The 53834-nt window shown below is 67.1% G+C and carries 57 protein-coding genes, 1 tRNA gene, 1 pseudogene and 1 riboswitch (2 of these 60 cut by a window edge); of the genes and pseudogenes, 19 read left to right on the top strand and 40 right to left on the bottom strand.

Annotated features, from left to right (window positions below; all coding sequences use genetic code 11):
- From ACSQ2B_RS03740 to ACSQ2B_RS03730, 3 genes are all read right to left on the bottom strand, one after another.
- Positions 1-439, bottom strand: the 5' portion of a protein-coding gene (locus ACSQ2B_RS03740) for an alpha/beta fold hydrolase (protein WP_436047455.1). Its footprint begins 362 nt before the window's first position; 439 of the gene's 801 nt are visible here — the first part of the coding sequence; it begins with the start codon at positions 437-439; its stop codon lies beyond the left edge, outside the window.
- Between the two features lie 798 nt (positions 440-1237).
- A complete protein-coding gene (locus ACSQ2B_RS03735) occupies positions 1238-1711 on the bottom strand; it encodes a methyltransferase family protein (protein ID WP_027154429.1) in 474 nt (157 codons plus the stop codon).
- Positions 1712-1733: 22 nt separating this feature from the next.
- Positions 1734-2627, bottom strand: coding sequence for an NAD(P)/FAD-dependent oxidoreductase (locus ACSQ2B_RS03730; protein WP_436047453.1), 894 nt, complete (start codon positions 2625-2627; stop codon positions 1734-1736).
- A gap of 116 nt (positions 2628-2743) precedes the next feature.
- Here ACSQ2B_RS03730 and ACSQ2B_RS03725 point away from each other — a divergent pair, with 116 nt between their 5' ends.
- Positions 2744-3397, top strand: a complete 654-nt coding sequence (locus tag ACSQ2B_RS03725) for a TetR/AcrR family transcriptional regulator (RefSeq protein ID WP_436047451.1) — start codon at positions 2744-2746, stop codon at positions 3395-3397.
- A 518-nt stretch (positions 3398-3915) separates the two neighbouring features.
- Here ACSQ2B_RS03725 and ACSQ2B_RS03720 read toward each other — a convergent pair.
- A pseudogene (locus ACSQ2B_RS03720) lies at positions 3916-5210 on the bottom strand (ISNCY family transposase).
- 279 nt (positions 5211-5489) lie between these two features.
- Here ACSQ2B_RS03720 and ACSQ2B_RS03715 point away from each other — a divergent pair.
- Positions 5490-5969: a MarR family winged helix-turn-helix transcriptional regulator gene (locus ACSQ2B_RS03715; protein ID WP_436047449.1), complete on the top strand. Its 480-nt coding sequence runs from the start codon at positions 5490-5492 to the stop codon at positions 5967-5969.
- On the opposite strand, the gene purN is transcribed toward ACSQ2B_RS03715, so the two are convergent.
- Genes purN through ACSQ2B_RS03685 form a run of 6 tightly spaced genes read right to left on the bottom strand, consistent with a single transcriptional unit; the run spans position 5966 to position 10825 of the window.
- Positions 5966-6586: a phosphoribosylglycinamide formyltransferase gene (purN, locus tag ACSQ2B_RS03710; RefSeq protein WP_436047447.1), complete on the bottom strand. Its 621-nt coding sequence runs from the start codon at positions 6584-6586 to the stop codon at positions 5966-5968. The genes ACSQ2B_RS03715 and purN overlap by 4 nt on opposite strands.
- Positions 6583-7410, bottom strand: coding sequence for an MBL fold metallo-hydrolase (locus ACSQ2B_RS03705; protein WP_436047445.1), 828 nt, complete (start codon positions 7408-7410; stop codon positions 6583-6585). Before ACSQ2B_RS03705 ends, purN begins: the two co-directional genes overlap by 4 nt.
- Positions 7407-8183 (bottom strand): TatD family hydrolase, encoded by a 777-nt coding sequence (locus ACSQ2B_RS03700; protein WP_436047443.1) that lies wholly within the window; start codon positions 8181-8183, stop codon positions 7407-7409. The genes ACSQ2B_RS03705 and ACSQ2B_RS03700 overlap by 4 nt, the downstream gene beginning before the upstream one ends.
- Positions 8184-8212: 29 nt before the next feature.
- The gene (locus ACSQ2B_RS03695; RefSeq protein ID WP_436047441.1) at positions 8213-9223 is read right to left on the bottom strand and encodes a DNA polymerase III subunit delta'; all 1011 of its coding nucleotides are present in this window, start codon (positions 9221-9223) and stop codon (positions 8213-8215) included.
- The gene (gene tmk / locus ACSQ2B_RS03690) at positions 9220-9849 is read right to left on the bottom strand and encodes a dTMP kinase (RefSeq protein WP_436047439.1); all 630 of its coding nucleotides are present in this window, start codon (positions 9847-9849) and stop codon (positions 9220-9222) included. Before tmk ends, ACSQ2B_RS03695 begins: the two co-directional genes overlap by 4 nt.
- Positions 9850-9898: 49 nt before the next feature.
- Entirely contained in the window at positions 9899-10825 is a 927-nt protein-coding gene (locus ACSQ2B_RS03685; protein WP_436047437.1) for a septal ring lytic transglycosylase RlpA family protein, read from the bottom strand.
- A 129-nt stretch (positions 10826-10954) separates the two neighbouring features.
- Between ACSQ2B_RS03685 and ACSQ2B_RS03680 the strand changes: the two genes are divergently transcribed.
- Positions 10955-11044 (top strand) — tRNA-Ser (locus ACSQ2B_RS03680).
- A gap of 82 nt (positions 11045-11126) precedes the next feature.
- On the opposite strand, the gene ACSQ2B_RS03675 is transcribed toward ACSQ2B_RS03680, so the two are convergent.
- A complete protein-coding gene (locus ACSQ2B_RS03675; protein ID WP_436047435.1) occupies positions 11127-12383 on the bottom strand; it encodes a hypothetical protein in 1257 nt (418 codons plus the stop codon).
- Positions 12384-12558: 175 nt separating this feature from the next.
- Between ACSQ2B_RS03675 and ACSQ2B_RS03670 the strand changes: the two genes are divergently transcribed.
- Both ACSQ2B_RS03670 and ACSQ2B_RS03665 read left to right on the top strand, forming a co-directional pair.
- Complete coding sequence (locus ACSQ2B_RS03670) at positions 12559-12819, top strand: hypothetical protein (protein WP_436047434.1); 261 nt, start codon at positions 12559-12561, stop codon at positions 12817-12819.
- Between the two features lie 133 nt (positions 12820-12952).
- Positions 12953-13099 carry a hypothetical protein gene (locus ACSQ2B_RS03665; protein ID WP_436047433.1) on the top strand — a complete coding sequence of 49 codons (147 nt, stop codon included), beginning with the start codon at positions 12953-12955 and terminating at the stop codon, positions 13097-13099.
- A 194-nt stretch (positions 13100-13293) separates the two neighbouring features.
- Here ACSQ2B_RS03665 and ACSQ2B_RS03660 read toward each other — a convergent pair whose 3' ends face one another.
- Positions 13294-13590, bottom strand: a complete 297-nt coding sequence (locus tag ACSQ2B_RS03660) for a hypothetical protein (RefSeq protein ID WP_436047431.1) — start codon at positions 13588-13590, stop codon at positions 13294-13296.
- Positions 13591-13614: 24 nt separating this feature from the next.
- Positions 13615-14058, bottom strand: a complete 444-nt coding sequence (locus ACSQ2B_RS03655; RefSeq protein WP_436047429.1) for a hypothetical protein — start codon at positions 14056-14058, stop codon at positions 13615-13617.
- A gap of 176 nt (positions 14059-14234) precedes the next feature.
- On the opposite strand from ACSQ2B_RS03655, the gene ACSQ2B_RS03650 reads away from it, so the two are divergent.
- The 3 genes from ACSQ2B_RS03650 to ACSQ2B_RS03640 all read left to right on the top strand — a co-directional run bounded on the left by ACSQ2B_RS03650 (position 14235) and on the right by ACSQ2B_RS03640 (position 17882).
- Complete coding sequence (locus ACSQ2B_RS03650) at positions 14235-14900, top strand: hypothetical protein (RefSeq protein ID WP_436047427.1); 666 nt, start codon at positions 14235-14237, stop codon at positions 14898-14900.
- A 124-nt stretch (positions 14901-15024) separates the two neighbouring features.
- Positions 15025-15306, top strand: coding sequence for a hypothetical protein (locus ACSQ2B_RS03645; protein ID WP_436047425.1), 282 nt, complete (start codon positions 15025-15027; stop codon positions 15304-15306).
- Between the two features lie 1385 nt (positions 15307-16691).
- Complete coding sequence (locus ACSQ2B_RS03640) at positions 16692-17882, top strand: calcium-binding protein (protein WP_436047423.1); 1191 nt, start codon at positions 16692-16694, stop codon at positions 17880-17882.
- On the opposite strand, the gene ACSQ2B_RS03635 is transcribed toward ACSQ2B_RS03640, so the two are convergent.
- From ACSQ2B_RS03635 to ACSQ2B_RS03595, 9 genes are all read right to left on the bottom strand, one after another.
- Positions 17866-18603, bottom strand: coding sequence for a hypothetical protein (locus ACSQ2B_RS03635; protein WP_436047421.1), 738 nt, complete (start codon positions 18601-18603; stop codon positions 17866-17868). The two genes, ACSQ2B_RS03640 and ACSQ2B_RS03635, sit on opposite strands and share 17 nt — an antisense overlap.
- Before the next feature lie 20 nt (positions 18604-18623).
- On the bottom strand, positions 18624-20162 hold the full coding sequence (locus ACSQ2B_RS03630; RefSeq protein ID WP_436047420.1) for a terminase large subunit domain-containing protein: 1539 nt from the start codon (positions 20160-20162) through the stop codon (positions 18624-18626).
- Positions 20159-20554 carry a hypothetical protein gene (locus ACSQ2B_RS03625; RefSeq protein ID WP_436047418.1) on the bottom strand — a complete coding sequence of 132 codons (396 nt, stop codon included), beginning with the start codon at positions 20552-20554 and terminating at the stop codon, positions 20159-20161. Before ACSQ2B_RS03625 ends, ACSQ2B_RS03630 begins: the two co-directional genes overlap by 4 nt.
- Before the next feature lie 363 nt (positions 20555-20917).
- Positions 20918-23194 carry a primase-helicase family protein gene (locus ACSQ2B_RS03620; protein ID WP_436047416.1) on the bottom strand — a complete coding sequence of 759 codons (2277 nt, stop codon included), beginning with the start codon at positions 23192-23194 and terminating at the stop codon, positions 20918-20920.
- A complete protein-coding gene (locus tag ACSQ2B_RS03615; protein ID WP_436047414.1) occupies positions 23191-23925 on the bottom strand; it encodes a hypothetical protein in 735 nt (244 codons plus the stop codon). The genes ACSQ2B_RS03620 and ACSQ2B_RS03615 overlap by 4 nt, the downstream gene beginning before the upstream one ends.
- Positions 23925-24221, bottom strand: a complete 297-nt coding sequence (locus ACSQ2B_RS03610; RefSeq protein ID WP_436047413.1) for a hypothetical protein — start codon at positions 24219-24221, stop codon at positions 23925-23927. The genes ACSQ2B_RS03615 and ACSQ2B_RS03610 overlap by 1 nt, the downstream gene beginning before the upstream one ends.
- Positions 24222-24224: 3 nt before the next feature.
- Positions 24225-24458, bottom strand: coding sequence for a helix-turn-helix transcriptional regulator (locus ACSQ2B_RS03605; RefSeq protein WP_436047411.1), 234 nt, complete (start codon positions 24456-24458; stop codon positions 24225-24227).
- Between the two features lie 91 nt (positions 24459-24549).
- Positions 24550-25032, bottom strand: a complete 483-nt coding sequence (locus ACSQ2B_RS03600; protein ID WP_436047409.1) for a hypothetical protein — start codon at positions 25030-25032, stop codon at positions 24550-24552.
- Complete coding sequence (locus ACSQ2B_RS03595; protein WP_436047408.1) at positions 25029-26381, bottom strand: tyrosine-type recombinase/integrase; 1353 nt, start codon at positions 26379-26381, stop codon at positions 25029-25031. The genes ACSQ2B_RS03600 and ACSQ2B_RS03595 overlap by 4 nt, the downstream gene beginning before the upstream one ends.
- 352 nt (positions 26382-26733) lie before the next feature.
- Here ACSQ2B_RS03595 and ACSQ2B_RS03590 point away from each other — a divergent pair, with 352 nt between their 5' ends.
- The 3 genes from ACSQ2B_RS03590 (at position 26734) to ACSQ2B_RS03580 (ending at position 28304) form a co-directional block, all read left to right on the top strand.
- Positions 26734-27183, top strand: a complete 450-nt coding sequence (locus ACSQ2B_RS03590; RefSeq protein ID WP_436047406.1) for a cupin domain-containing protein — start codon at positions 26734-26736, stop codon at positions 27181-27183.
- Complete coding sequence (locus ACSQ2B_RS03585; RefSeq protein WP_436047404.1) at positions 27183-27830, top strand: glutathione S-transferase family protein; 648 nt, start codon at positions 27183-27185, stop codon at positions 27828-27830. Before ACSQ2B_RS03590 ends, ACSQ2B_RS03585 begins: the two co-directional genes overlap by 1 nt.
- Before the next feature lie 162 nt (positions 27831-27992).
- The gene (locus ACSQ2B_RS03580; RefSeq protein WP_436047403.1) at positions 27993-28304 is read left to right on the top strand and encodes a hypothetical protein; all 312 of its coding nucleotides are present in this window, start codon (positions 27993-27995) and stop codon (positions 28302-28304) included.
- A gap of 32 nt (positions 28305-28336) precedes the next feature.
- On the opposite strand, the gene ACSQ2B_RS03575 is transcribed toward ACSQ2B_RS03580, so the two are convergent.
- Together ACSQ2B_RS03575 and ACSQ2B_RS03570 are read right to left on the bottom strand one after the other, a co-directional pair.
- The gene (locus ACSQ2B_RS03575; protein WP_436047401.1) at positions 28337-29110 is read right to left on the bottom strand and encodes an SDR family NAD(P)-dependent oxidoreductase; all 774 of its coding nucleotides are present in this window, start codon (positions 29108-29110) and stop codon (positions 28337-28339) included.
- A gap of 152 nt (positions 29111-29262) precedes the next feature.
- The gene (locus tag ACSQ2B_RS03570) at positions 29263-29466 is read right to left on the bottom strand and encodes a hypothetical protein (protein WP_436047400.1); all 204 of its coding nucleotides are present in this window, start codon (positions 29464-29466) and stop codon (positions 29263-29265) included.
- A gap of 94 nt (positions 29467-29560) precedes the next feature.
- Between ACSQ2B_RS03570 and mazG the strand changes: the two genes are divergently transcribed.
- Together mazG and ACSQ2B_RS03560 are read left to right on the top strand one after the other, a co-directional pair.
- Positions 29561-30382, top strand: coding sequence for a nucleoside triphosphate pyrophosphohydrolase (mazG, locus tag ACSQ2B_RS03565; RefSeq protein ID WP_436049572.1), 822 nt, complete (start codon positions 29561-29563; stop codon positions 30380-30382).
- A 56-nt stretch (positions 30383-30438) separates the two neighbouring features.
- Positions 30439-31191, top strand: a complete 753-nt coding sequence (locus ACSQ2B_RS03560) for an SDR family NAD(P)-dependent oxidoreductase (RefSeq protein ID WP_436047399.1) — start codon at positions 30439-30441, stop codon at positions 31189-31191.
- On the opposite strand, the gene der is transcribed toward ACSQ2B_RS03560, so the two are convergent.
- From der to ACSQ2B_RS03520, 8 genes are all read right to left on the bottom strand, one after another.
- Positions 31139-32746, bottom strand: a complete 1608-nt coding sequence (gene der / locus ACSQ2B_RS03555) for a ribosome biogenesis GTPase Der (protein WP_436047397.1) — start codon at positions 32744-32746, stop codon at positions 31139-31141. The genes ACSQ2B_RS03560 and der overlap by 53 nt on opposite strands.
- 123 nt (positions 32747-32869) lie before the next feature.
- Positions 32870-34255, bottom strand: a complete 1386-nt coding sequence (locus ACSQ2B_RS03550; RefSeq protein ID WP_436047395.1) for an outer membrane protein assembly factor BamB family protein — start codon at positions 34253-34255, stop codon at positions 32870-32872.
- A complete protein-coding gene (locus tag ACSQ2B_RS03545; RefSeq protein ID WP_436047394.1) occupies positions 34252-34998 on the bottom strand; it encodes a tetratricopeptide repeat protein in 747 nt (248 codons plus the stop codon). The genes ACSQ2B_RS03550 and ACSQ2B_RS03545 overlap by 4 nt, the downstream gene beginning before the upstream one ends.
- A 280-nt stretch (positions 34999-35278) precedes the next feature.
- Positions 35279-36106 (bottom strand): 3-methyl-2-oxobutanoate hydroxymethyltransferase, encoded by an 828-nt coding sequence (gene panB / locus ACSQ2B_RS03540; protein ID WP_436047393.1) that lies wholly within the window; start codon positions 36104-36106, stop codon positions 35279-35281.
- Positions 36107-36110: 4 nt separating this feature from the next.
- Positions 36111-36485, bottom strand: a complete 375-nt coding sequence (locus ACSQ2B_RS03535; RefSeq protein ID WP_436047391.1) for a hypothetical protein — start codon at positions 36483-36485, stop codon at positions 36111-36113.
- Entirely contained in the window at positions 36478-37053 is a 576-nt protein-coding gene (locus ACSQ2B_RS03530; RefSeq protein WP_436047389.1) for an RNA polymerase sigma factor, read from the bottom strand. The genes ACSQ2B_RS03535 and ACSQ2B_RS03530 overlap by 8 nt, the downstream gene beginning before the upstream one ends.
- Positions 37054-37078: 25 nt before the next feature.
- Complete coding sequence (locus tag ACSQ2B_RS03525; protein WP_436047388.1) at positions 37079-37450, bottom strand: DUF6249 domain-containing protein; 372 nt, start codon at positions 37448-37450, stop codon at positions 37079-37081.
- 126 nt (positions 37451-37576) lie between these two features.
- Positions 37577-37924 (bottom strand): ArsC family reductase, encoded by a 348-nt coding sequence (locus ACSQ2B_RS03520; RefSeq protein ID WP_436047386.1) that lies wholly within the window; start codon positions 37922-37924, stop codon positions 37577-37579.
- Between the two features lie 170 nt (positions 37925-38094).
- Between ACSQ2B_RS03520 and ACSQ2B_RS03515 the strand changes: the two genes are divergently transcribed.
- Together ACSQ2B_RS03515 and ilvD are read left to right on the top strand one after the other, a co-directional pair.
- Complete coding sequence (locus ACSQ2B_RS03515; protein WP_436047384.1) at positions 38095-38337, top strand: hypothetical protein; 243 nt, start codon at positions 38095-38097, stop codon at positions 38335-38337.
- A gap of 135 nt (positions 38338-38472) precedes the next feature.
- Complete coding sequence (gene ilvD, locus ACSQ2B_RS03510) at positions 38473-40323, top strand: dihydroxy-acid dehydratase (protein WP_436047383.1); 1851 nt, start codon at positions 38473-38475, stop codon at positions 40321-40323.
- A gap of 249 nt (positions 40324-40572) precedes the next feature.
- On the opposite strand, the gene ACSQ2B_RS03505 is transcribed toward ilvD, so the two are convergent.
- Both ACSQ2B_RS03505 and ACSQ2B_RS03500 read right to left on the bottom strand, forming a co-directional pair.
- The gene (locus ACSQ2B_RS03505; protein ID WP_436047381.1) at positions 40573-41847 is read right to left on the bottom strand and encodes a GH39 family glycosyl hydrolase; all 1275 of its coding nucleotides are present in this window, start codon (positions 41845-41847) and stop codon (positions 40573-40575) included.
- Entirely contained in the window at positions 41751-42137 is a 387-nt protein-coding gene (locus ACSQ2B_RS03500) for a GH39 family glycosyl hydrolase (protein WP_436047379.1), read from the bottom strand. The genes ACSQ2B_RS03505 and ACSQ2B_RS03500 overlap by 97 nt, the downstream gene beginning before the upstream one ends.
- A gap of 105 nt (positions 42138-42242) precedes the next feature.
- Between ACSQ2B_RS03500 and ACSQ2B_RS03495 the strand changes: the two genes are divergently transcribed.
- Positions 42243-44456: a beta-glucosidase family protein gene (locus ACSQ2B_RS03495; protein ID WP_436047377.1), complete on the top strand. Its 2214-nt coding sequence runs from the start codon at positions 42243-42245 to the stop codon at positions 44454-44456.
- A gap of 59 nt (positions 44457-44515) precedes the next feature.
- Here the strand turns inward: ACSQ2B_RS03495 and ACSQ2B_RS03490 are convergent, their stop codons facing one another.
- The 5 genes from ACSQ2B_RS03490 to ACSQ2B_RS03470 form a co-directional block, all read right to left on the bottom strand.
- Positions 44516-45235: a FadR/GntR family transcriptional regulator gene (locus ACSQ2B_RS03490; protein ID WP_436047375.1), complete on the bottom strand. Its 720-nt coding sequence runs from the start codon at positions 45233-45235 to the stop codon at positions 44516-44518.
- 106 nt (positions 45236-45341) lie between these two features.
- Positions 45342-46271, bottom strand: a complete 930-nt coding sequence (locus tag ACSQ2B_RS03485; RefSeq protein ID WP_436047373.1) for a Gfo/Idh/MocA family protein — start codon at positions 46269-46271, stop codon at positions 45342-45344.
- Entirely contained in the window at positions 46268-47248 is a 981-nt protein-coding gene (gene araD1, locus ACSQ2B_RS03480; protein WP_436047371.1) for an AraD1 family protein, read from the bottom strand. The genes ACSQ2B_RS03485 and araD1 overlap by 4 nt, the downstream gene beginning before the upstream one ends.
- Entirely contained in the window at positions 47248-48822 is a 1575-nt protein-coding gene (locus ACSQ2B_RS03475) for an aldehyde dehydrogenase (NADP(+)) (protein WP_436047369.1), read from the bottom strand. The genes araD1 and ACSQ2B_RS03475 overlap by 1 nt, the downstream gene beginning before the upstream one ends.
- Before the next feature lie 25 nt (positions 48823-48847).
- Positions 48848-50650 (bottom strand): IlvD/Edd family dehydratase, encoded by a 1803-nt coding sequence (locus ACSQ2B_RS03470; RefSeq protein ID WP_436047367.1) that lies wholly within the window; start codon positions 50648-50650, stop codon positions 48848-48850.
- Positions 50651-50743: 93 nt separating this feature from the next.
- Here ACSQ2B_RS03470 and ACSQ2B_RS03465 point away from each other — a divergent pair, with 93 nt between their 5' ends.
- Positions 50744-52063, top strand: coding sequence for a sugar MFS transporter (locus ACSQ2B_RS03465; protein WP_436047365.1), 1320 nt, complete (start codon positions 50744-50746; stop codon positions 52061-52063).
- Positions 52060-52599, top strand: a complete 540-nt coding sequence (locus ACSQ2B_RS03460; protein WP_436047363.1) for a GNAT family N-acetyltransferase — start codon at positions 52060-52062, stop codon at positions 52597-52599. Before ACSQ2B_RS03465 ends, ACSQ2B_RS03460 begins: the two co-directional genes overlap by 4 nt.
- Positions 52600-52668: 69 nt before the next feature.
- On the opposite strand, the gene cobU is transcribed toward ACSQ2B_RS03460, so the two are convergent.
- Positions 52669-53187, bottom strand: coding sequence for a bifunctional adenosylcobinamide kinase/adenosylcobinamide-phosphate guanylyltransferase (cobU, locus tag ACSQ2B_RS03455; protein WP_436047361.1), 519 nt, complete (start codon positions 53185-53187; stop codon positions 52669-52671).
- Between the two features lie 41 nt (positions 53188-53228).
- Positions 53229-53414: riboswitch (cobalamin riboswitch) on the top strand.
- Positions 53415-53548: 134 nt separating this feature from the next.
- Here cobU and ACSQ2B_RS03450 point away from each other — a divergent pair.
- On the top strand, positions 53549-53834 hold the 5' portion of the coding sequence (locus ACSQ2B_RS03450) for a TonB-dependent receptor plug domain-containing protein (protein WP_436047359.1). 1670 nt of this gene lie beyond the right edge of the window; 286 of the gene's 1956 nt are visible here — the first part of the coding sequence; its start codon is at positions 53549-53551; the stop codon falls past the right edge of the window.

Here is a 53834-nt window from a genome sequence, read left to right as displayed (position 1 = left end):
CTTCCGGGACGAAGGCGTCCAGGTAGATCAGCCGCCTGACCCGGTCGCGCGCCCGGTCCGCGACCCCGGTGGCCACCATCCCGCCGTAGGAGTGCGCGATCAGCGTGATATCGGTCAACTCCTCGGCCTCGATCACGCCGAGCACGTCGCGAATATGCGTCTCCAGGCCGACCTCGGGGGTCGCCAGGTGGGCCCGCTCGCCCACACCCGTATAGGTGGGGGTGTACAGGGCGGAGGTGGGGGGCCTGTGCAGCAGCGGCCGCATCTTCTTCCAGACCCATCCCGCCGACCAGCCGCCGTGGCAGACCAGATAGGTCGTGGTCCCGCTCTGCGGCGCCGGCCCTGGCGCGGCGGCGGCCGGCTCCGCCATGAGGCCTGCCGCAGCGCTCACCGCGCCGGCGGCCAGGGCGTCGCGCCGGGTCATAGGAAGTCTGCTCATCGTGGAACTCCCTGGAAAATCGTCATGGGAGAGACTGCGAAACCGCCCGTCGCGATCGCCGCGCACGCCCCGACGCCTGCTGCGTGGTGCGGCATCAGACGCGCGGGGCGGCGCTGCCGATCCGATCCACGGCGATGACAGTCTGTGGAGGTGGAGACCGCCGAGCATGAACCAGAGCATGAAGCCGCCCGCGAAGGTCCGGTTGCTGATTCCGCTCCAGGGGAGACCAATCATGTCCGTTGCAAATTGATTGATCAGCGCCGTCACGCTGAACACGGCCAGGATGAAGCATCGTCCTCGGACAGGTCGCCACCGATCGCGCCTGTGAGGGAGCCAATTGTGGGTTCCAGGCGAAGTGCAACGAGGGCAGGGGACCGGACGGCGGGCGGGCGCGGAGCCCTCATGACGCGCAGAGCCCGACCGCCGACCGGCGCACGGGAGACGATGACGGCGGGTTTACCGAAGCGCGCCGGCAGGCGCGCGAGGCACGTAGGTGGATGCTTGAAATCGGACGTTCGGGAGTTCGGTTCGAGGTGGGAAGCGGGCATCGCCACAAGGCCTCCGGGCGGATCACCCGAGCTCCCATGGCAGAAGCAGCGGGCATGCCGTGTTGCGCGGCGAGAAGGCTTCGTACGAGACGCAGGCTCGCGAGCTGGGCGCCAAGAGGCGGCTCTGGGTCAGAGCGCGCGCCGGTAATGCATGGCGACGGCCCCGGTACGGAGCGGCCTGGCCGAGATCAGCTCGAGCCGTCGCGTGCTGGTTTATCAGAAGGCCCCGCAGGCGGCAGCGGCGGAATAGTCAGAGCCAGCGGCGAACCTCGGCCTTGTAGCGGCGGTAGTCGTCGCCGAACTTCGCTTCGAGATAGCGCTCCTCGCGGGCGATCACCTGCGTCTGGATCGCGATCAGCACCAACGGGAGCAAGGCGAAGGCGATCGGCCCGTCGAAGCCGATCGCAAGGCCGGCATAGATAAGCGCCATGCCGAGATACATGGGATTGCGGGTCCACCGATAGGGACCGGTCGTTGCGATGAGGGTCGTTGGCTGCGACGGCGGAACGTTGGTGCCCAGCCGCCGGAACAGCCCCGCCGCCGCAAGCATCATCGCCGCGCCGGCAACGAACAGCAGCGCGCCCGTCGCGACCAGCAACCGCCAGTCGATGCCGAAAGAGCGCAGGGTGACGAACCGCTCCGCCGCCAGCCCCAACAGCAGCGCTCCCAGATAGACGAAGGGCGGAGGGAAGCGCACACCCGCGCTGTCCGGTTCGACGGCCATGCTCATCCTCCAATCTGTGCTGTCAAACCAGCATCGACTGCTGGGCGAAGATACCCGCCATCGCACCTTGCGATGATGCCAGGGTGACGGAGGGCATTCCGGGGTTGGCGAGGTCGCCGGCGGCGTAGATGCCGGGCATGCTGGTTTCGCGGCGCTCGTCGACATTGAGGGCGATGCCGAGGGGCGTATCGACCGTGGCGAGACCCAGTGATTCATGCAGGCTTGCGGACGGCTTGTTGCGCGGATGCGCGAACAGGATGTCGACCGCGACATTGCGGCCCGTATCGAGATTGACGGTGGCGCTATGGCCCCCGTGATGGGCGATCTCCGTGATCCGGCCCTCGACGACAGGTATGTTGCGGCGCGCCAGATCGGCCCGGATTTCGGGCGGAATGTCGTGGCCATCGGCGAAGAGCGTCAACCTGTCGGTCCAATCGTGGAACAGCCTGACATGATTGTGCGACTGCGGGCCGGACCAGACTAGGCCCCAATGCTGGCCGGCGACTTCAAAGCCGTCGCAATAGGGGCAGGGCACGATGGACGTGCCCCAGCCTTCGGCAAAGCCCGGAACGTCAGGCATCTGGTCGACGACGCCATAGCTCAGGATCAGGCGGCGCGCCGCAAGGCTTTCGCCATCGCCGGTGACGACGGAGAAATCGTCGATGTCGCCGGAGACGCTGTCGGCCCGGGCATTGACCAGCCTGATCGAGGGATAGCGCGCCAGCTGCTGCCGCGCCTCGGCCAGGATTTCCAGCGGCGGCTTGTGATCGTGGCCGAGCAGGCCATGCGAGAGGCCGGCGAAGCGGTTGCGCGGCAGGCCGGTATCGAGAACGGTGACCTTGCGGCGGGCACGGCCGAGCTGCAGCGCGCCGGCGAGACCGGCAAAGCTGCCGCCGATGATGATGACGTCATCCATGGTGATGGGCTCCGTGTTGTGGATGGAGGGGTTGGGTTGGGCCCGGCTTGCACATTTTAGACACTGCATGGTATCGTAATTCAAGAATTTGGATACCGTCAAGTACTGGAATTGTCGTGACCGAAATCAGCCAGGGCCGCCGCGGCCGGCCCGCCAACGAGGCGCTGGGCCAAACGATCGTCGACGCCGCGTACGAACTCTTTGTGGAATCGGGTTTTCAAGCGACGACAATGGACAAGGTCGCCCAGCGAGCGAAGGTATCCAAGCTCAGCATCTATCGGCACTTCGAGAACAAGGAGGCGCTGTTCAGCGCGGCCATCGCGGCCCGCTGTCATCAGTTTGCCCCACAGGCCCTTTTTGAAGGCGTCGACGGTTCGGCCGAAGATCAGCTCATGGCGGTGGGATCATCCCTGCTTCGCACGCTGCTGAGCCCGGACGTCCGCGGTGTCGAAGCCATGATCATGGCCGACAAGACGAATCAAAAGTCGTTAAGCAAGCTCCATTACGAATCCGGCCCCGCCCATGTCATCGCGCAAATCGAGACCCTGTTGCGTCAGTTGCACGCGAAGGCGGCTCTGAACGTGCCCGATCCTCTCCGGTCCGCCCGCTTGTTTGCCGCGCTTTTCAAAGGATCCGATCTCTTGATTATCGCACGCTTCGATGAGGCGAGAGCAGAGGACGACAACGAAATCGAATCCTATTGCCGGTCGGCCGTCGCCATGTTCATCGCCGCGCACGGTTGGCAACGACCACGCGGGCAGATAGCCTAGACGAAGCCGCGAAGGAGTGCCTCGCTGCTACCCAGCCTTGCCAGCGGGCAGGGGCGATGCGCGCGCGTGATCCCCTCTAGGCGGCGATGGACGCCGAGATCTTGCGCCTCCAGCGGCCGGAACTCCTTTGTGATTCCGGTGAACTGCAGCCGTGAACTCGCGCAATTCGTCGCTGCTGACGTTGAAAACTTCGAAGTACCGGTTCCGCATCCGTTGCAGCTCGGGACGCCCTTGCCGTCAGAATGGTTCGAAGCGGGGATCGCGGAAATGCGCCAGGCACTTGTGCCGCCGTTTCCGCTCGACGTGAAAGACTACGACACTACTCCCGCCGTCGTATTGACCCGGACTGTTTGGATAGTAGCCGACGATGGGAGTGGAACGCTCCTCGCGTATGACCCGAGCCCAGATGGGGATTTCGCACTGGTCTGGCGTCACGCAAATCAGGACGCGCTTTCAAACATCCGCGGCGATGCGGTTGGGTGTTTCCTACGAGGTAAGCATCTACTGAGGGAAGGGGCTCACCCGACGCGAAACATATGCCCGGTCTGGTCCCGGCGCTTCGGCGCCTTGCGACTCCGCTGCTCCGGCGGCTGCGTGTCCTGATAGGCCTTGATCATCTCCAGCAGCGAGCCGAGCCGCTTGTTGTCGACGACCGCGGCCTGGTTGACCTTCCGGATCTTGTCGAAGGTGCGGTAGGCGAGTTCCTCGCCCTGATAGCGGATGGCGATGCGGCCGTCGGGATAGTCGACGACGGTGACCCGCTTGCCGATCGCCGCCTGGGCGGTCGCCGACGGCTCGACGAGGAACAGCACCTTGTCGTACTGCAGGGTCAGCGACTGGGAGAGGGTGCGCTCGACCTGCCAGGTGAACTCATCGTCCAGCTGGTCGCGCGGCGACATCGGCCGGTGCAGGTCCTTCGGGTTGGCCGGAACCTTGCCGAAGCGGGCGTTGTAGTCAGCGACGAAGCCGGGGAGGAAGACGTTGCCCTCGGCGATCGTGCTGATGTCCCGCAGCCGCAGCTCCTTCACCAGCCGGTCCTGCAAGGTCTTGTTGGCGCGCTCGACCCGACCTTTCGCCTGGCTGGAGTTGGCGCAGATGATCTCGATGTTCATCTTGCTGAGCGCGCGGCCGAACTGGGTCATGCCGTCGCCGGAGACGCCGGTCTTGCTGACGCGGAACACCGAGTGTTTGTCGCTGTAGAAGGCGACCGGCTTGCCGTGCGCCTCGAGGTAGGCGCGGGTCGCCGCGAAGTAGGCGAAGGTCGACTCCGACTCCACGAACTGCAGGTGCATCAGCCGGCTGGTGGCGTCGTCGATGAACACCAGCAGCGTGCACTTCGGCCCCGGTCCTCGAACCAGCGGTGCTCCGAGCCGTCGATCTGGATCAGCTCGCCGACGCAGTCGCGCCGGTAGCGCGGTTGGTAGACCTTCCGCTGGCGCTTGGAACGCGCAACCCACAGGCCTTCAGCGATCATCCAGGCGCGGAGCGTCTCGCGCGAGACGGTGATGTCGTGCAGCTCCTGCAGCTTCTCGGCCGCCAGCGTCGGCCCGAAATCCGCGTAGCGCGCCTTGATGATGTCGATCGCAGCGTGGCGCACATCGGCCGGCGTCCTGCGGTTGCTTGGCCGGCCACGCTTCTTCGAGATGACGCCGTCAGCGCCGCGTAATCGGTAGGCCTTCAGCAGCCGCCAGACCTGGCGCTCGCTGAGGCCCAGCACGCCGGCCGCCGCGCGCACCGGCAGCTGCTCACGATCGACATCGCGCAGGATCTCGAACTTCGACAGTTCCGCATCGCTCATGATCCGCACCGCCACCGACGCCGCCTCCCAGCCAAGCTTCGCTGAAGGAGGCTGACGTCTCTAACTTGCACGGCACTGACATTTGCACTTTGCGCCTACAGACGTACTTCGCCTAAGGAAGATTATCAGAAATATCGTTATGGGGCTGGTTGGCGCGGAGCGGTCCACTGGTGCAACTGCCGCATATGAGACCACGGCGGGTAGTGAGCGGCGACCTTGGCTGTAACGCCGCTTCAACTCGGCGCGGCGACCGACTAGTTTCTGGTCGGAAACATCGCAAGGACCGGAGTGCGCGTGCCGAAAGCCACAGAGACGGTCCCGTTCGCGCCGCGGCTCGATCCGACGGACTATCAGTCGCTGGGCGAATTCCGCCGCGCGATCCGCGACTTCCTGGCCTTCAGCGAGGAAAGCGCGCGCGATCAGGGCGTCACCACCCAGCAGCACCAGGCGCTCCTGGCCATCAAGGCCCACGTCGGGCCCGAGCCGATGAGCATCGGCGAGCTGGCCGACAGCCTGCTGATCAAGAACCACAGCGCCGTGGGCCTGGTCGCCCGGCTGGTCGAGCGCGGCCTGGTGCGCCGTCACGCCTCGGAAAGCGACCGCCGCCGGGTGCTCCTGACGCTGGAGCCCCGGGGCGACGACACCCTCGCCCGCATTTCGCATAATAATCTGCGAAAACTGGCGGTGACCGCCAAGAGCCTGCGGCGCGTTCTGACCATGCTGCGCAAGCTGGAGACCGCGCACAGCGCCAAGCCAGAAGCCGACGCCGGCTAGTGGGTCGCGGCGTCCTGCGGCAGCTGCAGCTCGCCGCGCGCCAGCTTCTGCAGGGTCTCGACAAAGAAACCGGGCTCGGCCGCGCGGACCCGCGCCTCCAGCGTCTCGGCGGTGTCTGCGGCCATCACCGGGATCGATTTGCGCGCCACCGGCGCGCCGTGATCGTATTCCTCGTCGACCAGGTGGATGACGATGCCGCTCTGCGGAACGCCCGCGGCCAGCACCGCCTCGTGCACCCGGCGTCCGTACATCCCTTCCCCGCCGAAGTCCGGCAGGGGGCCCGGATGGATGTTGAGGATGCGGCCGGCGTAGCGGGCCAGGGTCTTGGGGCCGAGCCGGCGCAGATAGCCCGACATGACGATCAGCTCGACGCCGTGCTCGGCCATGGTCGCGGCGATCTTCGCGTCGGCGCCGTCGGGATCGTCCTTGGTCGGGATGCAAAGCGCCGCCATGCCATGCGCGCGGGCGAAGTCGAGCGCCGCGGCGCTCTTGTTGTTCGAGACCATCAGCACGGCTTGCCCGGCCAGCTCGCCAGCCTCCATCGCCGCGGTGACGGCGCGCGCGCTGGAGCCCGAACTGGACGCTAAGAAACCGATCTTGAGGTATTGAGAACTCAAGGAAATCCTGCTCCGATCTGATGTTCCAGGCGAAGACCGTCATAGGCCGCCTCGACGCCCGGCGGAAGCTCGCTGGAGAGCTTCGCATAATCCAGGTCGATATGCATGTTGGTGAGGATGGCGCGCTTCGGCTTGGCGCGTTCGATCCATGAGAGGGTGCGTTCGACGTGCGCATGGCTCGGGTGCGGCCGGTAGCGCAGGGCGTCGACGATCCAGACGTCGAGGTCGGCGAGCGCCTCAAAGGCCGCGTCGTCCAGGTCGACCAGGTCGCTGGAATAGGCCAGGTCGCCGAAGCGGTAGCCCACCGAGCGCACGCCGCCGTGGTCCTGGTCGAAGGTGACCACCGGGATCGCCCCGGACGGTCCGTCGATGTGGAAGCCGACCCCATGCGGCGGCAGGCGCTTGGCCTCGCAGATCGCCGGATAGCCCCCCTCGCCTTCGAAAATGTAGCCGAAGCGCTGCATCATGGTGGCGTGGGTCGCCGCATCCATGTGGGTGTGAACCCGCTGGCCGCGCTGGCGCAGGAAGAAGGCGCGCACGTCGTCCAGCCCATGCACCTGGTCGGCGTGGTCATGGGTGAGCAGGACCGCGTCCAGCCGCTTGATCCCGGCGTTCGCGCTCTGCAGGCGGAAGTCCGGCGAGGTGTCGACCACCACGGTCGTCTCCTGCTCGGGCCCCTGCCCCTTCCGGCGGACAAGCAGGGAGCAGCGCGAGCGATGGTTTTTCAGGTTCGCCGGATCGCAGGCGCCCCAGTCGCCGTCGGCCCGCGGCACCCCGCCGGACGAGCCGCAGCCCAGGATGGTGATCTCCAGGGTCCCGCTCATGGTCGTGGAATCCGGTCGAAGACGGCGAAGAAGGCGTCCTCGGTGCGCGCCTCGGCCTCGGCCAGGCTCCAGCCGCGGATCTCCGCCAGCTTCTCCAGAACCTTCGGCAGCATGGCCGGCTCGCAGCGGCGGCCGCGGAAGGGCACGGGCGCCAGATAGGGGCAGTCGGTCTCGACCATGATCCGTTCCGCCGGCATGTCGCGGACCAGGGCGCGCACGTCCTCGGCGGCCTTGAAGGTGGCGATGCCGGAAACCGAGAACCAGGCGCCGAGCGCCGCGACCCGGCGCGCCAGCTCCGCGCCGGAGGTGTAGCAGTGCATCAGGATGCGGAACGGCCCCTGGGCGTATTCCGTCTCCAGGATCTCGGCCATGACCTCGTCGGCCTCGCGGGTGTGGACCACCAGCGGCAGGCCGGTTTCGCGGGCGGCGGCCACATGGGCGCGGAACACCTGGGCCTGCACCTCGCGCGGGCTCAGGTCGTAGTGGAAGTCTAGGCCGCACTCGCCGATGCCGACGACCCGCGGATCGGCCGCCAGCTGGATGAGCTTTTCAGCCTTAAGCTCCGGATCTTCCTTGGCTTCGTGTGGATGGGTGCCGACCGTGCACCAGATGTCCGGATGCTGGGCGACCAGCCGCACCGCGTCGTAGTTCGAGACCCGGTCGCAGATGTTGACCATCAGCCGCACGCCCGACGCCAGGGCGCGCGAGATCACCGCCTCGCGGTCTTCGTCGAATTGCGGCGCGTGCAGGTTGACGTGGCTGTCGATCAGCATCTGAAGGTCCGAGGGTCAGGCCCTTGTGGTCAGGTTCTGGCGGCCTGGCGCAGCTCCAGAAGCGCGGCGAACAGCGCGTCGGTCCGGTCGAGGTTCAGGGCCTCCACCTCCCGCGGCAGGCGCTGCAGCGTCTCCCACGCCTGGGCCCAGCGATCAAGCGCGCCAATTCCCTGGGCGGCGCGGTCGGTGACCATGGCGCGAACCCGGTCAGACAGCCGGTCGAACAGCAGGTTGAACTGCGCCTGCCCCTCCCCGCCCTTGAAGCGGTCGGCCAGCGACAGCGCCATGGCCTCGTCGACCTGCGGCAGGTGGGCGAGCAGTTCGCGCGCGGCGTCGTCCATGGGGATGGCCGCCGCGGCGGCCAGAACCCAGGCGCGTCCAGGCGCGCCGCCGGACATCCTGGAGAGCCTGAGCGCCGCCTCCTCGCTGACCTCGGTGCGGGCGCGCACGAAGTCGGCGGAAGCCTCCAGGCCCAGGGGATGGAAGGCCAGTCTCCGGCAGCGCGAGCGGATGGTGGGCAGCAGACGCCCGGGCGAATGGGCGACCATCAGCAGCACGCCCTTCGGCGGCGGCTCCTCGAGGGTCTTCAGCAGGGCGTTGGCGGCGTTGACGTTGAGGTCGTCGGCGGCGTCGATGATCGCCACCCGGTGCGGGGCCGAGGCTGGCGATTTCGAGAAGAACTCCGAGAGCCGCCGCGCCTCGTCCACGGGAATCGACTTGCGCGGCTTGCCGTCCTCGCCGACCCGCTCCAGCACCAGCAGGTCCGGGTGCGCCCGGCCCATCACCTGGCGGCTGACCGGATGGGCCGGATCGGCGCCCAGCAGGCCATGGCGCGGATCGGCCGGCGCGCCCAGCAGCCGGCGCGCGGCCCGGTAGGCGAAGGTCGCCTTGCCCACCCCCTCCGGCCCGGTCAGCAGCCAGGCGTGATGCAGCCGCCCGCGAGCGCGGGCGTCTTCAAAGGCTTCCTCGGCCGCCTCGTGGCCCTGGAGCGCGAAGACGTCGCGCGGGTGCGGGACCTCGATCTCAGTCGCCTTCGTCATGAAACAGCCAGCCTGTCGTCCACCGCCGACCAGACGGCGGCCTCGACGTCGTTGATCGAGCCCGTGGCGTCGATCAGGGCGCAACGCTCCGGCTCGGCGCGGGCGATGACCAGGAAGCCCTCGCGCAGCTGCTGGTGGAAGGCCAGGCCCTTGGACTCGAAGCGCATCTCGCCGCCGCGGGCCTGGGCGCGCTCCAGCCCGGTTTCCGGGGGAATGTCGAAGATCAGCGTCAGGTCCGGCCGTGTTTCGCCCAGCACCTGGGCTTCCAGCGACGCGATCAGGGCGGGATCGGTCCCGCCGCCGGCGCCCTGGTAGGCCCGCGTCGAGTCGGCGAAGCGGTCGCAGACCACCCAGGCGCCGCGCGCCAAGGCTGGCGCGATCACCCGTTCGACATGGTCCCGGCGAGCGGCGTACATCAACAGGGTCTCGGTGACCGGGCTCCAGCGGTCGGCGGCGCCGTTCAGCACCAGCTCGCGGATCGCCTCGGCGCCAGGCGAGCCGCCGGGTTCGCGGGTGGCGACCACCTCCAGGCCAAGCGCGCGCAGCCGCTCGACCAGCCGTTTCAACTGGGTCGACTTGCCGGCGCCCTCGCCGCCTTCGAATGTGATGAACCGCCCGCGCGTCACCCGCGCAACATGGCTCGTTCGCCTCAGAAGTCCAGGGCTGCGGGGCCGCTCAGAACGGTCCGACGACCCGGGCGTCGGCGAAGCCGGCGTCAGCGACCCGCTGGCGCAGGTTGTAGGCCTGCAATTCGTCCTGCGGCCCCGGCAGCATGACGCGCCAGAGCCTCGTTCCGTCCCGATCGACCGGCTCGACGACGGCGGGGCCGACGCTCGCCAGCTGGGCGGCGGCGCGGCGGGCCCGGGCCTCCTCGCTGAACGCCCCGGCCTGGACCCGGAAGGCGGCCGACGGCGCCGCGGCCATGGTCGGCAGCACTTCCAGCGTGCGCGACGCGGCCGGCGCCGGGGCCGAGGTGAATGCGGCCTGCTCCTGGTAGCTGGCGCTCGCGGCCTGGGTCTGCGCCGGCGTCCGGCGCGGCGGCGGCGTATTGCGCGCCAGCTGTACGGGCGCGGCCCTCGGCGGTGACGCACGGGCGACCCGCACCCCGGCCTCGCGCCCCAGCAAGGGCGCCGGGCCGACATAGCGGACCCGGACCCGCGCCAGGCCGTTGCGCTCATAGCCCAGTTCGCGCGCGGCCTCGCGGGACAGGTCGATGATCCGGTCGCCGACGAAGGGGCCGCGGTCGTTCACCCGCACCTTCAGCCGGCGGCCGTTGTCGAGGTTGGTCACCTCGACGATCGAGGGCAGCGGCAAGGTGGTGTGCGCCGCGCTCACCGCGTTCATGTCGAACAGCTCGCCGCTGGCGGTGGCCCGCCTGTGGAAGGCCGCGCCGTACCAGGAGGCGGTTCCGACCTTGTTGTAGTTGGGCTCCTCGCGCGGCACGTACCAGATCCCGTTCACCTGATAGGGCTTGCCGGTGCCGCCCACCGAGGCGATCCGCCCGCCCGGCGGCGGCGTACGATCCACGCTGGCGCAGGCCGCCAGCGAGGCGGCGGCCGCCGTGATCAGAGCCATGCGCCGAACGCAGCCTGCGATCTGCATGGTGAGCCCCCTCGCCTCGCGGCCATGTAATTGGGGGGTGAGCTTACCCGGCGCGGCTTGCCTCAGGGTTAACAGGACATTGCCGTGGAGCCCGGCGCAGACCCTTGCTATAGGCCCATCGTCGCATGCGGGCGGATGGCCGAGTGGTTTAAGGCAGCGGTCTTGAAAACCGCCGTGGGTTCACGCCCACCGTGGGTTCGAATCCCACTCCGCCCGCCAAATTCCCTCGGGAATCAGGCCTCTAACGCCTGAAACCCCCGGAAAGGCCCCCGGAGCGGGCTCCCCGCGGGGCTGACGTCGCCTAACAGTCTGCCTTTAGGTCCGCCGGCATGAATTGCCAGCGTCCCCAACGCAAAGGGACGTGACGTTCAAAGGTGATCTGGTCCGAGTCGCGGAACTGCCCAGTTGGCGGGAGGGCCATCGGCCCTGATCGAGGTGCGCGCCGCGCGGCTTTCAAGGCGTTCATGTCCGCCATCAGTTCCGCGTGCTTTTCCGGCGGAATTTCGATCTTGGGAGCAGTCGCCCGTTCGCGCCACTTGGGACGCAGCTCATCGTTCAGGGCCGTCACCAGAAAATCGCCCGCCAGTGGGGGATACGTGGCCAGACGCATGAGCCCTTCGGTCGCTATGTCCGGGTGGGCGGCGTAGTGGGTTACAAGCTTTCCTAGGTCTTTCTTGAGGTCGTGCGCCCAGACGAACCGCTGGCGTTCGTTCAAGAACATGGGCGCCAGCCGTCGGTGGAGCTTGTCGCCGGAGACGAAGATCTCGCAGAAGGGCGCGTAGTGCAGGTAGGCTAGGTCAACGCGGTTCGTGGGCCTTTCGTCATGCAGTTGGCCCGTCGCCACCCCCAGGTTGAAAATTAACTCAACACGCAGGACATGGGCGCAGTACGGCGCAAACTCCTTCAACAGCGGTCGACCAGCCCGCTTCCAGCGGTCCGCTACCTGCTCCCGCCACTTAAGGCGCAAGCCAGCCATCTCCATGCACGCCTTGAGCAACAACCAGCGGTTAGGACCGCTGTCGATGAGGCTATCCGCCAGCTCTTCCACGGCCGAGAGGTCTGCCAGCTTCAGCTTGTTGCCGTCCGGTCCGAGGATGGAGTTGATCCCCCGCGGCGTGTTCTGCACGGCGGCACGCCATGAGGCGGCGAAGTCGTGCTCGACCCGTAAAAACTGCCCTTCTTCCCACCGACGCAACGCCACCATCTCCGGTGCGGGCTCAAAAACGAGGCCTTGCTTATTGGCACCCGTGCGGACGGTCTGGCCCCCGCTGACAGCGGGAACACCCCTCATTTCTATCGGCGATCCCATGAGTTCGGAGACGCACATGCCGAGGTGCTGGGCGTTCGGATAAGAGTGCATCTTGGGGGTCTTAAGGGCCAAGTTCCCAACTACCTGCTCCGGGGTCCGGCCGTCCTTCATCTCCTTGCGGAGGTCGGCCAGCGTTTCGACGAAAAAGAGCGGCGTGATGTTGCTCGTGAACAGGGCGTCGAACACCGCAGCCTCATCGACGCTGAGGGAGTGGAGAAAGGACTTGTCGAAGAGGACGTTGGGACCCACGGCTACCGCTTCCCGTTCTACTTCCGTTCATGTAGGTTGGGCCGCAGAATAGTCAAGCTTACGCGGCGGTCGGAATCATCGACGCGCCTACGTATCACCATCCAGCGGCAACATTTGTAATGGCGCCGTCCAGGCCGTTCGACGCTGTTGCTTCAGGCCTGGAGGCGCACCTGCCATGAGCATCTATTCGGTCTTCGATAGCTTCCTCGACAGCGACACGTGGTTCAAGGGCGAGACCAGCGATAACGAGGGCTTCTTCCTAGCGCTCAGTCAGATCGTCCAAGATCCGGGGTTCAGCCCCCAACGGATGGGCGACTACATCGGGGCGAGGATGCAGTCCAAGCTGGACAGCCAGTACCTTGACGGCACCATCCATCGCCTAGCCGGCTATGCAGAGGTCGTGCACGGGTACCTGAAAGCTGTTGGTGGCCTGTGAGGCGCTGTGGACCCCAAGGCACTCCTCGACAGCGAACCTATGTTCTGCTTTTGTTCGAGTCGTGAACACCCCCGCCAAACCCCGCCGGTTCCCAGCGCCCTGGAGCGTGCAAGGTCATGCTGAGGGCTTCTCGGTGCACGACGCGACGGGATTTTTGATCCTGTATGTCTACTTCAACGACCGCGTGCTCGTGGGCACCGGGCCGGATCGCATGACGCGGGACGAGGCACGGCGGATCGCGGTGAACATCGCCAAGCTGCCGGAGCTGTTGAGGCGTTAGGCGTGGCTGCGCCAGAGGCTGGCGGCTCCCGCATCGGGCAGACCGTATCATTGACGGTTGGTCGCTTTCGATGGGCTTATTCGACGTGCGACACAGGAGCGAGCGCCGCGCCCTTGGCCTAATCGCAGTTGGCGCCGTCTCGCGTGCTGCGCAGCCAAGAACGCAGGTCTTGGCGAAGACGTCGCTAGGAGGGTCTAATGCCGAGCTTGCGCGCGCCCCGGAGCCAGTTCCCAAGGCGCATTCTTGCTCTTCCGTTTGGCAGGCGCCTTGGTCGGCGGCGGCACGTAGGTGTCGATCAGCTCAAGCAAGGCGAGCGCCAAGCCGGGGCTCACTGTGACCGCATCAGTAAAACGAACCTGCCCGCCCGCCTTCAGGCCGAAGCTTAACCGAACCATTCCGTCGATGACGTTCAGAAAGACCTGGTTCGCAAAGACCCCCGGGCGTTCCATCGCGGCCCGCTCCTCAGCACTGATCGTATCGTCGTCGCTCATGGCTTCCATCCGCAGCGAAGTTCTTCAACGTTCGTTGCTGCGTGTCGGTTCGAGGCATGTTTCAAAAGACAGGGCGATGACGGAAGCGCGCACTAGGCTCGCGCGATGTTGCGATCCGGTCGAGCCCCAACGGTTCAGGTCGATGAGTTCAAAGCGACGTGGTCGCGAGCCCCGCCCCTGCCGGCGCGCGCGCTCCTGATCGGGTCGCACCTCGACCTCAGCTATCGCGTGCTGCGGTGCGCCGCGCCCCTGTTCCAACGCGTGCACGTGGCCATGGAAGGACCGCGGAGCAACGTCCGCAAGCTGGCCGTTTCCGAGCATTGCGCCTCTTTCACCTACCTGGGCCGCGACGGCCTCACCGACGCTGGCGCGGTCGAAGCCATCAATGCGATCTGCGCCCGCAAGGGGATCGGCGTCGTCATCCCGGCAAGCGTGTCCGCCGTCCGCCTCCTGAGCCTGCGCGGCCATGACCTCGCCGTGAGGCACTACCCCGTCCCGGACGCCAGGCTTTTGAGGACCTCGCGACGAAGTGGAATTTCGCGGAGTTCTGCCGCAAGCACGCCATCGGTCATCCAAGGACTCAGTACTTTGCGGACAAGGCCGAGCTCGAAGCCGCGCCGCCCGGCAGACTGCCTGAAGCCTTCATGCTGAAACCGGTCGACCGGGACTCGGCCTGGGGCGTGATCAGGTCCAGCCGCGAGACGTTGGTCGCCGATCTGCGGCGCGTGAACTACGCGCCGATCCTGGTGCAGGAGTTCGTTCCCGGTGAGGATATCGGCGGGATCGCGTTCGCGGAGGCCGGCGTCGTCAAGGCGGCCAAGACCCTGCGATACGGCAGGCGCCCCTTCTGCAAGATTCCGTACCGGGACTCGATGGAGCTTTTCGACGACGAGCAATTCGGGGCGGCGCTCCAGACGCTGGTGCAAGGCAGCGGCTTCACGGGGGCGCTCAATATCGATGGCCGCCGACGGCCCGACGGCTCCGTGACGGTCTTGGAGTGCAACCCGCGGTTCTGGTATTCGCTGGACTGGGCGATGCTGGCGGGTGTGAACTACGTCGCCCTGGGCCTTAGCCACGTATTCAGAGACTTGCCGGCGACCACCGAGTTTGAACGATTGGTCATCAAGGGCTGGCCGAGCGTGCTCTTTGAACAGCTCGCGGGGCGAGGACGTCAGCATCCTTACTTGAGCTATCTTCTGGAGGATCCGAAATTCCTCTGGCGGGTGGAGCTTCCGCGCATGACCGGTGCCCTCCTGAGGCGTGGGGGGAGCGTCTGCTGGGGATCCGGCGGTGCACTGCATCACCTGTAAAGTCGGAGATTACTGCATCATAAGTTGAGGCTGCGACGTTTCTCCCGCGAGGAACCTTGGCTTTTCAATGGGTTGACACTCTGCGTCAGATGGGAATGTTGGGGGCACTGGGACGGAGTATCGTATGATGCGGCAGGTTGGTTCGGCGCAGAAGCGCGCGCTCATCGCTTTGGCTGAAGCCTCGAACGGCGTTGGAGATGTCCCGTTCAGGAGCGCACCCGGCCTGATCAACAAAGGCCTCGTGAACTTCGTGGCCCGGACCGACAGGCAGGACAATTCACCCTACATTTGCCAAATCACTGAAGCTGGTCGTGAGTTCGTCGCGGGTTCCACTTGGCGCGCTCCCTATGCCCCCGGTGAGGCGCAGGGCTTGCCCTTGGCGGCAGCGACCAATTCCTTTAAATAACATCTTGGCACGATCGAAGAACGTCTTGGCACGATCAAGAATGAGTCACGGCGCAAGCCTGGGCCTGGGGCGGAGGTCATCGTGAGCGAACAGGTGATCGTGGTCGTTCCTGTCGACGGTGGCTGGTCCGTCCAGTGCTCAATGACAGGTCAGTCGCTCTTCTTTCTGTCAGGCGCAAAGGCCGAGGCGAATGCGCGGAAGCTCGGCGCATGTATCGCGGAACTCGGACAGGACGTCCGCGTGATGATCCATGCTCGCGACAGCACATTGGCGGGCATGCGTAGGCATATCGCGGAACCAAGGGCAGCGAATGCTACGCCATGGCCATCGCCGGCTTCCACGAGCGGGATCAGCGACTAAATGAGGTTGAGCGGATTCCGGCCGGAGGCATGCCGAAAATAGTAAAGGAGCCGGTCCTTGCTGCCAAAGCGCCTTCTTACGCTTCCCTTCGCTGGCGCGACCGCTCGACCGATGCCGCCGCGCTCGCGAGGCTCCCCGACATTCGCTGCCGGTGCTCAACTTCGGCCATTGCGACGTCTAAACGAGCGGCTGCGCTTTGGAGCACTTCCAGCGCCTCGGCACATCGCCCGCGCGCGCAAGCGAGGTCATGCAGGACCCACCGGAAATTCACCCTGGCGGTGCTACTGTAGGCCGCGACAGCCTCCACGAGTTCCGGTCTGGTCTTCTGCACCAACGCCGCAGCGAGAACGACAGCGCGCGCTAGGTCGCCGGCTCCACTGTTCCAGCCCTCCCGTGTGAGTTCGGCGGCCGCTGCGATCGGCTCAAAGTCGACCACATCCGGCTGGCTCAAGCTCCGTCGGAGAGATCGGCCTCGTCGAGACACGCGGCGAAGTAGGGGGCGAAATACATGTCCCAGGTGTCCTCTGAAAACTCAGCTAGGACACAACCTCCGGACGGCAGCGGAGATTCTATCAAACGACATGAAAGCTCTGGTTTCCGCAGAGGCAGCTCCTGCCTGCGACGTCGTGCCGCCTGCAGCGCGAGTCCGGACCGCGCTGGCTGCGCCGCCTTGGCTCACCTCTACTGATGCGGACCGAAAAGCGCCGGCGCCCACTGCGCCCCCTCGACCGATGCGAGTGAAAGCGGAACGAAAACGGTTGGCGAGTCCATTCCAACGTGGGCGCAGAGCATACGGCCGAACTGCGGAACCGTCGCGCCGGTCTGGGCGAGCGGTGCGTCTTCCAGTAGCCCGGCGTCTATTCTCTTGCGGTCGGCGACCGGCGCTATCGACCCCACGCCAGACATTCCGCGCAGCGGCTACCCCAGATGAGGGGCGCTTAGTTCTGCTCGGGGGCGCAAACGAGCCAGATTCGTCAAGAACCTAGTAAAATTCGTTCAACTGAAGGTTTAAAGGGGTCTGAATCATGGCTGGTCAGGTATATGTAGGTCTCGATGGCGTCCTAAACACGTTCTATGGCGACGGCGTTGATTTAACGTCAACGATTGCGGGCAACGATACTGCTACTGGTGGAAACAACGGTGCATCCAACTACCTTCGCGGTGAGTCATATCTTCTCACACAAAGTACCGGAGGAGACGACCTGCTCATTGGCGGAGATCACGCAGATTGGAACATGCTGGCCGGTGATGCCGCAGTTATGACTGATAGCACCGGTGGTGATGACGTCATACTAGGCGGGACTTCTAACACTACAACTGGATACAATGAATTGTATGGAGATGCAGATGGATTAATGAATCGAAGTTTAGGCGGAAACGACACCATAACCGGTCGCTCCCCTATTACCGTTATATATGGTGATACCAATCAAATGTTCGAAGGAAGCCGCGGCGGAAACGACCTTATCTTTGGTAGTCTTGTTTATGGCGACGCCAGCGAAATGAAGTCCGGCACTACCGGCGGAAACGACACGATTACTGGTGATTCTGGCGCAAACAGTGCAATATATGGTGATAGCGCCGGTACCGACATTAGGGGCGGCGTCACAGGAGGAAACGATTCGATCATTGGTGGAGCAAACGCCCTCCCAAGCATCGTGTCCGGCGATTTTGGGGTCTTGTTCGGCCGCGGCGGGGATGACCACATCGTTGGTGGGACCGGCTCCGAAAACCACCTTTATGGTGACGCCCAGGAAGTCCTCTACGGCATCGGCGGTAATGACACGATTGTAGGCGGCACCGGTGGGTCGAATTATCTCGTTGGTGACGCTGATTTCTTGGCTGCGGGATCTTTAGGCGGCAATGACCGCCTGCTAAGCGCTCCGGGGACAACAGATTACATGTGGGGCGACGCTGCAGATAGGCAGGGAACTGGCGGGCGAGACGTCTTTGTGTTCGCGCCCGGTAACGGAAACGATTTTATCTACGACTTTCGCCAGCGCGAGGACCACATTGAGCTCGACGGATTTATGAAGTCTACGACAGGAAACCCCAGCAATCCGCGCTGGGTGAAATTCAACGATCTCAACATCCAAACTGTAGACGTAAACAATGATGGATTACGTGATAGCGTGGTGCATCTTGATAATAATCAATCCATTACTGTTTATGGGGTTTCAAACCTAAAATCCTCCGATTTTATTTTCGTCCACTAACGCCTCCGGCAACAGCGGCGCTCTCCGGTTCGCCCAGCCTGGCGCGTATCCGTTCAAGACGGCTCGGCGCGCCGAGCGCTTCATCAAGTTCGCCGCGCGTCAAACCGATCGCGTCCTGCAGCGTCCCTGCGGCCGCCCGTTCGGCCATGGCGGTAGCCTCGATCGCCTCTTCCGTGACCTGGACGACGCGCACCTTATCGGGATGGGCCAGAGCAATGGCCTGGGCTTCGATGGAGGCCTTCTGATTGGCGGTGACGCCACTGAGCTCAATAGGGGCTTCGGCGACGGCGGCGGAGATCAGGGGGTCGACAGGCCCCACCGCGAGCAAGGCGCTTCGCCTAGCGGGTTCGAGGGTGCGCAGCCAACTGCGGGTCTCCTGCCGAAGCAGGGCGCCGGCGAGGTCACTCTTGTCGATGGCGGACGTGGCCATCGAGGCTCTAAGAGCGTCGAGTTCGCTATCGGCCTTGGCCATGGCGTCACGGCATCGCTTGATCACGGGAGCGGCCTCTCGCGTGAACCAGTCACGCAGGGCGGACTTCCGACCGACAGGCGAAAGGTTCTGGTCGGCGTTGATCGCGGCCACCTTGTCGAGAGCGGCGTCCGTCAGCGCGTTGACGCTGGCGTAGGCCGGAGCGAGCGCCGCGGCGGGTTCGGGGACGCCGCCGGAGGGGAACGGCTTCACGAACTTGCCCGACTTCAGGAGCTTGAACGGCTCGGCCATGGCGTGTTCCTTTCGTGGGGTCATCGGTAGTTCTTTCGGTAGGCTTTGGCGTCAAACAGGGCGGAGCTTTGCTGGGAACCTTGCGCCCAAGCTGGCGGCGGCAAGCGGTCCTCGTCTTTGTCCTCGGTGGAGCACGCTCCGTTCCACGTTCCCGAGCTGCTGTAGCTGCCTGAAACCGCCACGCCCGTCGGGCGCGGAGGCATGGTCAGCAGGTGAACGACCCCGGCGACGCTGTTGGCGATGTCGTCGTGGCCGTTGGGGGCGTGGTCGATGCTTTCCCGGCCGCCGCGCGCTACCCGGCGCTCAAGCCCGACGAGCTGGTTCACCAACTTGGCGTGGTCCGGCAAGGCGACCGTGCCTGAGTTCAAGCTGGGCAGCAGGTTGAGATAAAGGTCGCTGCGAGGCTTCTCGGCCAACTCGTAGCTGATCCCACGTTTTCGGAACTGCTCGCGGGGCCATTCGCCGGCATAGCGGTCGCCGGTGATCCGGCTGACGCCGTAGAGCTTCAAGGTGTCGGCGAACTCGGCGACGACGCTCTCAGGCGCGAACGGCGGCTTGCGTTCGCGGATCAGATCGACCACGGCCAAGTCTCCGTCGCGGTGGCCGATAGCTAAGGTCATGCTGTCCGCCGAGCCGCCGCTGGGGTCGACAAAGGCGCGGTAATTCACGCCCGCGGCCGGGGGGCGTTCATGGACGCCGGGCATGACGCAGTCGGTGACGACCTCCAAGGTGACGAAGGCCTCAACGTCGGTCCTGAACTGGGCCAAATACTCGGCGCTGGCCGAGGCGTGGTCGCGTTCTAGCGCCCTGTCGATGTCTTCCTGGGGGACCGTAGGGTTCATCGCCCGCGTCGGCGCCTGCCATACCAGCGGGGCGCCGTCCTTCGCCCAATAGCGCTTGTGGGCGTCCCAAAGGGCGCCGCGGCGCGCGTAGGGGCTGGAGGCACAGAGCAGCATCGAGCCGGGGATGGTCGTCAGGCCGGGGCGTACGGCGTCGAGGATGGCGTAGTCGGGCTCCGCGGCGTCGTCCGTCCGCCAGAAGGCGCATTCGTCGGCGAGCACGGCGGCGAAGGTGTAGCCGCGCGTGGTGCGGTGGGAGGCGGTGCCGACCTCGATGGTGACGCGGTTGTTCAAGTGGAAGGCTTCGCTGTTGTCGCTCTCAATCAGCAGCCGCAAGGACGGGACGTCGCGCAACAGGGCGGAGATGTAGCGGAGGATGACGCGGGCCTGTTTGCGGTCGGCGGCGATGACCATGATTGTCGCCCGTTCTCCGGGGGCGAGGTGCTGCCTGTAGTCCCGAAAGCAGGCGAGGAAGACGGCCACCAAGGCCATCGTGAAGCTCTTGCCGCCGCGCCTGCCGATGATCAGCCACGCCTCGCGGCTGGGGGCGGTCGGCGGGGTGCTGCGGCCCGTGTGCTGGCGGTAGGCGGCGAACTGCTCCTCGGTCATCGGCAACGCGAAGAGGGCCGCGAGGAAGCCGAACCAAGCCGCCCAGGTCTTGCGGTCCCGGAACCAGGGCTTGAACAACGCCTCGTGTTCGCAGGCCTGGATGATGTTCACCGGGCCGCCCCCTCGATCAGGTCTTTGAGGGAGGGCGTCACGTCCCGCGGCCGGCGACGAAGGCCGAGGGCTTCGAGCAGGCGCCGCTGCGCGTTGGCCAACGCCATGAACTCGGTAAGGTCGATCTGGGCCCCGGTTAGGTAGCTAGCGCCGAGATCACGGAGCATCGCGCCCATGAGCGCGCTATTCGCAACCAGCTCGCGCTCCATAGCGCTGAGGCCGTCCAGGCCGCCAAGGTCTTCGGCGATCTCGTCTCGGAGCTTGAATGTCGCCTGTGCGGCGCGCGTCCGCCGGTCCAGATCGTTGAGAGTCCGAAGGCGGGTCTTAGGGCCGGCCTTCGGGCTCGGATCGGTGGGGCTTTGGGCCTGGAACTCGGTGGTATCTGTGCGCAACTTACTGATTCAAAAGCGATAATACCCCTATAGTATCGCTCTTTTTGTTGGCCGCGGGAACAGAAATCCGTAACGTAATCCGGGGGTTACCGGCCGTATTCGGCGAAACCTCAAGGAATACAGAACAGGAAGGCGGAGGGAGGAGCCGCCGAACTGCGGCAAAGCTATGTGGCCGCGAGAAAAACTTGGATGATATGGTCTAGGTTCGGGGCTTAGCCCGACGCCCGCCGCGTTAGGGCCGGAAGGCCGGAACTGCACCCTGTTTTCATATATCTCCCGAAAAAATACTCCCCCCCTCCTTCTTTTCTTATTTTTTTCGAGAAGTCCCGAAAACCAAGAGAAATCCGGCCTTCCGGCCCTAGATCACATCTTCGACAATTCTTCCGCCGTCTTGTGGTATTCCTTTAACCTGCCCCAGGTGGTCCCAGGCCCAACGACGAAGTTCGCCACCACGTACTGGTAGACGCCATTAATCTTGACCCGCTGTTCAGTTTTCTCAGGGTCGCGCTCCGGTTTACGAAGACCCGCTTCGCAGAGAGCCTTACTGATCGTCGTCGCGCGCTCCATCCGGTAGTTGTTGACATCGAGCTCACGCTGACTAGCTACCCACCGCCGGACGTCATCCACGATCAAGACAATCTTCTTCCCCTCATCCGCCGCCTCGGCCACGCTCTCCCCGAGGTCATAAGCAAGTTGCGAGCCCGGCGACCGTGACTCCCGGATGATCTCCGCCTTCAACGAGGTCATGGGCGCGTGATCCCCGGTCCCGACGACGTTGGCCGGGTCCTTCACGAACTCCTCGGCCCAGGCGCGGATGATCCCGAGCCCGCCGCCCTGATTCAGCCAGCCATAAAACGCGCGCCACCATTCCGCGGGCCGCGTCTCCTCAGTCACGCGCGGAACCAGCCAGCGCCGGTCCTCGTCGTCGAGGTACAGGGCCTGCATGGAGTTGGAGCTGGCCACCACAACACAGCAGATCTCGATGTCGTACTCAGGGAGGTATTTTTTGTTCACCCGCATGATGCCGTCGGTCACGACGCTCTTGAGCTTGTCGTAGGCCTTGCGATTGTGGCCTGAGTAGATCTCGCCCACGACGACGAGCCGCTTGTGCACCTGCCAGCCGTTGAAGCTTGAATCCACCACCATCTGTTCGCTGGGAAAGCTCGTATTCCAAGGCCCGACTAACGGCGCGAGGATCGCCTCGCCCAAGGTGGTCTTGCCGACACCTTGGGTCTCCGAGATCAGCAACAAGCTGTAGCGCATGCGGATCTCAGGTCGGGCGATCAGCGTGGTGATCCAGCGCAGCGCTTCGTGCCGGTCACGCTCATCCGGAATGAGGTGCTGCATGTAGTCCAGGAACGGGGCGGGGTCGCCCTCGGTCGCGGCGATCCGTGGCGGCCGGAAGGTGTTCACGACCCGCCGGCCATCGACGTTCATGACGTGCGCCCGAGCCCGCCCGCTATAGGGCTGGTAGGCGATCGTATCGACCTGCGAGGCGGCCCGGAGCGCCAGAAGCCGCGCTGTGTCTTCGACATCGCTGAAGGGGCGGACGCGCCGGTTAAAGGTCTCGGCCGAGAGCAGGCGGTCCGGTTGGTCGCGGTGGACGAAGACGGGCGGCTCCAAAGCCCACACCCATTCGCTCGCGAACTCGTCGCGGATTTTATGCGCCGGGCGTCCCTTCTCCTTCGTCGGCGGCAACTTGGTCGTCGCCCAGGTCGCCGGGTTCATGAGGTCTTCGAGTGTCGGCCCGCGGTAGCGCTTGTCTCGCCACCATTTCTCATGATCGGGCCAAGGGTCCGCGAGATCAAATGTCTTAGGGAAGTCATCATCGAAAATCACCGCCGACAGCCGGCGCCCCAGCCGCCGGGAGATCACGCTTAACGCCCCCACTCCAACCGCGTCGTTGTCGGCGACGATCACGACTTCCCGGTCGGGCGAGAGGTTCCTAATAGACCCCCAATCCGTGGCCTCAGGACGCTCGGCGCCGCCCATCCAACCCAGGTGCGCATAGTCCCCCAGGGCCTGAGCCCAAGGGTGCTCCTGGCCTTCCGCTAGCAGCTTCGTAACCGCCTCGGCGGCTTTCGGACCTTCGTGCAGCATCACCGGGCGACCACTACTAAGCTTATCCAGCCCGTAGAGCGGCAGGCCGTCGTCCGGTTCAGCCTCGTACCAGTTGCCGTCGCTGAACTGCGTCCAGATGAGGTAGCGCTTCGGCTCCTCTAACCGCTCCTGCACGCAGATGATTCCATCGCCGTCAGCGGTCCGGCATTCAAAGATCCTGCCCCGCAGCTTTGGCAGCAAGTCGTCAATGTTTCTCGCGACGATGGGCTTTTTCCAAGCTTTCGCGACCTCGGCAAACTCGGCCTCAATCGCAGCCGCGTTTTCAGGCGCCGGGACGCCGCGGCATTTTAGGAGTCCATCAGGGGAGAGGCGAACCGCGGCAACGGTCCGCCGATAGCTGCCGACGGGCTCCTCGAAGACCCAGCGCCGCAACCCGGCCCGCCGCATGGGGGCGTTAGGGCCTGCGGCCTTCGCGGCTTCAGCCAGGAACTGCTCTAGCGCCGGCCCAATCGGAAACGCCATGTCCAGGCTGTCGGCGTGCCTCGGGCGCGAGAAGCCGCCGTCTAAGGGGGCGTTCATGAATCTTCTCCCGGCCCCGGACGCCGCCAAAAGACGAAGAGTTCTTTGACGATCTTCTCAGCCACCCATCCTTCACCTGGCGGGTGTCTCATGCGGACTTCGCGGTATTCCTCTCCGTCAACGGTCTCCTCGCGAACGTCGGATGTCGTCCAGGTCGTCTGAGTCCCATCGCGCTCGAAGTTGACGTGGACAGGGTTCCAGAAGACGTCCGGATGCGGCTCCTCCTCCTCGAAGACTTCCTTTCCATCATCATGATCTATCCGGAGCCACATCGTCGGCGCCGGCGCGGGGTAAACAGTCGCGTCTATCTCACGTTCAGGAAGAAACTTCTCCGGGGTGGTATTACCGGTATACTGCCGCCAATCGCCGATACGCTGCTTAGGTGACGTCCGACGCCAGAGGCAGTTGCGCTCGTCGTAGCAGCCGGAAAGCATCCAGCCGGCACCATGCGGCTCGACATAGACAATTTCGCCGTTCTCGGCATGGGTCGGCGTCCACACTTCTTCAAGCCAGATGCCCGGATAAATCTCGTAGGTTTCGACTAGGTGTGTGAGAAGATTAGGCGGCAGCTCCGAAAAGAGATGCTCTTCACCGAAACGGTCGACATGCAACCAAAAAACTAGTGTTTCTTGCGTCTTCGCGCGATAATCTGGTTCGACCCGCTTTCTCGCTAGGTCATCCCCAGCCCCCGCTCGCCTGCCAGCGAGACGGGGGTCACTTTTCTTGGTCATCAGTCGCAGCGCGCCCGCCTGTGCAGAGCGACAGCGACCAGCTCGCGTAGCTGATCGATTTCCCTTCTGTCGTCCGCGGCTCTATGCCAATGGCAGACGGCGCGTGCCCGTTCTTTTTCAGTCATCAAATCAAGCGCATTTCGCCAGTCGTCGTAGATTTCGGCCATGTCACTGCCAGCCTCCAGCGCTCCCGGCTTGTTCAACACCTTCATGATCAGGCGTTCTAATTTGTGCACCTCGTGCATGAGGTCACGCCAGCGTGGCGGGCTCAGTTCCTCTACGGTCATCTTAGCCATCGCTCATTCAGCCTCCGCCTTGGCGGTGCAGACGGCGCGGCGGACATATTCACCGCGCAGGGCGATGCGGGTTCGAATGTAGTCCTCGACTTCACTTTCAAGGTATCCGACCGCTCGGCCGTCGTCAGAAATCTTGATCGGCCGGAAGGGAAAGCTCCCGTCGTGGATCTTCTGGTTGAACTGAGATTTACCGAGACCGAGTCGCTGCCTCGCTTGGTCTGGACGCAGGAGTTTCATTTCTTTCATCCGTTTCAAACCGACTTTCGCCGTGGACGGACGAAGAATTGCGTGGGAAATTCGTTCTCAGATACCCCTCTAAATCGGCGAATTAATCCGGAACTTCGGCGCCGTGATCGTGTCGATATTTCTCCAGCTGCTCTTTCGTCAGTTTGGGGTCTAGCTTAGCGAAGCGAGCGATGACGATGTCCATCGCTGGGTCTAGGACCCCGCGCTCTCGGCCGTAGTGCTCTCGCCAAAGGGCGAGAACCTGCGTGACTTCAGTGTTCGCGAACCGGGCCAGCCTTTGAATAGGTGTCTCGCCGGCCGGACGCCCCGGGCCGCGGAACAGCCGTTCAAAGGCGGCGCGCCTAACCTCTGGGTCCGCCGTAAGCTCGGTCAACCGACTGGCGTCATGGTCATCGATCGCCGTCTTGATCCAATACGAATAGAAAGCGGCGTCAGCTTCGGGACCGTAGCGCCGCGCCATAAGCTCCTCCGAGGTCTTTAGGTCCAACTGGTCATTGACCCAGGCCACCATCGCGGCGCGCTCGGCGGCGGTCCGACACTCCCATAGCGGAGGCTTCCGGCTCATCGCCCCGCCCCCAAGGCCACGACGTTGTCGCCCTCGCGATCGGCGGGAGTCGGCGTCTCGCAATACGTCGCCCAGTCCTTCATCAGCCGCTTACGCCAATCGAGGAGCTGCCCTCGCCGGTAGGCCGCCTCCACCTTATTTCCGACGACGTGGGCCAGGGCCATTTCGACGACATGGTTCGGGTACCGGGTGCGTTCAGCCGCCCAGTCGCGGAAGGTCGAGCGGAAGCCATGGGGGACGATCGCCTCGCCCTGAGCATCGACCCAGCGCAACTCGGGGGTGTTCATCCGCTTGACGAGTTCGGCCATGGCCGCGTTGGACAGCCCTTTACCCGCGATGCCGCCGACGAAGACGAAGGGGTTGTCGTCCTCCCGCGGCACCGTCTCAAGGATCTGAACGGCGCGCGGGCTAAGCGGGACCGTATGCGGGCGCTTCATCTTCATCCGCTCGGCCGGAATGGTCCAGCTGGCGTCAGTCAAGTTGACCTCCGACCACTTCGCGCCGGTCACTTCGCTCGTCCGCATGGCGGTCAAGATGAGAAACTCCAGCGCGCGCGGCGCGATCCCTTCCCGCCCCTTCAACTCGGCCAGGAAGACCGCCGTCTGCTGCCACGGCAAAGCAGGTTGATTCCGGTCCACGTCACCCTGAGCGGGGAGTTCGTGCTTAAGGTGGCCGACCCAGCGAGCGGGGTTCTCGCCGCTCCGGAAGCCGCGGAACGTCGCCCACGCTAGGACCGCCTCAATGCGCGTACGGACCCGCCGGGCGGTCTCCGGGCGGGCTAGCCAGAAGCGCTGCGGCCCCGCGTCGGCGGGTGCCCCCTTGCGCGGTTTGATCTCCGCGTTGAAGACCCGCAGCAGGTCGTCCGTCGTGATGGCGTCCACGGGTAGGTCGCCAAGGACGGGGAAAGCGTAGGTCTCAAGCGTGGAGAGGAACTGGGCTCGATGCTTGAGGTTCGACCAGCTCTCCTCCTGCTTCTCGAAGTAGGCTTCGGCGGCCTGCTTGAAGGTCTTGCGCTTGGCGGCTGCGCGCGCTCGCTCCGCCCGTTCGCTCTGCTTCGCGTCGAGCGGGTCTATTCCGTCCGCCAAGAGCTTCCGCTTTGCGCGCGCCAGCTCGCGGGCCTCGGGGAGGTCGAAGGTGTGAAGCGGGCCGAGGCCCATCCACCGTTCGCGGACCAGCGGCCGGCCCTTCGGATTCAGGACCGTCCGGCCGTCTTCGTCGCGGACGTTCCGCTGGTACCTGAAGAGCCAGGATTTGTTCGACGGGCTCATCACCTGGAGATAGAGCCCGCCGCCGTCGGCGTAGCGGCCAGGGTCTTTCAGACGCTCGATTTTCTTGACGGTCAGTCCCATCTCGCGGCTCCGGATCAACTCCCGGACCAGACCGCAATTTTCACGATCTGTTCGCCGGGCGTCTCCGTCCTATATCGGTATTCGCCGGCGAGAGTTAAAGGGGAATTGCTAGCAGTTCCAATGGCTTGATGAAGCTTAGCCGTCTCCTAATCGGTCGTCTCCGGACGTCTTCGGGTTAGGCGGAGGCGGACACTCCGCCCGCCAAATCCTCCCAAGGGAGATGCGCGCCGCGATGTCCCACCTTTGAGTCCGGTTCGCAGCGCTCTGGCTGTCTGGCATCAAGCCCGTGCGTTGCGACGTCTCCGATATGGGCCAAGATGCTCGCAAAGACGTCCGACCCAGGGGAAACGCGATGAAGAAGGCCGATCTGAGCCCCGAGGCGGCCCGGACCGCCGCCAGCAGCTATCCCGAGCCGCACAACCGCAAGCTCGAGGGGCGCAAGACCTGGGTGCTGACCAAGGCCTTCGGGCTCAGCCAGTTCGGGGTCAATCGGGTGGAGCTGCCGCCGGGCGCCTGGTCGACCCAGCGCCACTGGCACAGGACCAACGACGAGGCGGTCATCGTCATCTCCGGCGAACTGACCCTGGTGACCGACGACGGCGAGGAGGTGCTGGGCCCGGGCGACTGCGTCGGCTTCAAGGCCGGGGTCCCGAACGCCCACCATCTGCAGAACCGCAGCGACCAGCCGGCGGTCTATTTCGACATCGGCGGGCGCGACGCCTGGGACGTCTCGACTTTCCCGGACATCGGCCTGGAGGCCCGCACCCACATGCAGCTGCAGTTCAGGCCGCTGAAACGCTGATGCCCATCCGCCTCTACTACTTCCCCACCCCGAACGGGCGGAAGGTCAGCATCGCGCTCGAGGAGATGGGGCTCGATTATGAGATCGAGCGGATCGACATCCTGCGGGACGAGCAGTCGCGGCCGGACTTCCTGGCGATCAGCCCGAACGGCCGCATTCCCGGACTGGTGGATGAAGACGCCCATGGCGAGCGGGTGGTGATCTTCGAATCCGGCGCGATCCTGCAGTATCTCGGACGCAAGACCGGCCGCTTCTATCCCACGGGCGAGGCCAGGCGGTCCTGGGTCGACGCCTGGCTCTTCTGGCAGATGGCGGGGCTGGGGCCGATGACCGGCCAGGTCACCTGGTTCCGGCGCGCGAGCGCCAAGCCCGGGCGCGATCCGCGCGACTGTTCTTTCGCTCTGCACCGCTACGAGAAGGAGATGCGCCGGCTCTACGGGGTGCTGGAGACGCAGCTCGCCGGCCGCGACTTCATCTGCGACGACTATTCGATCGCCGACATGGCCTGCTGGCCCTGGGTCGCGCAGCATCACGACTACCTGGGCCGCCTCGACCAGTTTCCCAACATCCAGGCCTGGTCCGACCGCATCCAGACGCGCCCGGCGGTGCTGCGGGCGATGGTCGTGGGCCTCGAGGGCCTGCCTTAGGCCGCGCCAGGAAGGCGGCGCGTCGCTCACGATCGAGTGTCCGCAAGAACCGAAACGGCGTTCGCCGGTTCGTCTCATACTTGAGCTGACAGCTCCGATGAGGCGCAAGCGCGGACGCGCAACTGATCTCGGCGTCACCTTGCGATCGATAGGGAGACGTTGATGAAGAAGAACCTGATCTGTGGCGTGGGCCTCGCCGGCCTGATCCTGGCCGGCTGCGGAACCACGCCGACCGAGCGGGCGGCCACCGGCGGCCTCGCCGGCGCCGCGCTCGGGGCGGCGGTGGGCGACAGCGCGCTGACGGGCGCCCTGGTCGGCGGCGCGGCCGGGGCCGCGATCGGCTACTACACCGCGCCCAAGACCGGAGAGCGGGTGGACCGCCGACAGTACTGGGACGCCCGCGCCGGCCGGTACTATTTCCAGGACCGGTCGACCGGCCGCTACTACTGGGAAAACGGCGCGCCCCGCTACTGACACACGCCTGAAGCGGGGCTCGCCAGCGCCGCCTAGAAGCGCTGCGCGCCGTCCAGGCGGATGGTGGTGCCGTTCAGGAAGTCATTCTCGACGATATGGGCCGCGAGGATCCCGTACTCGTCGGGATCGCCCATGCGCTTGGGGTTCGGCACCAGCTTGCCCCAGCGCTCCTGGGCGTCCTCCTGGCTCATCTTGCCGTAGGCGAAGGTGAAGAAGGTGCCCGGCGCGATGGCCATGGTGCGGATGCCGACCGGGGCGAGGTCACGCGCCATGGTCAGGGTCATGCCGATGATCCCGCCCTTGGCGGCGGAATAGGGCACCTGGCCGGGCTGACCCTCGAAGCCGGCGATCGAGGCGGTGTTGATGATCACCCCGCGCTGGTCGGAGGCGAGCGGCTCGTTCTTGGCCATCGCCTCGGCGGCGTAGCTCGAGACGCAGAAGGCGCTGGTGAGGAAGACGTGCACCTGCTGGGCGAAGTGCGCCATGGACAGGCGCTTGCCCTCGCGGTTGATCGTCCGGCCGCCGGCGTCGGGCGGCGGCGGACCGCCATGGACGATGACGGCGGCCCGCAGCGGACCGATGTCCACCGCCGTCTGGACGGCCTTGGCGATGGACGCCTCGTCCATGATGTCGGTGCGGACATAGACCGAACCGTTGCCCAGCTCCTTGGCCAGGGCCTCGCCGCGTTCGTCCGCCACGTCGGCGATGACGACCCGGGCGCCCTTCTGGGCCAGTCGACGCGCGGTAGCGCCGCCAAAGCCGCCGGCGCCGCCGGTGACCAGAGCCGAGGCGTTCGTAAGGTCCATCGTGTCCTCCCTTGGAGCGTTGTCGACTGGCGGCGGGTCGCGCGGAATGGCGCCAGGGCGCCAAAGGCGGTTTCGCCGGCTCCGAAGGTGATTAGCGCGAAAGCCGTGCCGGTTGCCAGAACCGCCGTCGCTTGAACGCGTCGGCGATACTGTCAGGTCTGGTTGTGTTCGCCGCAATGGCACTTCACGACCACGTCGCTGAGGTCGCTCCCGTCGACCGCCGTCAGGATGACCTCGTCGCAGGCTCCGCACCGGTAGGAGGTTTCGCCCGGGTTCGCCTGGACGGAGGCAGCCTGCACCACCTGGCGGCGACCGATAAAGAGACCCGGGACGGTGCGCAGTTGAACGAATGACACGAGGGACGCTCCAGTTTGATGCAGTTTGCCTGCTCTGGATCAACGTGTTGCAAGGAGCGGCCCAGGCGGTGACTGCGGCACGCGCGTGCTTATGATGCCGGCGATGACCACCCCTCCCCCGCCCGAAACCCTCTCCCCCGTCGACCGGCTGCTGGCGATCATGGCCCGGCTGCGCGATCCCGAGACCGGCTGCCCCTGGGACCAGGAGCAGACCTTCGCCACCATCGCGCCCTATACGGTCGAGGAGGCCTATGAGGTCGCCGATGCGATCGAGCGGGAAGACCTGGCCGACCTGAAGGACGAACTGGGCGACCTGCTGCTGCAGGTGGTCTTCCATTCCCGCATGGCCCAGGAGGCCGGGGCCTTCACCTTCGCCGACGTGGTCCAGGCGATCAACGACAAGATGATTCGCCGTCATCCGCATGTGTTCGGCGACGGCGCCTACGCCTCCCTCGCCGACCAGAAGGCCGGGTGGGAGACGCTGAAGGCCGAGGAGCGTGGGCGCAAGGGCCGGGCCGAGAGCCTGCTGGACGATGTCCCGGTGGGGCTGCCGGCGCTGACCCGGGCGGTGAAGCTCTCCCGGCGCGCCGCGCGCGTGGGCTTCGTCTGGCCCTCGGTGAAGGAGGTCATGGAGAAGCTGCACGAGGAGGTCGCCGAACTGGAGGCCGAGCTGGCGGTCGGCGATGTGGAGAAGGCCCGCCAGGAGATGGGCGATGTGCTCTTCGTCGTCGCCAACCTGGCGAGGACCCTCGACGTGGATCCGGAGGATTCGCTGCGCTTCGCCAACGCCAAGTTCGCCCGGCGCTTCCGCTATATCGAGGCCAGGCTCGCGGAGCGGGGCAAGACGCCGGAGGATTCCGACCTGGCGGAGATGGACGCGCTCTGGGACGAGGCCAAGGCGGCGGAGAAAGGCTGAGCGCAGCGGTTTCTGAGGGGGAGAAACTCCCGGCGAAATGTTCTAGAGAGCCGCGCATGTCCGAGACCCTGCCGCTTCAAGACAAGATCGCCCTCGTCACCGGCGCCAGCCGCGGCATTGGCCGCGCCGCCGCCGTCGCGCTCGCCAAGGCCGGCGCCCAGGTGGTGGCCGTCGCCCGCACCCAGGGCGGGCTGGAGGAGCTGGACGACGAGATCCGCCAGGCCACCGGCCGCGCGACGACCCTGGTGCCGCTCGACATCTCCGACGGCGACGCCCTCGACCAGCTGGGCTTCTCCCTGCATCAGCGATTCGGCCGGCTCGACGTCCTGGTGCACGCCGCGGCCATCCTGGGCCCGCTCACGCCGGTCGCCCACATCGAGCCCAAGCACTGGGACCGGGTGCTGGCGACCAACCTCACCGCCACCTACCGGCTGATCCGCACGACGGAGCCGCTGCTGCGCGCCGCGCCTACCGCCCGCGCCATCTTCCTGACGACCAGCCGCGCGCAGCGGCCGAAGGCCTTCTGGGGGCCCTACGGCGCGACCAAGGCCGGGATGGAGAACCTGGTGCGCACCTGGGCCGACGAGCTGGAGCAGACCAACGTCCGCGCCGTCCTCCTGGAGCCGGGGGCCGTGCGCACCAAGATGCGGGCCGAAGCCATGCCGGGTGAGGATCCCACGACCCTGCCCGATCCGTCGGAGATCGCGCCGCTGATCCTGGAGCTGGCGCTCAAGGCCGATCTCGGCCTGCCGACCTCTAACGTGGACTTCGCTTATTGGAAGTCGGCCGCGAGGCCCGCTTCGGCTTGACGCCGGGCCGGGCCAGCTTCTGGGTCCGACCGCGCGGATTGCCCGGCTTGGTCTTCGGCTTCGGCGGTTTGCCCGGATTGCCGGTCTTGGTCCTGGAGGGACGAGACTTGGTGAGCGCCGCTGGCGCGGCCTTCGGCTTTGCAGCGGCCGGCGCCGTCTCCGGCGCGGCCGAAACCCGCGCCTTGCGGGGCGCAGTCCGGGCGGCGGGGCGCGGCGCCGGCTCGTCGCCGTCTGCGAAGGGGTTGCGGGTCGAGCGAAGGCTCACGCGCAGCGGCACGCCCGGCAGGTCGAAGCTTTCACGAAGCGAGTTGATCAGGTAGCGCCGATAGCTCTCCGGCAGCTGTTCGGCCCGCGTGCAGAAGAGCACGAAGGTCGGCGGCCGGGCCTTGGTCTGGGCCATGTATTTCGGCTTGATCCGCCGGCCGGCCACCGAGGGCGGCGGATGGCGCTGGGTCGCCATCGCCAGCCAGGTGTTGAGGTCCTTGGTCTTCACCTTGGTCGACCAGTCGGCGTGGGTCTTGAAGACCGCCGGCATCAGCTTGTCGAGCCCGCGCCCGGTCTCGGCCGACAGCGCGATGATCGGCGCGCCGCGAACCTGCGGCAGCTGGCGCTGGGCCTCCTCGATGAAGGCGGCCAGCGTCGCCTGGGGATCTTCGACCAGGTCCCACTTGGCGAGCACGAAGACCAGGCAGCGGCCCTCCCGCTCGACCAGGTCGGCGATCTGCAGGTCCTGGGTCTCGAAGGGATGGGTGGCGTCCATCACCAGGATCACCACCTCGGCGTAGGTGATGGCGCGGATCGAGTCCTGGGTGGAGAGCTTCTCCAGCTTCTCCTGGACCTTGGCCTTGCGGCGCAGGCCTGCGGTGTCGACCAGGCGCACGGCGCGGCCGTCCCAGTCCCAATTCACCGGAATGGCGTCCCGGGTGATCCCGGCCTCAGGGCCGGTCAGCAGCCGGTCCTCGCCGATCAGCCGGTTCACCAGGGTCGACTTGCCGGCGTTGGGCCGTCCGACGATGGCGATGAGGACCGGCTTGTCGCCCTGTTCTTCCGCCTCGTTGTCCTCGGGCGCCACCTCCAGAAGGGCGGCGTAGAGATCGGCCATGCCCTCGCCATGCTCGGCGGAGATCGGCACCGGCTCGCCCAGGCCCAGGGTGAAGGCGTCGAGGATGCCTGCGTCGCCTTGCTTGCCCTCGGCCTTGTTGGCGCACAGCACCACCGGCTTGTCGTGCTTGCGCAGGATTTCGGCGAACACCCGGTCGAGCGGCGCCACGCCCTCGCGGGAGTCGATGACGAACAGCGACACGTCGGCTTCCTCGATCGCCAGCTCGGTCTGGAGCCGCATGCGCGCCTCCAGGCTCTCGTCGTTGACGTTCTCGAAGCCGGCGGTGTCGATCAGCTCCAGTTCCAGGTCGCCCAGCTGGCCGGGGGCGAACCGGCGGTCGCGGGTGACGCCGGGCTGATCGTCGACGATGGCGAGCTTCTTGCCGGCCAGGCGGTTGAACAGGGTCGATTTCCCGACGTTCGGACGGCCGACGATCGCAAGTTTCAAAGGCATGGACTTACTCTAGACCATTCGCAGGCGAAGTGGACACCGGTTCGACGTAGCGAATGGTCTAACTTCAAGATCTTAGGAGCATTCGGCGGCCCGAAAGAACCGCCGAATGCTAGGATGCTCGTCTCAGCGCAACGCGATGAGCTGTCCGGTGTCGCTGACCAGATAGATCATGTTCCCGGCGGCGATCGGGCCGATGATGGTCGGCGCGCCGAGATTGACCCGCCGTTCGATCTCGCCGGACTTGGCGTTGACCGAGATCAGCTGACCGGTCGCGCCGGCCAGGATCAGCCGGTTGTTCGCCAGGATCGGGCTGGACCAGAGCGGCTTCTGGACGGCGCGGCCGCCGATGCCGAAGAATCCGCCGCGCTTCTTCGCCTTGAAGCCGGCGTTGAGGTCGCGGATCCAATAGACTTGGCCGCTCTCGCGCGAAGCGCAGATCAGCTGGCCGTCGCGGGAGACGACATAGACCACGTCGCCGGCCGCCCAGGGCGAGGTGACGCCCACGACCGGCAGGGTCCAGCGGGACTGGCCGGTGCGCAGGTCGGTGGCGGCGAAGACGCCCGAGTGGCTGACCGCGAAGACGTCGCCCTGGTAGATCACCGGACGGCCTGGAATGTCGCGGATCTCGGAGAGCGCGCTGGTCTGGCTGGTGCGCGACAGAGCCGCGTTCCAAAGATCGCTGCCGTTCTGCGCGCGCAGGGCGACGAGCTCGCCCGATCCGAAGGCGGCGACGACGGAATCCCCGCTCACGGCCGGGCTCGACGCCGCCAGGATGCGGGCCGGCTCCGACAGCGCCTGGTAGGTCCAGCCGGCGGCGCCGGTCGCGGCGTCGAAGGTCATCAGGGTGTTGTCGATCGCCACCGCCATGACGCGGCCGTCGACCACCGTCGGCGCGGCGTGGATCGGCTGATCCGTGCGAGTGCGCCAGCCGATTGCGCCGGTGGCGGCGTCCAGCTGGACGACTTCGCGGAAGCCTGACGAGACATAGAGCTTGCCGTTGGCGTAGGCGACGCCGCCGCCGAAAGCCTCGCGGTCGCGCTTGCCGCCGGTGCGGACATTGGTGCGCCAGACCTGGGCGCCGCTCTGAGCGTCGTGCGCCGTGACCGAGGCGTCGGCGTCCATGGTGAAGATGCGGCCGCCGGCGGCGATCGGCGGGGCGGTGACAAAATAGCCCTTGCCGGAGCCGCGGCCGATGTCGCGCTTCCAGACGATCGACAGGTTCGGCGCCGCGTCGACGTTTTCGACCGACTGCTCGGGCGTGCCGCCCGGCAGCGGCCAGTCGGCGATCGCCGTGGGCGTCGGCAGGGCGAAGTCGACGCCCTTCAGCGCCTCGGCGACTTCGAGCTTCTGGTCGGCGGGGACGATCGAGATCCGCTCGCCCGCGCTCGCCGTCTCCTTGGGGCCGTCCTTGCCGTTGAAGGGATTTATGCGGCCCAGCGTCGAGCAGCCGCTCGCCCCGAGGGCGGCGACCATGAGGACGGTGAGAAGACGGATGCGGCGCGACGTCATTGAGGACCCGGGGCTTGGGGTTGCGCCGGTTCGGTCGGCGCAAGGGCGGTGGGCGGGAGAGCTGCGGCGGCGCGGACGGTCGTGGCGACCGCCTTGGCCGATCCGGAATCGATCAGGCCGATCGCGGCCTTGGCGCGGGCGCGGGCGCCCTCGGGGGCGTCCAGCATGCCGGAGATGATCACGAAGTCGCCGCGGGCGCCGGCGTGGTCGCCGCCCATCAGCTTGGAGAAGGCCAGCGCCTCGCGAGCTTCCACGCGATAAGGGCGGCCGTCCTGCATCAAGGGCGTCAACCGCGCCTCCACGTCCTTCTTGGGCGCGGTGTCGAGGAGGGCGAAGGCGGATTTGAGGCGCGCGGCGTCGGCGATCATCGGGTCGGGCGCGGCCTCCGCGGACTTGTCGAAGAACTGCACGGCCGCAGCGGTCTTGTTCTGCGACAGCTGGATGCCGCCGAGCTGCATCAGCGCCAGCGACTTGTAGGCCTTGGCCTGGGATTGACTGACGTCGGTGAACAGCTTGGTCGCCTGGTCGGCGCGCCCCTGCTGCAGGGCTTCGAGCCCCGCCTCATACTGTTCCGAAGCCTTGCCGGTCGCCTGCTCCTGATAGTGCGACCAGCCCCACCAGGAGAGCGCCGCGATCAGGACGGCCGCCGCCAGGCCCAGGACCCATGGCAGGATCTTGAACGCAAACGTCCGGTAGCGGTCGGAGCGAAGCTGCTCCTCGACCTCTTCAAACAGATCGGCCACGAATGGGGACTCCGGACTCAGATGCGCGGCGGCGCGCAGAGGCCGGGAACCTATAGCGCGCGGTCCCGCCCTGCAACGCTCCGAAATCGAAGGCTCTCTCTTCGTTTGCGGCAGGCTCCTCTCCCCGCTTGTGGGGAGAGGCTGGGTGAGGGGTGGCGCAGGCCCGAAAGCGGGCATGGCGATTGCGCGGACGGGCGTCTCATGGCGGCGATATCAGGTGTCGTGGCGACGCCGAGCCGCCCCTCACCCTACCCTCTCCCCGCAAGCGGGGAGAGGAAGTTTATCCCGCCTTGGCGAAATAGATCTCCGCCGGGCCGGGGAACCGGCGGGCGCGGACGTCCTCGGCGTAGGCGGCCGCGGCGCGGCTGATCTCGCCCTTCAGGTCGGCGTAGCGGCGGACGAACTTCGGGGTCCACTCGAAGAGGCCGAGCATGTCGTCGGCGACCAGCACCTGGCCGTCGCAGCCCGCCGAGGCGCCGATGCCGATCGTGGGGACGGCGATGACCTCGGTGATCTCCCGGGCAAGCCCCTCGGCCACCCCCTCGACGACAACGGCGAAGGCGCCGGCCTCCGCGCTGGCGCGAGCGTCCTCGAGGATGCGCTGCCGCTCTTCGCCGCCCTTGCCCTTGGCCTTGAAGCCGCCGTCGACCAGCACCGACTGCGGACGCAGGCCGACATGGCCCATGACGGGAATGCCGCGTTTGACCATGTATTCGATGGTTCCGGCGATCAGTTCGCCCGCTTCGACCTTCACCGCCTGGGCGCCGGTCTCCTTCATCATCCGGGCGGCGTTGGCGTAGGCGACCTCGGCCGAGGCTTCATAGGAGCCGAACGGCATGTCGACGACGACCATGGCCTTCTTCGAGCCGCGCATCACCGCCTGGCCGTGCAGGATCATCATCTCCAGGGTGACGCCGACGGTGTTGGGCAGGCCATGGACCACCATGCCGACGCTGTCGCCCACCAGCAGCAGATCGCAATGGTCATCCAGGATTTCCGCGACCGGGGCGGTGTAGGCGGTCAGGCAGACGATCGGCGTCTTGCCCTTGCGGGCGGCGATGTCCGGGGCCGCCACGCGGCGGACCTGGTCCTGGCGATGCGATGACACGGGGTCAGATCTCCTCGATCACGCGGGTGAGCACGAAGCCAATCATGACAATGGCGACAGCGACGGCGATCCATACCACGACCCCGCCGCTGGGCAGCGTCGATATCCATTGCGCCGGCGCAGTTTGGGTCAGGCCTGTGGAGAGGGCGCGCGCGGAGGTCCCGGCCGACTCCATGCGATGGAAGACCCCGGAGACGACCATCTGGCTCGCCCCCACCACGCCGCCGGTGACCCCGGCGGCGCCGATCAGCCAGCGGCGCGCGGTCCAGCCGCGGTCGAGACGCTGGGCGATGCGGTCGGCGAAGGCGTCGTCGTCGGCGAAGGCCGGAGCGTCGGCGAAGAGCCGCTCCAGCCGGCGTTCGAAGTCGGGCTCAGCCATCACCGCGGCTCCCTTGCAGCGGGCCGGTAGCCGGCGCCAGTCGCGCCCGCAGCTTCTCCAGCCCGCGTTTGACGTGGGATTTGACGGTTCCAAGCGGCAGGTTCAAGGCCTCCGCCGCCTCGCCGTGCGAGAGGCCGGCGCCGAAGCAGAGGGTGACGCACAGTCGTTCGGCGGGGCTCAGCGTCTTCAGCCCTTCCTCCAGATCGATGCGGCCGTCGGCGTCGTCCGCCCCGACTTCGTCCGTCGGCGGCGCCTCGACCACCGCCGCCAGCCGCCGCTCGCGCTGGAGCCGGCGCAGGTAGAGCCGCGCGGCGATCCGCTTCACCCAGCCGGCGAAGGTCCCCTCCCCGCGAAACTCGGCGATCCGCCCGAAGGCGGCGAGGAAGGCGTCCTGGGCGAGATCGTCGGCCTCCGCGCCCGGCGCGCCCATCCGGCGCAGCAGGCCGCGCACCGCCGGGCCGTGGCGGCGCACCAGTTCGCCGAAGGCCACACGTTCGCCGGTCACGGCCTGAGCGCACAGCTCAAGGTCGTGCAGTTCCGCGAAGCGCAGCTTTCTCGCGCTGGCCATGGGCGTCAGATCCCCCGGCCGTAGCTTAGGTGCGGTCCTTGCCGAGCTGGGCGATGGCGATCAGCGCCAGGCCGATGAAGCCCGGGATCGCGGCGACCCCGATCATCGGATAGGTCGCGTCCGGCTCGCCCTGGCCGATAAGCAGGCCCATCACCACAAGGCCCAGCGCCACCGCCACCAGGATCACGCCGCGCCGCAGATCGCGCTGCGGAGAGGCCGGCGGCTTGGCGTCGGCGGTCAGCATGGTGATCACCTCGGGCGGCAAGGGCTGTCCCTTGTCGATGGCCGCGCGAAGCGTCTCGGCCATCTTCCGACGCTCCAGACTCTTCAGATAGCGCGGACCGATGACGATTGCTGCGATCATCGCGAAGAATGTCAGCGGGATTAGGATTTCCATCCGACGGAGTTCTTTCTCGACTGTTGGGCGGATCGTTCCGCCACTGCAGGGAAAGAGGCGGCGAATGCGAGCAATAGATGCAACCTAGGCCATGAAATCTTCGTCATGAAACGCCGCGGCTGCGGCTCAGCCGAACTGCTGCTCGTATTCGGCGGGCTTGAAGGCCACCAGCAGCTTGCCGTCGACGTCCAGCACCGGGCGCTTGATCATCGAGGGCTGGGCCAGCATCAGGTCGACGGCCTTGGCCGCGTCGATCCCGGTGCGGTCGGCGTCGGGCAGCTTGCGGAAGGTCGTCCCTGAACGGTTCAGCAGCACCTCCCAGCCGAGCTTGGCGACCCAGCCCTCCAGGCGCTCGCGCTCGATCCCCTGCTTCTTGTAGTCGTGGAAGTCGTAGGCGACGCCGTGCTGGTCAAGCCAGGTCCAGGCCTTCTTCATGGTGTCGCAGTTGCGGATGCCGAAAAGCGTCGTCGTCACGGCCAAGCCTCGTCCAAATGTCAGCGCCGGTGCGATCTCGCCCGATTCGCCGGCCCTTGAGGGGCTGAGGAACTGGACCTCGAGCGGCCGCTCCGGCAAAATGGCGTCGACGACAGCGCGCGGCGCGGTCCAACCGCACGCGCCCCAAGACTGGCGCCAAGGAGATCTTGATGGACCAGGGAACCCAGGAAGCCTGCCCGTTCGAGTTCAACTTCGACCCGGCCTCCTTCAAGGTGGGCGACACGGTGAGCTATCGGGTGCCCAGCCAGTTCCAGGACTTCCCCTTCGTCGGCACCCTGCTCGAGGTGCATGAGGACCATGTGATCCTCGCCTCCGATCCCAAGGACCCGAAAGACCGGATGCGCGCCACCCGCGAAAGCCGGCCGATCGTAGCCGCCGACCAGCTCGTCTGATCCGGCGCGCGGCGATCCGCGCCCACCCCTCGCCCCATCTCCGCGGGTTGACCTGCAGCGGGAACGGCCTACGTCAGCCGTTCGTCCACAGCTGTTCGGCCGCGACCCGCACCTAATTCCGATCCGAGACTCATCATGCCCGCCTATCGCTCCCGCACCTCCACGCATGGCCGCAACATGGCCGGCGCCCGTGGCCTCTGGCGCGCGACGGGCATGAAGGATGGCGATTTCGGAAAGCCGATCATCGCGGTGGTGAACTCCTTCACCCAGTTCGTGCCCGGCCATGTCCACCTGAAGGATCTCGGTCAGCTGGTGGCGCGCGAGATCGAGCGCGCCGGCGGGGTCGCCAAGGAATTCAACACCATCGCCGTCGACGACGGCATCGCCATGGGCCACGACGGCATGCTCTACAGCCTGCCGTCGCGCGACCTGATCGCCGACAGCGTCGAGTACATGTGTAACGCGCACACTGCAGACGCGATGGTCTGCATCTCCAATTGCGACAAGATCACTCCGGGCATGCTGATGGCCGCCCTGCGCCTCAACATCCCCGCGGTCTTCGTCTCCGGCGGCCCGATGGAGGCCGGCAAAGTCGTCCTGCGCGGCAAGGAAGTGGCCCTCGACCTGGTCGACGCCATGGTCGCCGCCGCCGACGACAGCATGACTGACGCCGAGGTCGACGCCATCGAGCGCTCGGCCTGTCCGACCTGCGGCTCCTGCTCGGGCATGTTCACGGCCAATTCGATGAACTGCCTGACCGAGGCGCTCGGCCTGTCGCTGCCGGGCAATGGCTCGGTGCTGGCGACCCACGCCGACCGCGAGCGGCTGTTCCTTGAAGCCGGCCATCTGATCGTCGACATCACCCGGCGCCACTACGAGCAGGACGACGACAGCGTGCTGCCCCGCTCGGTGGCCAATTTCAGGGCGTTCGAGAACGCCATGAGCCTGGACATCGCCATGGGCGGCTCGACCAACACGGTCCTGCACCTGCTGGCGGCGGCCCACGAGGCCGGCGTCGACTTCACCATGGACGACATCGACCGTCTGTCCCGCAAGGTGCCCTGCCTCTCCAAGGTCGCGCCGGCCAAGTCCGACGTGCACATGGAGGACGTCCACCGCGCCGGCGGCATCATGGCCCTGCTGGGCGAGCTCGAGCGCGGCGGCCTGATCCATACCGCCACCCCCACCGTGCACAGCCCGACCCTGGGCGACGCCCTGGAGCGCTGGGATGTGCGCCGCAGCGCCAGCGAGGCCGTGCAGACCTTCTACCGCGCGGGGCCCGGCGGCGTGCCGACCCAGACGGCCTTCAGCCAGAACCGCCGCTGGAAGGAGCTCGACGTCGACCGCGAGGCGGGCGTCATCCGCGACGTCGAGCATGCCTTCTCCAAGGACGGCGGCCTGGCGGTGCTGAAGGGCAACCTCGCCCTGGACGGCTGCATCGTGAAGACCGCCGGCGTCGACGAGAGCATCCTGAAGTTCTCGGGCCCCGCCCGGGTGTTCGAGAGCCAGGATGCGGCGGTCAGCGCCATCCTGACCGGCAAGATCCAGGCCGGCGACGTCCTGGTGATCCGCTATGAGGGCCCGCGTGGCGGGCCGGGCATGCAGGAGATGCTTTATCCGACCTCCTATCTGAAGTCGAAGGGGCTGGGGAAGCAGTGCGCCCTGCTCACCGACGGGAGGTTTTCGGGCGGAACTTCGGGGCTCTCCATCGGCCACGTCTCGCCGGAAGCGGCCGAGGGCGGGCTGATCGGCCTGGTCGAGGAGGGCGATCTGGTCGTGATCGACATCCCCGAGCGCACGATCCAGCTTTCGGTCAGCGACGCGGTGCTGGCCGAGCGCCGCGCGGTCATGGAGGCCAAGGGCGTCGACGCCTGGAAGCCCGGGCAGCGGGACCGCAAGGTCTCGACGGCCCTGCGCGCCTACGCGGCCTTCACCACCAGCGCCGCCCGCGGCGCGGTCCGCGACGTGGATCAGCCGCGCCGCTAGGCTTGGTTTTCAATACTGTTTTCCCCGTTCAATACCGGTCATCCCCGCTTTCGCGGGGATGACCGGATGTTGTGAGGCGTCTCAGCCCCCCGTCCGCTCGCCGCTCCAGGCGGCGATGATGCAGAACGAGATGAACTATCCGTGCTGCTGGCGCCGGTCGGCTGCTCTGGCGCCCCTTACCCCTACCGTCATGGCCGGGCTTGTCCCGGCCCCCCATGAACACCGCATCGCAGCGGGAACCCACAAGCCTCAGTGTGCATGGGTTCCCGGCACAAGGCCGGGAATGACGGCGTGGGAGCGGCGGCCGCAAGACCCTTGGGAGCCGCTGAGGACGGCACGCCGACGACCCGACCCCAGTTCAATCAACGCCACGCCCTCGGGCGGCAGGTCGAGCACGAGTTCCCGCGCCTTGCCGAGCTTGCGGATTTCGGGCGGCGCGAGCTCGGCCGCGGCGCGGATCTTCGCCATCTGGTCGCGCGTCGGATATTTGGGCGAGCCCAGCGCCCGCCAGGTCGGATAGGGCGAGCCGCGGTCCTGGTCGACGTAGCTCACCTTCACCGCCTGACCGGGGTTCGCGCCCTGCAGGCTGACGCGCAGCCGCTTGGGCCCGCCCACCACCTTGCGATCGCTGCTGGCGCCGGGAATGCCCGCCGGTTGCTGCACCTCGGCCAGGTTCCAGACCAGCACTGCGGCCCCGCCGCCCGCACGCCGCGTCGCCAACGCCGGCCCCGCGGCCTGCAGGCGGCGGTGTCCCAGCCGGTTCATCAGCTTGTAGGTGTTGAACGCCGAGCGCGGAACGGAGCCGCGCGACAAGAGACCCCAGCCGTTGTCGCCCTCCTTGAACACCCATGACGGCGCCTGCAGCTCCTCATAGGTCCCGCTGAGCTGCCACTGCGACATGGCGTGGCAGTACGGCAGGCAGCCGGTGATCACGTGGGCGATCATCGCCGGGCTGTCCGACGACCACTCGCCGAGCCAGAGCTCGGCGCCCTTGAACTTGCTGGCGTCGATCGCCTCGCCGAAAATCCGCGTCTGATTGTCGCCGGCGTAGACGTGGGTCGAGACGAAATCGAGCGGCAGGTCGTTGGCGGCGCAGAAGGCCAGGAATTCCGGAATCCATTGCACCGCCGAGGTGGACGGGCCGCCCACCCTGATCGCCGGATCGACGCTTTTCACCGCCGTCGCGGTGGCGCGGTAGAGCTCGAAATAGTCCGCCTGGGTCCCGCTCCAGAAGGCCGCCAGGTTGGATTCGTTCCAGACCTCGAACGGCCATTGGCGGACCTCGGCCGCGCCATATCGCTCGATCAGGTGGCGTGTGAACTGGCGAACGAAGTCCTGCCAGTCCGTCAGCGACTGCGGCGGCGTCACATTGGCCTTGTAGTTGCCGAACACCCGGGTCCCGCTGGCGAGCCGGCCCCGCATGAAGCTCATCTCGACAAACGGGCGCTGGCCAAGATCCAGCAGTCCGTCATAGACGGCGTCGACGTTCTGGAAGTTGAAGTCCGGGCTGGCCCGGCCGAACATGGGCTTGCCCCCACCCCCAGTTCGTCGTCGAAAATGCCGTGGAAGCGGACGCGCTCCAGGCCCAGCTCCTGGCGTCCGCGCTTGGCGTCCAGGCGCCAGGACTCGCGCATCGTGATCTCGGCGCGATCAGAGCCGACGCAGTGTTTCCAGATGTGGTCCAGGGCCCCTGCGTCGCGCCGCAGATCGACGTCGACGGTCTCGACAGGCGTCTGCGCAGCGGCCGAGCCGCCGAGCGCGGACAACGCCAGCAGCGTTCCGCCTGCGCCAGCGACCTCACGGCGATTCAGCATGCCGACTCCTGGAAAACGACCTTTATCGAACGGTTTCGTCCGTTTGACCTGGGCGAGGCGGCGCCTAAGGTCGCCGCGTTCGGACCGGGAGGATTATTTCTATTTATGAAATTTGTTAGAGCAATCACTCTCGCCCTGATGACGTCCTCAGCCGCCGCGGCGCTCGCGCCTTGCGCCCTCGCCGCCGACGCCGGGGCTTCCGTCGCGGACGCCCGCGCGGAGCGGACGCTGAAGCAGCTGACGCTGGATGAGCGCTTCGACCTGATCCGCGGCTACATGCCTTTCCTGCTGCCGCCGGCCGAGCAGCCGAAGGGGGTCATCTTCGGCGCGGGCTATGTGAAGGGCGCGCCCCGGCTGGGCGTCCCGCCGCTGATCGAGAGCGATGCGAGCCTCGGGGTGGCCAACATGGCCAGCGTCATGCGCCGCGACGACGTGGCGACCGCCCTGCCCTCCGGCGCCGCCATGGCCGCGACCTGGGATCCCGCCCTGGTCGAGCGCGCGGGCGCGATGATCGGCGCCGAGGCGCGGGCCAAGGGCTTCAACGTCCTGCTCGCCGGCGGCGTGAACCTGGTCCGCGAGCCGCGCAACGGCCGCAACTTCGAATACCTCGGCGAAGACCCGCTGCTGGCCGGCACGCTCGGCGGCCACGCCATCCGCGGCGTGCAGTCCGCCCGGATCATCTCGACGATCAAACACTTCGCGCTGAACGCCCAGGAGACCGGCCGGATGGTGCTCTCCGCCAACCTCGACGAGGCGGCGCTGCGCGAGAGCGACCTCCTCGCCTTCGAGATCGGCGTCGAGATCGGCCAGCCAGGCGCGGTCATGTGCGCCTACAATCAGGTCAACGGCGTCTACGCCTGCGAGAACAGCTTCCTGCTCAACGACGTCCTGCGCCGGGACTGGGGCTACAAGGGCTTCGTGATGTCCGACTGGGGCGCAGTCCACAGTCCGTCGATCCGCGCCGGCCTGGACCAGCAGTCCGGCACCCAGGCGTCCGACAAGCCCTATTTCGGGGCGATGCTGCGTGCGGAGCTGGCCGCCGGCCGGGTCACCGAAGCCGACATCGACCAGGCCGCGCGGCGGATCCTGCGCACCATCTACGCCTCGGGGGTCGCCGACCACCCGGTCAAGATGGGCCTGCCGATCGACTACGCGGCCCACGGCGAAGTCGCCCAGGCGGTGGCCGAAGCCGGGATCGTCCTGCTGAAAAACGACGGCGGCCTTCTGCCGATCGCCGCCTCGGCGAAGCGGATCCTCGTCGTCGGCGCCCACGCCGACGTGGGGGTCGTCAGCGGCGGCGGCTCCTCGCAGGTCAACCCGGTGGGCGGCGCGGCGCTGGCGCTCAGCCCTCCGGGCGAACCGGTCTGGCGCAAGAAGCTCTATGCGCCCTCCTCGCCCTTGCTCGCCCTGAGGGAAGTCCTGCCGCAGGCCGCCATCGCCTATGACGACGGAAGCGACCCGCAGCGCGCCGCCGCGGCCGCGCGCGACGCCGACCTGGTGGTCGTCTTCGCGGAGCAGTTCACCACCGAGGGCAAGGATGTGCCCGACCTCAACCTGCCCGACAATCAGGATGCGTTGATCACGGCGGTCGCCGCGGCCAATCCCAGGACCGCCGTGGTGCTGGAGACCGGCGGGCCGGTGCTGATGCCGTGGCTGGACAAGGTCGGCGCGGTGCTCGAGGCCTGGTATCCCGGCCAGCGCGGCGGCCAGGCCATCGCCCGCATCCTCACGGGCGCAGCGAACCCCTCGGGCCGACTGGCGATCACCTTCCCGGCGACGATCGAACAGACGCCCAATCCGAAGCTGCCCGGCGCAGACATTGCAGTCGGCAAGAGCGAACTGGACCTCTACGACCTGCCCGACGACCGGAAGCACTTCCCGGTCGGCTACCCGGAAGGCGCCGACGTCGGCTACCGCTGGTACGACCGCACCCGCGCCAGGCCGCTGTTCGCCTTCGGCCATGGTCTCAGCTACACCCACTTCGCCTACCGCGACCTCGCCGTCAGCGGAGGAACGGGCCTTCGCGTCGCCTTCCAGGTCGCCAACGTCGGCGCGCGCGCAGGAACGGAGACCGCACAGGTCTATGCCCGGGTGAACGGGGTGAAGCGTCTCGTGGGTTGGAGCCGGGTCGATCTGAAGCCCGGCGAGACGCGCCAGGTGTCGGTGACGGCCGATCCGCGGCTGCTGGCGGCCTTCGACGTCAAGCGGCGCAGCTGGCATGTGGCGGCCGGCGTCTACACCGTCGAGGTGTCCGCCGCGGCGGACAGGCCGATCCTCGCCGGCAAGGCCAGGCTCGCCGAACGGCGCATCCGGCCATAGGCGGGTCCGCCTGGTAGCCTCCGTCCTAGGCAGGCCCCCGTCTTAGGCAGGCCCCCCTCTTAGGCAGGCAGGGCGATCTTCATGTCCGCCAGCGCCAGGCGAAGGAGTTCGGCCATGGTCGCATGCGCCCGGTCGGCGTCCTGGTCGCGGATGGCTTCGTAGACCGCGACATGGTCCGGCAGCGGATCACGCGGCAGGGCGCGGGTGCGTTGCTTGAAGGTGGTCGTCCAGCTCACCGCCGCGCCGACGGAGCTGGCCAGGGAGGCCAGCGGCTCGTTGCATGCGGCGGCCAGGATAGCCTTGTGGAACTGTTGATCGGCCGCGCGTCCCTCCGGCGTCGCCAGCCCATGGCGGCGCATGCCCTCGACGGCCTCGCTCATCGCCTTGAGGTGGGCGTCGGTGCGCCGTCGCGCGGCGAAGGAGGAGGCGGCGGGTTCGATCACGCCGCGAAGCTCAAACAGATCGCGCACGAAGGACTCGTCCGGCTCGCCGGCGAACATCCAGGCCAGCACGTCCGGGTCGAGCATGTTCCAGCGGCTGCGCGGCGTCACCCGGGTGCCGGTCTTGGGGCGGCTTTCGAGCAGCCCTTTCGCCGTGAGGATCCGCACCGCTTCGCGATAGGCCGTCCGCGAGACCCCGAGGCGCTCGGCCTGATCGATCTCGCCGTCGAAGATCTCGCCCGGCAGATGGCGGCCCGCAAGGATCGCCGTGCCGAGGTCGTGGGCGATCGTCTGATGGATACGCAGCGCCGGTTTTCCCTTCGTCGATCGATTGTCCAAAGGCGCGTCTCCCCGGCCTTGTGTCCGATCCGGACACTAGCAAGTTCGCAGCGCCGCTGCGCGTTTCGCGTCGAAGTTCGCCCGGGCGATGATCTTCCGTCGGCGGTCAGTCTTCGAACGGCTCGACCGACCGAAAACGCCCGCAAAGGAAGGCGTCGGCCACCAGCCGCAGCGGGGCGAGGTCGACGTCGCTGCGCCCGCTCCGCACCAGCTCGGCGAAATGCCGGTACATGGCGGGATATTCGCCCTCTCGGGACGTCGCCTGGGCTGCGCCGTCGATGGCGAGCTTGGCGCCGCCGTCCGACAGCAGCATCCGGCCGTCCTCGGCCTCCACCGCGATATCCCAGCTCTGCGGGCCGGTCTGGCGGAAGTCGAAGACCGCCTCGATCGGGATTCCGCTCGTGGTCCGGAGCGAGAGGGAGGCGGCGATCGGCGCCTGGCGGTTCGACGGTGTCTCGAGGTCGGAACGGCTCAGCAGCACCGGCTCGTGGAGGATCTCGGTGAGGATGGACAGGGCGTTGATGCCCGGATCGAACACCCCGAACCCGCCGGCCTGCCAGATCCAGGTCTGGCCGGGGTGCCAGTGGCGGACGTCCTCCTTCCAGGTGACGGTCACCTTGCGCAGCGCGCGGCCGTCCAGCCAGGCGCGGGCCGGGGCGACGGCGGCGGCGTGGCGCGAGTGCCAGCTGGCGAAGAGGGTCACGCCCTGGCCCTTCGCCTGGACGATCAGCGCCTCGACCTCGGACACGGTGGCGCCCGGCGGCTTCTCCAGGAAGACATGCTTGCCAGCGGCCAGCGCCGCTCGGGCCGCCTGGTAGCGGACCTGCGGCGGCTGACACATGGCGATGGCGTCGAGCCCGGGCTCACCCGCCAGCATGGCCTCGAGGCTCGGATAGTTGGCGACGCCCGGGGCCCGGGAGTGCGGACTGGCGACTGCGACAAGCTTCGCGCCCGGCGTCGCGGCGATGGCCGGCAGGTGCTGGTCGCGCGCAATCTTGCCGAAGCCGACCAGTCCGATCCTGAGGTCTGGGGTCATAGGCTGCGAACCTTCGCCGAAGGCGCCGCCGCCGCGCGCGCCAGGGGGTTGCGCACCGGCAGAATGAAGGGCTTGGCCTCGATCTCGAAGACGTCGCCCTCCTCCGTGCGGAAGCCGTCCGAGAAGGAGAGCGTGGCGGTCCCGAAGAAGTGCACGTGCACATCCCCCGGACGCCGGAAGCCGGCATATTTGAAGTGGTGGTGCTCGAGGTTGTCGAGGGAGTGGGACATGTTCGCCTCGCCGGAGAGGAAGGGCTTTTCCCAAACGACCTCGCCGCTGCGCAGGATCCGGCTGGTCCCGCGCACGTCCGCCGGCAGGGCGCCCAGCAGCAGCTCGGGGCCCAGCGCCGCGGCGCGCAGCTTGGAGTGGGCGAGCCACAGGTAGTTGCCGCGCTCGGTCACGTGATCGGAGAACTCGTTGCCCAGGGCGAAGCCGATCCGCACCGGCTGGCCCTCGGGATCGACCAGGTAGATGCCGGCGATCTCCGGCTCCTCGCCGCCATCCAGGGCGAAGCTCGGCATCTCCAGCGGCTCGCCGGGCGCGACCAGGATCTGGCCGTCGCCCTTGTAGAACCATTCCGGCTGCGCCCCGGGCTCCGCGGTCTGCGGCTTGCCGCCCTCGACCCCCATCAGGAACATCTTCATGGAGTCGGTGAGCGCGCCCTTGGCCTCGGCGTCGCGGTGCATCTTGTCCCGGCCCTCGGCCGAGCCGAGGTGGGTCAGGCCGGTGCCGCTGACCAGCACGTGGGCGGCGTCCGGGTGGTCGATCGGCGGCAGCAGGCGCACCTCGTCGAGGTCGATCGGGTCGCGGGCGAGCTGCTCGGCCAGGGACGCCAGCGAGGCGTTGGAGGTGATCGCCCATTGGGCCAGGCGCAGCGTGCTCGGCACGTTCTCGAGCCGGCGCGCGCGGCCGTCGTCGTCCAGGGCCGCAACGCCGCGGAGGTCGCCTTCAGCGAACTGTATCAGCGACCGAATCATCAGGCTTGCTCCCTCGTCCCGTCGAGACGGCGGACGAGTCTCCAGGGGTTGGCCGCCTGCAGGGCCGGGGGCAACAAGGGGTCAGGCAGGTCCTGGTAGCAGACCGGCCGCAGAAACCGCATCATTGCGAGCGAACCGACCGAAGTGCTGCGGCCGTCGGAGGTCGCCGGGAAGGGTCCGCCGTGAACCATGGCGTGGGTGACTTCGACCCCGGTCGGCCAGCCGTTGGCGAGCAGCCGCCCGGCCTTGCGCTGCAGCGCGGGCAGCAATTGCCCCGCCGTCGCCTGATCGGCCTCGTCGAACTGCAGGGTCGCGGTCAGCTGGCCTTCCAGGCCGTCGATGACCGCCTCCAACTCCGCAGCGCTCTGGCACCGCACGACGATCGAGGCGGAGCCGAACACCTCGTGCGAGAGGGTCGGGTCCGCCAGAAAGGCCGCCGCATCGGTCTGGAAGATCGCACCGCAGGCCTGATTCACCCCCTCCCCGACCCGAGCGCCGGCCAGCTTGACGACCGCCGGGTGCCGGGCGAGCGCGTCGACGCCGCGCTCGAAGCTGGCGTGGATGCCCGGCGTCAGCATGACGGCGGGCTGGGTCTCGGACAGAGCCGCCGTCGCCGCGACGACGAATCGGTCGAGATCGGGGCTAGACAGGGCGACCACCAGGCCGGGGTTGGTGCAGAACTGGCCGGCGCCCAGGGTCAGGGATTGCACGAAGGCCTTGCCCAGCGCCTCGGCGCGCGCGGCGAGCGCTGCCGGCAGCATGACCACCGGGTTGATGCTGCTCATCTCCGCATAGACCGGTATCGGCTCCGGACGTTGTTCGGCGACGCGCATCAGCGCCAGGCCCCCGGTGCGCGAGCCGGTGAAGCCGACCGCCCTGACGTGCGGATCGGCGACGAGGGCGTGACCCAGCTCGTTCGTCGTCCCCGGCAGGAAGGAGAAGACGCCCTCCGGCAGGCCGCAGGCCGCGACCGCCCCCTGGATGGCCCGCGCCACGAGTTCGCCCGTGCCCGGATGCGCGGGGTGACCCTTGACGATCACCGGGCAGCCGGCGGCGAAGGCCGAGGCGGTGTCCACGCCGGCGACCGAGAAGGCCAGCGGCAGGTTGGAGGCGCCGAACACGACGACCGGTCCAAGCGCGACGTTCATCCGCCGAAGATCGACGCGCGGCGCCGGAGTGCGCTCCGGCAGCGCCGGGTCGATGGTGGCGTCGAGCCAGTCGCCCTGGCGCACCACCTCGGCGAACAGCCGCAGCTGGTTGACCGTCCGGACGCGCTCGCTCTCCAGGCGAGGACGCGGCAGGCCGCTCTCGGTCATGGCGCTGACGATCAGATCGTCGCCGATCGCCAGGATCGCGTCCGCCACCGTCTCCAGGAAGCGCGCCCGGGCCTCGGGCTCCAGGGTGGAAAACTGCGGAAAGGCCGCGGCGGCCAGGGCGCATGCGGCGGCGGCCTCGGCGGCCCCGGCCTCCGGGAAGGCGGTCGGAAGCTGCGCGCCGTTCGACGGATCCACTGCGTAGAAGGTCGCCTCGGTCCGACGTTCGCTGGAACCGATCAGCACTGCACCGTTGATCATCTGAGTCTCCACGCCTCTCGGACGGTTAATGGTTGTCGCGCGGCAGGCCGCGGGTCTGGGCGATGCGCTGGAAGTCTTCGGCGCCTTCGAGGATCGCGCCGGTCTGCAACTGCCCGACGAGGGAGCGCTGGATCGACTGCCAGGGCGTCTGGGAGGCCGGGTAGGCGTAGCCGCCCGCCGCGGTCAGCGCTTCACGCCGCGCCGCGAGTTCAGCTTCCGGGATCAGGACGTCGACGGTTCCGCGCTTGAGGTCGATCCGCACCCGGTCGCCGGAGCGCAGCAGCGCCAGGCCGCCGCCCGCCGCCGCCTCGGGCGAGGCGTTGAGGATGGAGGGCGAGCCGGAGGTTCCGGACTGGCGGCCGTCGCCGAGGCACGGCAGGGCGTGGACGCCGTCCAGCAGCAGATGTTTCGGCGCACGCATGTTCACCACCTCGGCCGCGCCGGGATAGCCGATCGGCCCCGCCCCGCGCATGACCAACAGGCTGTCGGCGGTGATCCCGGCGGCGGGATCGTCGATCCGCGCGTGGTAGTCCTCCGGACCGTCGAACACCACGACCGGGCCTTCGAACGCTTCGGGGTCCTCAGGGTTGCTGAGGTAGCGCTGGCGGAACTCCGCGGAGATCACGCTCGTCTTCATGACCGCGCTGTCGAACAGATTGCCGGAGAGGACGAGGAATCCGGCGTCCTTCAGCAGCGGCTGGTCGAAGGGGCGGATGACCTTTTCGTCCTCGATGGTCGCCTTGCGGCAGTTGTCGCCGAGGGTGAGGCCGTTGGCGGTCATCGCGCCTTCGCGGATCAGCCCATTGGACATCAGCTGGTTCACCACCGCTGGCACGCCGCCGGCGTGGTAGTAGTCCTCGCCGAGATATTCCCCAGCGGGCTGCAGGTTCACCAGCAGCGGGACCTTGTGGCCGACCGCCTGCCAGTCGTGGACGTCCAGCTCGACGTCGAGATGCCGCGCGATCGCCGCCAGATGGATCGGCGCATTGGTCGAGCCGCCGATCGCCGAATTGACGACGATGGCGTTCAGGAAGGCGTCGCGGGTCATGATGTCCGAGGGCTTCAGGTCCTCGCGCACCATGTCGACGATCCGCAGGCCGGTCCGGTAGGCGCACTCCTGTCGGTCACGATAGGGGGCCGGGATGGCGGCCGAGCCGGGCAGCGACATGCCGAGCGCCTCGGCCAGGCTGTTCATGGTCGTCGCCGTGCCCATGGTGTTGCAGTAGCCGGTCGACGGCGCCGAAGAGGCCACCAGCTTGACGAAGCCCTCCTGGTCGATCTCGCCGGACGCCAGCATTTCGCGGGCCTTCCAGACGATGGTCCCCGACCCGGTCCGCTCGCCCTTGTGCCAGCCGTTGAGCATCGGGCCGACCGAGAGCGCGATGGCCGGCAGGTTCACCGTCGCCGCCGCCATCAGGCAGGCCGGCGTTGTCTTGTCGCAGCCGATCGTCAGCACCACGCCGTCCAGCGGATAGCCGTAGAGCACCTCCACGAGGCCGAGATAGGCGAGGTTGCGGTCGAGACCGGCGGTCGGCCGCTTGCCGGTCTCCTGGATCGGGTGGACCGGAAATTCGATGGCGATGCCGCCCGCCTCGCGGATCCCCTCGCGCACCCGCTCGGCCAGCACCAGGTGATGTCGGTTGCAGGGGCTGAGGTCCGAGCCGGTCTGGGCGATGCCGATGATCGGCCGACCGCTCCGCAGTTCCTCAAGGCTGAGCCCAAAATTTAGGTAGCGCTCCAAATAGAGCGCGGTCATGTCGATGTTGTCGGGGTTGTCGAACCAGGCGGCGGAACGCAGCTTGCGAGGCTTCATCGACGTGTCGGTCATGGGTGATCCTAGGCGGCGCGGGCGATCGCGTTGACGGTGTCCATCAGCGGATATACTCAGACAATAACGAGATCAATGCCCTGTGGAGGACCTGTGCCCGGCCCTGTTCCAACTTCTCTCGCCGCCGCTCGGCCCCCCAAAGGGGCGTCGTCCGCGGCCTACCGGCCGGCGCTGATCCTGCTGGCGAGCCTCTTCTTCATGTGGGGGTTCATCACGGTCATCAACAACACGCTGCTCCCGCACCTGCGCAGCGTGTTCGAGCTCAACTACACGCAAACGACGTTGATCGAATCGACCTGGTTCGTCGGCTATCTCATCGCATCGCTCCCCGCCGCCAAATTGATCGAGCGGATCGGCTATCAGAAAGCGCTGGTCGTCGGGCTGGCGGTGATGACCGCGGGCTCGCTCGGCATGATCCTGGCGGCGTGGCTGCCGTCTTACGGCGTGACCCTGGCGTCCCTTTTCACCGTGTCGTGCGGGATCGCGCTGCTGCAGGTCGCGGCCAACCCCTATGTCGCGGTGATCGGTCCGCCCGAATCGTCCGAATCTCGCCTCACCCTGGTGCAGGCGTTCAACACGACGGGCGACGTGCTGGCGATCGTCTTCGGCCGCTATTTAATCCTCGGCCGCACCACCGGCGGCACGTCGGCGGAGGGCACCCACCTCAGCTACGCGCAGCGCATGGCCGACGCGCAGGCGACCATGCTGCCCTATCTAATCGTCGCGATAGTGCTGGCGCTGCTGACCATCGTCATAGCTCGCGCGCATCTGCCAGCGCTGGGCGCTGCCGCGCGCCGCGCCAATGCCGAGGAGCGCCGCCATTTGTCGCTCTGGCGGCATCGCAACCTGGTGCTCGGCTGCGGTGCGATCTTCCTCTACGTGCTGGCCGAGATCGGCGTCGGCAACCTGTTCATAAACTTCGCCTCTCAGCCGAGCATCGCCAACATCACGCACGAGCAGGCGGCCTTTTACCTCACCTTCGTGTGGGGCGGGATGATGGTCGGCCGCTTCGCCGGCGCCTTCATCATGCGCCGGTTCGCACCCGAGAAAGTGCTCGCGGTGTTCGCGCTCGGGGCGCTCGTCTCTGCGCTCGTCGCGACCTTCGTGCAGGGGCCGGGCGCGATGTACGGGCTGATCGCGATCGGGCTGTTCCACTCGGTCATGTTCCCGACGATCTTCGCGCTGGCGATCCGCGGGCTCGGCCCGCTGACCGAGGAGGGCTCGGGGCTGCTGATCATGTCGATCGCGGGCGGCGCACTGGTGTTCATCCAGGGCAACATTGCGGACCGCTACGGCATCCAATGGGCGTTCATCGTCACTGTTTTGTGCGAGCTGTACGTGCTGTTCTACGCGCTGTGGGGCAGCAAGCCGACCGGGCCGGAGGTGCTTCCCGCGCCGCAGCTAGCGAAGTGATCGAAACCGCCCGGCTGATCCTGCGGCCATTCCGCAAGGAGGACCGGGCGCCCTTCGCCGCGATCAACGGCGACCCGCGGGTCAGCGACTGGCTGGGCGGCCCGATCGATCGGGCCGCCAGCGACGCCGCCATCGACCGCATCAGCGCCCACATCGGCGAGCACGGCTTCGGCTTCTGGGCGGCGGAGCGGAAGGCCGACGGACGGCTGATCGGCATGATCGGCTTGAAGCAGATGGCTCCGGACCTGCCGCCCGCGCCGGCGATCGAGGCCGGCTGGCGGCTCAGCCCCGACGTCTGGGGCCAGGGCTTCGCCGTCGAGGGCGGGCGCGCCGCGATCGGTTGGGGCTTCGCCTATTTGGCCGCCAATGAAATCATCGCCATCACCGCGGTGGACAATCTCCGCTCTCGCGCCGTTATGGAAAAGGTCGGCATGGTCGAGCAGCCGGCGTGGGCTTTCGACCATCCCGGATTGGTGGAAAACCATCCGCTGCGTCGCCACGTCGTCTATGCGGCGACGGCGCCCTCTCCGACCTAGCTTCTGACTGCTCTCACATCATCCGGTCATCCCCGCTTTCGCGGGGATGAACGGTGTTGGAAATTGGTCCTAACCCTTCAGCGCCAGCGGCAGTCCGGCGAACATCACCGTCACCTGGTCGGCGCGCTCGGCGGCGCGGCGGTTAAGCCGTCCGGCCTCGTCGCGGAAGCGCCGGGCGAGCGCGTTCTCCGGCACGATGCTCATGCCGACCTCGTTGGAGACGAGGATGACCTCGCCGGCCGTGCGGCCCGCGGCGTCCAGCAGCGCCTCGGTCGCAGCCTCCAGGTCGCGCTCGGCGAACATCAGGTTGCTGAGCCACAGGGTTAGGCAGTCGACGACGGCGCATTCTTCCGCCGAAATCCCGGCGATCGCCTCGGCCACCTCCAGCGGCGTCTCCAGGGTTCGCCAGGCGGGGCCGCGCTCGGCGCGGTGACGGGCGATCCGCTCGCCCATCTCCGCATCCAGGGCTTCGGCGGTGGCGATCATCACCGGCGAACCGCCGCGCGCCCGCGCCTCGGCCTCGGCCAGCGCCTGGGCGTGCGCGCTCTTTCCCGAGCGCGCGCCGCCGATGATCAGCCGAAGCCCCATTCGAACACCCCTGGTTTGACGCCCGGAGACAGCACGCCTATAGCGCCTCCCACGCAACGGGTTCCCGTAAGGGATCAAAAGGGAACTGGGTGAAAAACCTGGGCTGTCCCCGCAACTGTAAGCGGCGAGCGCGATCTCACTAGCCACTGGGCCCGCCAAGGTCTGGGAAGGCGGGATCGAGCGATTGAGCCGTGAGCCAGGAGACCTGCCTGTCGCGGTCGTCATTCGGCGAGGTCGGGGATGGCCTTGGCGGACGGGTGAAACCCCGGTTCGGCGACGTCTTGTCCGGCTGCGTGCGCGCGGGACGGGCGCGTCGCGCCCCGACTGCGCCAGGCGGCCTTCGTCAGAGGGGGTCCTCGCCTTGAAGTCCAAACTGTTCATCTCCACCGCCATCGGCGTCTTCGCCGCAGCCGCGCCCATGGCCCATGCGGCCGAGATCGAGATTCCGCGCGTCGACGAGATCGTCGTCGTGGCCAACCGCTCGCCCGAGCGCGCCGATCGCGTCGGCCAGCAGATCACCGTGCTGACGTCGGAAGACCTCAAGGCGCAGCAGACGCCGGTGCTCACCGAAATCCTGAGCCGCACGCCGGGGATCAGCTTCGCCCGCAATGGCGGCGTCGGCGCCACGACCCAGGTCTATATCCGCG

It is taken from the genome of Phenylobacterium sp. LjRoot225 (genome assembly GCF_964252855.1).
Taxonomy (GTDB): Bacteria; Pseudomonadota; Alphaproteobacteria; order Caulobacterales; family Caulobacteraceae; genus Phenylobacterium.
This window is presented reverse-complemented; position numbering and strand designations above follow the sequence as displayed.

Bases quoted from the DNA above. Each gene is read 5' to 3' on its own strand.
- ACSQ2B_RS03735 (WP_027154429.1), bottom strand. From the start codon at position 1,711: ATGGCCGTCGAACCGGACAGCGCGGGTGTGCGCTTCCCTCCGCCCTTC.
- ACSQ2B_RS03730 (WP_436047453.1), bottom strand. From the start codon at position 2,627: ATGGATGACGTCATCATCATCGGCGGCAGCTTTGCCGGTCTCGCCGGC.
- ACSQ2B_RS03705 (WP_436047445.1), bottom strand. From the start codon at position 7,410: ATGAGCGGGACCCTGGAGATCACCATCCTGGGCTGCGGCTCGTCCGGC.
- ACSQ2B_RS03700 (WP_436047443.1), bottom strand. From the start codon at position 8,183: ATGCTGATCGACAGCCACGTCAACCTGCACGCGCCGCAATTCGACGAA.
- ACSQ2B_RS03695 (WP_436047441.1), bottom strand. From the start codon at position 9,223: ATGACGAAGGCGACTGAGATCGAGGTCCCGCACCCGCGCGACGTCTTC.
- ACSQ2B_RS03685 (WP_436047437.1), bottom strand. From the start codon at position 10,825: ATGCAGATCGCAGGCTGCGTTCGGCGCATGGCTCTGATCACGGCGGCC.
- ACSQ2B_RS03670 (WP_436047434.1), top strand. From the start codon at position 12,559: ATGAGCATCTATTCGGTCTTCGATAGCTTCCTCGACAGCGACACGTGG.
- ACSQ2B_RS03660 (WP_436047431.1), bottom strand. From the start codon at position 13,590: ATGAGCGACGACGATACGATCAGTGCTGAGGAGCGGGCCGCGATGGAA.
- ACSQ2B_RS03655 (WP_436047429.1), bottom strand. From the start codon at position 14,058: ATGGCCGCGCAGGCTCAGGAGGCGGACGGCGGACACGCTTGCCGGGAT.
- ACSQ2B_RS03650 (WP_436047427.1), top strand. From the start codon at position 14,235: ATGCTGAAACCGGTCGACCGGGACTCGGCCTGGGGCGTGATCAGGTCC.
- ACSQ2B_RS03645 (WP_436047425.1), top strand. From the start codon at position 15,025: ATGATGCGGCAGGTTGGTTCGGCGCAGAAGCGCGCGCTCATCGCTTTG.
- ACSQ2B_RS03640 (WP_436047423.1), top strand. From the start codon at position 16,692: ATGGCTGGTCAGGTATATGTAGGTCTCGATGGCGTCCTAAACACGTTC.
- ACSQ2B_RS03635 (WP_436047421.1), bottom strand. From the start codon at position 18,603: ATGGCCGAGCCGTTCAAGCTCCTGAAGTCGGGCAAGTTCGTGAAGCCG.
- ACSQ2B_RS03620 (WP_436047416.1), bottom strand. From the start codon at position 23,194: ATGAACGCCCCCTTAGACGGCGGCTTCTCGCGCCCGAGGCACGCCGAC.
- ACSQ2B_RS03615 (WP_436047414.1), bottom strand. From the start codon at position 23,925: ATGACCAAGAAAAGTGACCCCCGTCTCGCTGGCAGGCGAGCGGGGGCT.
- ACSQ2B_RS03610 (WP_436047413.1), bottom strand. From the start codon at position 24,221: ATGGCTAAGATGACCGTAGAGGAACTGAGCCCGCCACGCTGGCGTGAC.
- ACSQ2B_RS03605 (WP_436047411.1), bottom strand. From the start codon at position 24,458: ATGAAACTCCTGCGTCCAGACCAAGCGAGGCAGCGACTCGGTCTCGGT.
- ACSQ2B_RS03600 (WP_436047409.1), bottom strand. From the start codon at position 25,032: ATGAGCCGGAAGCCTCCGCTATGGGAGTGTCGGACCGCCGCCGAGCGC.
- ACSQ2B_RS03595 (WP_436047408.1), bottom strand. From the start codon at position 26,381: ATGGGACTGACCGTCAAGAAAATCGAGCGTCTGAAAGACCCTGGCCGC.
- ACSQ2B_RS03590 (WP_436047406.1), top strand. From the start codon at position 26,734: ATGAAGAAGGCCGATCTGAGCCCCGAGGCGGCCCGGACCGCCGCCAGC.
- ACSQ2B_RS03585 (WP_436047404.1), top strand. From the start codon at position 27,183: ATGCCCATCCGCCTCTACTACTTCCCCACCCCGAACGGGCGGAAGGTC.
- ACSQ2B_RS03580 (WP_436047403.1), top strand. From the start codon at position 27,993: ATGAAGAAGAACCTGATCTGTGGCGTGGGCCTCGCCGGCCTGATCCTG.
- ACSQ2B_RS03575 (WP_436047401.1), bottom strand. From the start codon at position 29,110: ATGGACCTTACGAACGCCTCGGCTCTGGTCACCGGCGGCGCCGGCGGC.
- mazG (WP_436049572.1), top strand. From the start codon at position 29,561: ATGCCGGCGATGACCACCCCTCCCCCGCCCGAAACCCTCTCCCCCGTC.
- ACSQ2B_RS03560 (WP_436047399.1), top strand. From the start codon at position 30,439: ATGTCCGAGACCCTGCCGCTTCAAGACAAGATCGCCCTCGTCACCGGC.
- der (WP_436047397.1), bottom strand. From the start codon at position 32,746: ATGCCTTTGAAACTTGCGATCGTCGGCCGTCCGAACGTCGGGAAATCG.
- ACSQ2B_RS03550 (WP_436047395.1), bottom strand. From the start codon at position 34,255: ATGACGTCGCGCCGCATCCGTCTTCTCACCGTCCTCATGGTCGCCGCC.
- ACSQ2B_RS03535 (WP_436047391.1), bottom strand. From the start codon at position 36,485: ATGGCTGAGCCCGACTTCGAACGCCGGCTGGAGCGGCTCTTCGCCGAC.
- ACSQ2B_RS03530 (WP_436047389.1), bottom strand. From the start codon at position 37,053: ATGGCCAGCGCGAGAAAGCTGCGCTTCGCGGAACTGCACGACCTTGAG.
- ACSQ2B_RS03525 (WP_436047388.1), bottom strand. From the start codon at position 37,450: ATGGAAATCCTAATCCCGCTGACATTCTTCGCGATGATCGCAGCAATC.
- ACSQ2B_RS03515 (WP_436047384.1), top strand. From the start codon at position 38,095: ATGGACCAGGGAACCCAGGAAGCCTGCCCGTTCGAGTTCAACTTCGAC.
- ilvD (WP_436047383.1), top strand. From the start codon at position 38,473: ATGCCCGCCTATCGCTCCCGCACCTCCACGCATGGCCGCAACATGGCC.
- ACSQ2B_RS03505 (WP_436047381.1), bottom strand. From the start codon at position 41,847: ATGTTCGGCCGGGCCAGCCCGGACTTCAACTTCCAGAACGTCGACGCC.
- ACSQ2B_RS03500 (WP_436047379.1), bottom strand. From the start codon at position 42,137: ATGCTGAATCGCCGTGAGGTCGCTGGCGCAGGCGGAACGCTGCTGGCG.
- ACSQ2B_RS03495 (WP_436047377.1), top strand. From the start codon at position 42,243: ATGAAATTTGTTAGAGCAATCACTCTCGCCCTGATGACGTCCTCAGCC.
- ACSQ2B_RS03485 (WP_436047373.1), bottom strand. From the start codon at position 46,271: ATGACCCCAGACCTCAGGATCGGACTGGTCGGCTTCGGCAAGATTGCG.
- araD1 (WP_436047371.1), bottom strand. From the start codon at position 47,248: ATGATTCGGTCGCTGATACAGTTCGCTGAAGGCGACCTCCGCGGCGTT.
- ACSQ2B_RS03475 (WP_436047369.1), bottom strand. From the start codon at position 48,822: ATGATCAACGGTGCAGTGCTGATCGGTTCCAGCGAACGTCGGACCGAG.
- ACSQ2B_RS03470 (WP_436047367.1), bottom strand. From the start codon at position 50,650: ATGACCGACACGTCGATGAAGCCTCGCAAGCTGCGTTCCGCCGCCTGG.
- cobU (WP_436047361.1), bottom strand. From the start codon at position 53,187: ATGGGGCTTCGGCTGATCATCGGCGGCGCGCGCTCGGGAAAGAGCGCG.